This is a genomic window from Streptomyces sp. NPDC048506 (assembly GCF_040651315.1).
Classification (GTDB): Bacteria; Actinomycetota; Actinomycetes; order Streptomycetales; family Streptomycetaceae; genus Streptomyces.
The window spans coordinates 1-52,807 of record NZ_JBEZIX010000061.1; the positions used below are offsets into that span (position 1 = coordinate 1).

General features: G+C 71.5%; 46 protein-coding genes and 1 riboswitch. Of the genes, 19 read left to right on the forward strand and 27 right to left on the reverse strand.

Annotation, left to right across the window (positions count from 1 at the left end):
• Positions 1-131: 131 nt before the first annotated feature.
• The 4 genes from AB0C96_RS36080 to AB0C96_RS36095 all read right to left on the reverse strand — a co-directional run bounded on the left by AB0C96_RS36080 (position 132) and on the right by AB0C96_RS36095 (position 4,783).
• The gene (locus AB0C96_RS36080; protein WP_362923564.1) at positions 132-1,268 is read right to left on the reverse strand and encodes a DUF4185 domain-containing protein; all 1,137 of its coding nucleotides are present in this window, start codon (positions 1,266-1,268) and stop codon (positions 132-134) included.
• 232 nt (positions 1,269-1,500) lie between these two features.
• Positions 1,501-1,794, reverse strand: coding sequence for a M23 family metallopeptidase (locus AB0C96_RS36085; RefSeq protein WP_362923637.1), 294 nt, complete (start codon positions 1,792-1,794; stop codon positions 1,501-1,503).
• The gene (locus AB0C96_RS36090; protein ID WP_362923565.1) at positions 1,698-3,269 is read right to left on the reverse strand and encodes a DUF5722 domain-containing protein; all 1,572 of its coding nucleotides are present in this window, start codon (positions 3,267-3,269) and stop codon (positions 1,698-1,700) included. The genes AB0C96_RS36085 and AB0C96_RS36090 overlap by 97 nt, the downstream gene beginning before the upstream one ends.
• A gap of 242 nt (positions 3,270-3,511) precedes the next feature.
• Complete coding sequence (locus tag AB0C96_RS36095; RefSeq protein WP_362923567.1) at positions 3,512-4,783, reverse strand: hydrolase; 1,272 nt, start codon at positions 4,781-4,783, stop codon at positions 3,512-3,514.
• Between the two features lie 1,008 nt (positions 4,784-5,791).
• On the opposite strand from AB0C96_RS36095, the gene AB0C96_RS36100 reads away from it, so the two are divergent.
• The 5 genes from AB0C96_RS36100 to AB0C96_RS36120 are packed head-to-tail and all read left to right on the forward strand — an operon-like array spanning position 5,792 to position 13,064.
• Positions 5,792-8,143, forward strand: a complete 2,352-nt coding sequence (locus AB0C96_RS36100) for a HAMP domain-containing protein (RefSeq protein WP_362923569.1) — start codon at positions 5,792-5,794, stop codon at positions 8,141-8,143.
• A 19-nt stretch (positions 8,144-8,162) separates the two neighbouring features.
• The gene (gene pgsB, locus AB0C96_RS36105) at positions 8,163-9,521 is read left to right on the forward strand and encodes a poly-gamma-glutamate synthase PgsB (RefSeq protein ID WP_362923571.1); all 1,359 of its coding nucleotides are present in this window, start codon (positions 8,163-8,165) and stop codon (positions 9,519-9,521) included.
• Positions 9,518-10,000 carry a poly-gamma-glutamate biosynthesis protein PgsC/CapC gene (locus AB0C96_RS36110; RefSeq protein ID WP_362923573.1) on the forward strand — a complete coding sequence of 161 codons (483 nt, stop codon included), beginning with the start codon at positions 9,518-9,520 and terminating at the stop codon, positions 9,998-10,000. Before pgsB ends, AB0C96_RS36110 begins: the two co-directional genes overlap by 4 nt.
• Positions 10,001-10,047: 47 nt before the next feature.
• On the forward strand, positions 10,048-11,088 hold the full coding sequence (locus AB0C96_RS36115) for an NlpC/P60 family protein (protein WP_362923575.1): 1,041 nt from the start codon (positions 10,048-10,050) through the stop codon (positions 11,086-11,088).
• A gap of 53 nt (positions 11,089-11,141) precedes the next feature.
• Complete coding sequence (locus tag AB0C96_RS36120; protein WP_362923577.1) at positions 11,142-13,064, forward strand: glycosyltransferase family 39 protein; 1,923 nt, start codon at positions 11,142-11,144, stop codon at positions 13,062-13,064.
• A 145-nt stretch (positions 13,065-13,209) separates the two neighbouring features.
• Here the strand turns inward: AB0C96_RS36120 and AB0C96_RS36125 are convergent, their stop codons facing one another.
• Together AB0C96_RS36125 and AB0C96_RS36130 are read right to left on the reverse strand one after the other, a co-directional pair.
• Positions 13,210-14,418, reverse strand: coding sequence for a hypothetical protein (locus tag AB0C96_RS36125; RefSeq protein ID WP_362923579.1), 1,209 nt, complete (start codon positions 14,416-14,418; stop codon positions 13,210-13,212).
• Between the two features lie 157 nt (positions 14,419-14,575).
• Positions 14,576-15,454 (reverse strand): LysR family transcriptional regulator, encoded by an 879-nt coding sequence (locus AB0C96_RS36130; protein WP_362923581.1) that lies wholly within the window; start codon positions 15,452-15,454, stop codon positions 14,576-14,578.
• Between the two features lie 96 nt (positions 15,455-15,550).
• Here AB0C96_RS36130 and AB0C96_RS36135 point away from each other — a divergent pair, with 96 nt between their 5' ends.
• The 5 genes from AB0C96_RS36135 to AB0C96_RS36155 all read left to right on the forward strand — a co-directional run bounded on the left by AB0C96_RS36135 (position 15,551) and on the right by AB0C96_RS36155 (position 20,143).
• On the forward strand, positions 15,551-16,261 hold the full coding sequence (locus AB0C96_RS36135) for a hypothetical protein (RefSeq protein WP_362923582.1): 711 nt from the start codon (positions 15,551-15,553) through the stop codon (positions 16,259-16,261).
• The gene (locus AB0C96_RS36140; protein ID WP_362923584.1) at positions 16,258-16,515 is read left to right on the forward strand and encodes a hypothetical protein; all 258 of its coding nucleotides are present in this window, start codon (positions 16,258-16,260) and stop codon (positions 16,513-16,515) included. Before AB0C96_RS36135 ends, AB0C96_RS36140 begins: the two co-directional genes overlap by 4 nt.
• A 34-nt stretch (positions 16,516-16,549) precedes the next feature.
• Entirely contained in the window at positions 16,550-18,139 is a 1,590-nt protein-coding gene (locus AB0C96_RS36145; protein ID WP_362923586.1) for a TIGR03086 family metal-binding protein, read from the forward strand.
• Positions 18,140-18,359: 220 nt separating this feature from the next.
• Entirely contained in the window at positions 18,360-18,755 is a 396-nt protein-coding gene (locus AB0C96_RS36150; RefSeq protein ID WP_362923589.1) for a hypothetical protein, read from the forward strand.
• A gap of 260 nt (positions 18,756-19,015) precedes the next feature.
• Entirely contained in the window at positions 19,016-20,143 is a 1,128-nt protein-coding gene (locus AB0C96_RS36155) for an NADH:flavin oxidoreductase (protein ID WP_362923591.1), read from the forward strand.
• A 147-nt stretch (positions 20,144-20,290) separates the two neighbouring features.
• On the opposite strand, the gene AB0C96_RS36160 is transcribed toward AB0C96_RS36155, so the two are convergent.
• From AB0C96_RS36160 to AB0C96_RS36170, 3 genes are all read right to left on the reverse strand, one after another.
• Complete coding sequence (locus AB0C96_RS36160; protein WP_362923593.1) at positions 20,291-20,857, reverse strand: Type 1 glutamine amidotransferase-like domain-containing protein; 567 nt, start codon at positions 20,855-20,857, stop codon at positions 20,291-20,293.
• 94 nt (positions 20,858-20,951) lie between these two features.
• Positions 20,952-22,085: an Ig-like domain-containing protein gene (locus tag AB0C96_RS36165; protein WP_362923639.1), complete on the reverse strand. Its 1,134-nt coding sequence runs from the start codon at positions 22,083-22,085 to the stop codon at positions 20,952-20,954.
• Between the two features lie 362 nt (positions 22,086-22,447).
• The gene (locus tag AB0C96_RS36170; protein ID WP_362923595.1) at positions 22,448-22,621 is read right to left on the reverse strand and encodes a hypothetical protein; all 174 of its coding nucleotides are present in this window, start codon (positions 22,619-22,621) and stop codon (positions 22,448-22,450) included.
• Between the two features lie 311 nt (positions 22,622-22,932).
• Here AB0C96_RS36170 and AB0C96_RS36175 point away from each other — a divergent pair, with 311 nt between their 5' ends.
• Positions 22,933-24,600, forward strand: coding sequence for an FAD-dependent oxidoreductase (locus AB0C96_RS36175; RefSeq protein ID WP_362923596.1), 1,668 nt, complete (start codon positions 22,933-22,935; stop codon positions 24,598-24,600).
• 166 nt (positions 24,601-24,766) lie between these two features.
• A complete protein-coding gene (locus AB0C96_RS36180; RefSeq protein ID WP_362923598.1) occupies positions 24,767-24,931 on the forward strand; it encodes a hypothetical protein in 165 nt (54 codons plus the stop codon).
• A gap of 92 nt (positions 24,932-25,023) precedes the next feature.
• On the opposite strand, the gene AB0C96_RS36185 is transcribed toward AB0C96_RS36180, so the two are convergent.
• Positions 25,024-25,602 (reverse strand): TIGR03086 family metal-binding protein, encoded by a 579-nt coding sequence (locus AB0C96_RS36185; RefSeq protein WP_362923599.1) that lies wholly within the window; start codon positions 25,600-25,602, stop codon positions 25,024-25,026.
• A gap of 116 nt (positions 25,603-25,718) precedes the next feature.
• Here AB0C96_RS36185 and AB0C96_RS36190 point away from each other — a divergent pair, with 116 nt between their 5' ends.
• Positions 25,719-26,702: a WYL domain-containing protein gene (locus AB0C96_RS36190; RefSeq protein WP_362923601.1), complete on the forward strand. Its 984-nt coding sequence runs from the start codon at positions 25,719-25,721 to the stop codon at positions 26,700-26,702.
• Between the two features lie 31 nt (positions 26,703-26,733).
• On the opposite strand, the gene AB0C96_RS36195 is transcribed toward AB0C96_RS36190, so the two are convergent.
• From AB0C96_RS36195 to AB0C96_RS36215, 5 genes are all read right to left on the reverse strand, one after another.
• The gene (locus AB0C96_RS36195; protein ID WP_362923603.1) at positions 26,734-27,318 is read right to left on the reverse strand and encodes a helix-turn-helix domain-containing protein; all 585 of its coding nucleotides are present in this window, start codon (positions 27,316-27,318) and stop codon (positions 26,734-26,736) included.
• Positions 27,319-27,534: 216 nt separating this feature from the next.
• On the reverse strand, positions 27,535-29,337 hold the full coding sequence (locus AB0C96_RS36200) for a coagulation factor 5/8 type domain-containing protein (protein ID WP_362923604.1): 1,803 nt from the start codon (positions 29,335-29,337) through the stop codon (positions 27,535-27,537).
• Positions 29,338-29,754: 417 nt separating this feature from the next.
• Positions 29,755-29,926: riboswitch (TPP riboswitch) on the forward strand.
• Positions 29,927-29,964: 38 nt separating this feature from the next.
• A complete protein-coding gene (locus tag AB0C96_RS36205) occupies positions 29,965-31,527 on the reverse strand; it encodes a GMC family oxidoreductase N-terminal domain-containing protein (protein WP_362923606.1) in 1,563 nt (520 codons plus the stop codon).
• Between the two features lie 14 nt (positions 31,528-31,541).
• Positions 31,542-33,116: an amino acid permease gene (locus AB0C96_RS36210; RefSeq protein ID WP_362923608.1), complete on the reverse strand. Its 1,575-nt coding sequence runs from the start codon at positions 33,114-33,116 to the stop codon at positions 31,542-31,544.
• A complete protein-coding gene (locus tag AB0C96_RS36215; RefSeq protein WP_362923610.1) occupies positions 33,113-34,582 on the reverse strand; it encodes an aldehyde dehydrogenase family protein in 1,470 nt (489 codons plus the stop codon). The genes AB0C96_RS36210 and AB0C96_RS36215 overlap by 4 nt, the downstream gene beginning before the upstream one ends.
• A 213-nt stretch (positions 34,583-34,795) precedes the next feature.
• On the opposite strand from AB0C96_RS36215, the gene AB0C96_RS36220 reads away from it, so the two are divergent.
• A complete protein-coding gene (locus AB0C96_RS36220; protein WP_362923612.1) occupies positions 34,796-35,278 on the forward strand; it encodes a DUF6314 family protein in 483 nt (160 codons plus the stop codon).
• A gap of 24 nt (positions 35,279-35,302) precedes the next feature.
• Here the strand turns inward: AB0C96_RS36220 and AB0C96_RS36225 are convergent, their stop codons facing one another.
• Positions 35,303-36,121: a class I SAM-dependent methyltransferase gene (locus AB0C96_RS36225; RefSeq protein ID WP_362923641.1), complete on the reverse strand. Its 819-nt coding sequence runs from the start codon at positions 36,119-36,121 to the stop codon at positions 35,303-35,305.
• Positions 36,122-36,209: 88 nt separating this feature from the next.
• Positions 36,210-37,025, reverse strand: a complete 816-nt coding sequence (locus AB0C96_RS36230) for an ATP-binding cassette domain-containing protein (protein ID WP_362923613.1) — start codon at positions 37,023-37,025, stop codon at positions 36,210-36,212.
• Between the two features lie 403 nt (positions 37,026-37,428).
• Here AB0C96_RS36230 and AB0C96_RS36235 point away from each other — a divergent pair, with 403 nt between their 5' ends.
• Positions 37,429-38,244: an SAM-dependent methyltransferase gene (locus AB0C96_RS36235; protein WP_362923615.1), complete on the forward strand. Its 816-nt coding sequence runs from the start codon at positions 37,429-37,431 to the stop codon at positions 38,242-38,244.
• A 16-nt stretch (positions 38,245-38,260) separates the two neighbouring features.
• Here the strand turns inward: AB0C96_RS36235 and AB0C96_RS36240 are convergent, their stop codons facing one another.
• Both AB0C96_RS36240 and AB0C96_RS36245 read right to left on the reverse strand, forming a co-directional pair.
• Positions 38,261-39,169: a helix-turn-helix transcriptional regulator gene (locus tag AB0C96_RS36240; RefSeq protein ID WP_362923617.1), complete on the reverse strand. Its 909-nt coding sequence runs from the start codon at positions 39,167-39,169 to the stop codon at positions 38,261-38,263.
• A 189-nt stretch (positions 39,170-39,358) separates the two neighbouring features.
• Entirely contained in the window at positions 39,359-39,601 is a 243-nt protein-coding gene (locus AB0C96_RS36245; RefSeq protein ID WP_362923642.1) for a DUF397 domain-containing protein, read from the reverse strand.
• Between the two features lie 265 nt (positions 39,602-39,866).
• On the opposite strand from AB0C96_RS36245, the gene AB0C96_RS36250 reads away from it, so the two are divergent.
• Positions 39,867-40,313, forward strand: a complete 447-nt coding sequence (locus tag AB0C96_RS36250) for an ATP-binding protein (RefSeq protein WP_362923618.1) — start codon at positions 39,867-39,869, stop codon at positions 40,311-40,313.
• Between the two features lie 92 nt (positions 40,314-40,405).
• On the forward strand, positions 40,406-41,305 hold the full coding sequence (locus tag AB0C96_RS36255; RefSeq protein ID WP_362923620.1) for a LysR substrate-binding domain-containing protein: 900 nt from the start codon (positions 40,406-40,408) through the stop codon (positions 41,303-41,305).
• 10 nt (positions 41,306-41,315) lie between these two features.
• On the opposite strand, the gene AB0C96_RS36260 is transcribed toward AB0C96_RS36255, so the two are convergent.
• The 4 genes from AB0C96_RS36260 to AB0C96_RS36275 form a co-directional block, all read right to left on the reverse strand.
• Positions 41,316-41,654, reverse strand: a complete 339-nt coding sequence (locus AB0C96_RS36260) for a coenzyme f390 synthetase (protein WP_362923622.1) — start codon at positions 41,652-41,654, stop codon at positions 41,316-41,318.
• A gap of 243 nt (positions 41,655-41,897) precedes the next feature.
• On the reverse strand, positions 41,898-42,899 hold the full coding sequence (gene meaB / locus AB0C96_RS36265; RefSeq protein ID WP_362923623.1) for a methylmalonyl Co-A mutase-associated GTPase MeaB: 1,002 nt from the start codon (positions 42,897-42,899) through the stop codon (positions 41,898-41,900).
• Positions 42,900-42,909: 10 nt separating this feature from the next.
• Positions 42,910-45,120 (reverse strand): methylmalonyl-CoA mutase, encoded by a 2,211-nt coding sequence (gene scpA / locus AB0C96_RS36270; protein WP_362923644.1) that lies wholly within the window; start codon positions 45,118-45,120, stop codon positions 42,910-42,912.
• The gene (locus AB0C96_RS36275; RefSeq protein WP_362923625.1) at positions 45,120-46,997 is read right to left on the reverse strand and encodes a methylmalonyl-CoA mutase subunit beta; all 1,878 of its coding nucleotides are present in this window, start codon (positions 46,995-46,997) and stop codon (positions 45,120-45,122) included. The genes scpA and AB0C96_RS36275 overlap by 1 nt, the downstream gene beginning before the upstream one ends.
• 172 nt (positions 46,998-47,169) lie before the next feature.
• Between AB0C96_RS36275 and AB0C96_RS36280 the strand changes: the two genes are divergently transcribed.
• Positions 47,170-48,447 (forward strand): DUF4185 domain-containing protein, encoded by a 1,278-nt coding sequence (locus tag AB0C96_RS36280; RefSeq protein ID WP_362923627.1) that lies wholly within the window; start codon positions 47,170-47,172, stop codon positions 48,445-48,447.
• Between the two features lie 21 nt (positions 48,448-48,468).
• On the opposite strand, the gene AB0C96_RS36285 is transcribed toward AB0C96_RS36280, so the two are convergent.
• Genes AB0C96_RS36285 through AB0C96_RS36300 form a run of 4 tightly spaced genes read right to left on the reverse strand, consistent with a single transcriptional unit; the run spans position 48,469 to position 51,763 of the window.
• Entirely contained in the window at positions 48,469-48,870 is a 402-nt protein-coding gene (locus tag AB0C96_RS36285) for a DUF1992 domain-containing protein (protein ID WP_362923629.1), read from the reverse strand.
• 27 nt (positions 48,871-48,897) lie between these two features.
• Positions 48,898-49,533, reverse strand: coding sequence for a hypothetical protein (locus tag AB0C96_RS36290; protein WP_362923631.1), 636 nt, complete (start codon positions 49,531-49,533; stop codon positions 48,898-48,900).
• Positions 49,530-51,059 carry an ATP-binding protein gene (locus tag AB0C96_RS36295; RefSeq protein WP_362923633.1) on the reverse strand — a complete coding sequence of 510 codons (1,530 nt, stop codon included), beginning with the start codon at positions 51,057-51,059 and terminating at the stop codon, positions 49,530-49,532. Before AB0C96_RS36295 ends, AB0C96_RS36290 begins: the two co-directional genes overlap by 4 nt.
• Positions 51,056-51,763: a response regulator transcription factor gene (locus AB0C96_RS36300; RefSeq protein WP_362923634.1), complete on the reverse strand. Its 708-nt coding sequence runs from the start codon at positions 51,761-51,763 to the stop codon at positions 51,056-51,058. The genes AB0C96_RS36295 and AB0C96_RS36300 overlap by 4 nt, the downstream gene beginning before the upstream one ends.
• A gap of 153 nt (positions 51,764-51,916) precedes the next feature.
• On the opposite strand from AB0C96_RS36300, the gene AB0C96_RS36305 reads away from it, so the two are divergent.
• A complete protein-coding gene (locus AB0C96_RS36305) occupies positions 51,917-52,693 on the forward strand; it encodes a polysaccharide deacetylase family protein (RefSeq protein WP_362923636.1) in 777 nt (258 codons plus the stop codon).
• Positions 52,694-52,807: the final 114 nt, after the last annotated feature.

A 52,807-nucleotide genomic window follows, 5' to 3' on the forward strand; every position in this document is an offset into this window, starting at 1 on the left:
CCGGGGGGCACTCGTCCGGGCGCCCGGGGGGGGGGGGGGGGGGGGGGGGGGGGGGGGGGGGGGGGGGGGCGGGGCGGGGGGGGGGGGGGGGGGGCCCCCCCGGGGGGGCCCCCCCGACGGGATGCCCTCGCTCAGGACAGCATGTTCACCTTGTACTGCATGAACCGGTAGTTCCTCGGGTCGTACCACTGGCTGACGACGATGTGGAAGTTGCCGAACGTCGAGCCCGGGACGACGAACCCGCCGTACGGGCTGGCGACGAGGTTGGCCACCTCCTGCCCCGGGGCGCAGGGCAGGATCATCGTCTGCTCCAGCGTCCTGGTCAGGTCCGAGGTCGGCAGCGGGAAGACCATCGCCCGGATCGACAGCGGGTCCATGTTCAGCCAGGTGAGGACGTACTTGCCGTCCATGGCGCGGAAGCAGATCTCGCCCCACTTGCGGTTGCCGAAGACGGTCGTCGGAGCGGGCGCGTTCCACCGCCACTCGCCGTCGAAGCCCCACGGCTCGTAGGCGTCCGGGTTCCCGAGGCTGTCCTTCCGCACCCGGTGCAGCAGCATCCCCGATTCCACATCGCGGTTGAAGACCGTGGACAGGACGTAGCAGTAGTCGCCCTCGGCCACGGCATAGGTCTTCTGCTGGAACTGGCCGCCGTGCAGGTCGCCCGGCCACTGACACAGGTACTCCCAGGTCTCACCGTTGTCGGTGGAGCGCCAGAAGTCCGTGTGGTGGGTGTCGTAGATGACGCCGCGCATGAGGTGCATGTACATCACGCCGTCGACGACGAACACGTCCGAAGGGATCGCCGTCGTGGCCTTGTCGCCGACCGGGTTGTGCGGTTCGTCGACGAGGCTGTTGGCGTGGTCGCCGCCGACGCTGCCGTCGATGCGCAGGTTGTTCAGGTCCGCGCTGCTGGAGCGCAGACCGACCGGGGCGCGCCAGTCGTCGGCGGCCTCGCCCGGCTGCGGTACGTGGTCGCCGTTGAAGGTGTCGCCGCCGACGAAGAGCATGGTGCCGTTCGGGCACAGCACGGGGATGCCGAGGTCGGTCCACGGCGAGGCGAACGGGCCGGTCTCGATCGGACCGCTCAGGTTCTTCACCTTGGTCGCGAACGTCGGGCTGGTCGGGTCGCCCGGCCCGCCGGCCACCGCGGTCCCGGTCCCCGACCCGACGACTCCCGCACCCACGGCGACGCCGAAGCCGATCTTGAGGAGCTTACGGCGGGAGTACCCGCCGGTCGTCGAGTCCTTCTCGTCCGAGGGACGTGTCATGGTGTCGAGGCCTTTCAGAGTCGGTCATGTACGCGAGGAGACGCGCTCGGTGCCGCTGGCGTGTGCGAGGGACGGGGAACAGGAACCCGTCGTGTGCGCACGGGCGGGCAGCCGAGACGCTGCGTGCCCTGGCCCCGGCACGCGCCGACGCTAACCACGACCGATGAAATGGCGCTGAAATGGCGATGATCTCGCTTGCGGACGTGCGTGGGTCATCGAGCGGCGGCGTCCGTCAGCACTGCTTCCCTTCCGGGCACACCGGCGTGGTCAGCGCGGTGAAGACACTGGTGTCGGACGGGTTCGGCCAGGCGACGTCGGGGTGGTCCTCGAAGCGCAGGTGCGGGCCGGTGACGTTTCCGGTGGACCCGACCTTGCCGATCCGCTGACCGGCCTTGACCCGCTGGCCGGGGTGGACGTCACGTGGAATCCCTATGGGAAGGCGTAGCCGAGCACGGACTCCCTGGTGTGGCCCTCGCAGTCGGCGGCGCCGGACACGAAGTGGTCTCCGTCGGAGGGGATGTAGCAGCGGTAGAGGGGTACCGAGCCGCTCACCTGGCTGGTGTGGAGGTAGCCGACGGGTCCCATGGGGAACTGGCCTTCGCAGCCGGGGTCGCGGGTGAGCAGTGTGTGTCCGGCCACCTTGCACTCGTAGAGCATGGTGGTGCCCGGTGCCTGATGGCGCAGCAGCCTCCAGGTCTGCTCCTGGGTGAAACCGGGCGGCAGCAGCCGGGAGGAGGCGACGTGTCCCTGGTCGGGGCGATAGCCGCGGCGCAGCAGGGTGTAGGGCAGGTGCTCGAAGCCGCAGGAGAGTTGGGGCGAGGGCAGGTCGTTGCGGTTGGCCAGGGCCCAGGTGGACCATGCGGGCTTGACCGAGCCGTCCTGTCTCCGGAGGCCGAGCTTGAGGCCGCCCTCGGCGGGGTTGTCCTGCATCCGGTGGTAGATGTAGCTCTCGATGTCCGGTGTGCCGAGCACATTCCGGAAGGCGTCGCACACGGCCGCGGCCTGCTGTGATTCGCTCGACTGGTCCCCGGAGTTGATGCCGCTCTCGGTGAGCTGGATCGTCCAGGCGGAGGGGGTGTGCGGGAACTGCTGGCGCAGCCAGCCCACCACGACGCCGATGTTGCCGTAGGTGACCTTGGGGAAGTCGTCGGCGGAGAAGGCGGGCCGGAACAGGTCCGGGGCGTAGGGGTGGTAGGCGACCCGCCATTGGCGCGATCCCGCCCGGGCGGCCAGCCCCTTGAGCACGGTCATGCCGGACAGCATCGCGTTGTTGTCGGACGGCTGGTCGTAGGCCGTACCGAAGTGGTGGTCCAGTGAGGTCAGCACCTTGGCGGTGGGCTGCTGGGCGGTGATGCGGTCGTAGGCGGCGTTGTAGTCGGCCGCGATCTGGTCGAGCCATTGTCCGGTGTCGCAGGGCTTGCCCCGGCCGCAGCCGATGTTGAACCAGGTGTTGGTGTTGACCTCGTTGTCGACCACGAAGTCGGCGATCCGGCCGTGCCCGTGGAGCCCGTCGTAGCGCTGGGCCAGCATGCCGGCGAACCGCCCGAAGTCGGCGGGGTCGTTGGGTACGCAGAACAGCTCGTAGCCGGGCGCGGGATCGCAGGGTCGGCCCTGGCGGGCCCAGTCCGGAGTGCCGTAGACGATGGCGGTGACCACCAGGCCCCGGTCGGTCCACTCCTTGATGGCCGAGTCCACCTCGGGCCGGACGGTGAAGCAGCGGTGGTCGAACTCCTGCTCACCGGCTGCGCACGGGGCCGCCTTGACGCTCGGCTCCCAGTTCGCCCAGACGAGGTTCATGGACACGCCGCCGGCGTTGTTGCCGGCGATCTCGTCCTTGTCGGGCCAGAAGTCCGGCTGGATGCCCTTGATGCGGTAGTCGGAACGTGTCGGGTACGGCAGCGGAGCCGTCTCGGCGCCGGCAGTGGACTGGAGGGACTCGGGTAGGACGAGGGCGAGGATGAGCAGCACGAGGGCGACGAGATGCCGAGCTGGTCGGGCCATGACTCTCCTTATGCGCGTGGCGAAGCGGCGAACCGGACCCGTCCCCCGTCGGGGCTCACTGGCTCCCTCGCATGCTCATCGACCGGTGCTGCGCCCGCAGCGGCCGTCGGAACGGCCGTTGGGGCATTCGGGCTGCACGGAAGGGCGCCCCCGGCGGCAGGTACCCCGCGCGGTGCGGTCGGTCGGTACCACCGCGAGGTGGCGGTGCGCGGGGCTGTGGTCGCCGGTGCCCTCCGGGCGGTTCAGCGCACGAAGGAGATCTCGGGGTAGTGGCGCGAGGGGCCGTCGAGCAGGCGGCTGTGGCGGTGCCGCAGATGCTGGTCGAAGAAGGCCGCGAGATAGGTGCGTTGGACCTCGGTGGAGCGATTGGGGTCGATCGTGCCGAGGAGCTGCTGGAGTTGAGCAGGGCTCAGCCTGAACGGGCCCGCTGCCTGGGGGAGGAGGGCCTGGTTGTCGAGGAAGGAGTTGTGCCCGGAGCCGAGCAGCTTCAGGTCGAGCCGCTCTCCGTGCAGGTGGTCCCAGAACCGCGCCCAGCTCCGGTCGGTGTTCCGGTTGTGGTTCTGCGAACTGAACAGCAGGAAGGGGCGGTCGAGGGGCTGGGTGACCTCCGACCCGAAGAGTTGGCCGTCCAGGTTCGCACCGGCGTCGATCCTGGAGTCCGCGTGCATGGCCGCGGGCACCACCGCTCCGCCGAGGGAAGCGCCGAACATCCCGATGCGGTTCATGTTCACGGCCTTGGACAGCCCGTGGGGGAGCGGCTTGTGGTCCACGTCGGGGTTGTGACCGTGGGCTATCGCGGCCAACTGGTTGATGACGAAGTGGGTGTCCGCCGACCGGACGGCGATCGTGTGGGACGAGTGGGTGCCCGCCGGCATGGTGTTCACCTCGACCCGCCCGCCGGGGAACTCCACTTCGTTGGCGTCGTGGGTGTGGTCGATGGTGACGACCAAGTAGCCGCGGCTGGCCAGGTCCTGGGCGAGTGAGGTCCCCATCGCCCGGTCGGAGTGCAGCCCGGTCGAGTACAGCAGCACCGGCAGTTCGCCGGCCTGCCGGTCGACCGGGGCGCCGATGTGCCCGGCGGTGGTGGGCAGGGTCACCGAGCCCGGGGGCACCTGCCATTGGGCCAGGTAGTGCGCGGCGGCGGCGGGTTGCAGCCAGGGCGCGGCGGGATAGCGGTCGGTGTTCGTGGCCGGGTACCACAGCGTGACCATCAGCTCGCGTGGCTGGTTTCCGGGCACCCACGGGTCCGTGCGTTTCGAGTCGCGCAAGTGGAGGTCGACCGTTCCGACACGATGACGCCCGGTCGGAGCGGGGAGCGTCAACTGGCCCGGGGCCGGCGCCGTGTCCATGGCCGCTGCCATGTCCAAGGACGCCGCCGTGGTCTGGGGCGCGGCGGGAGCCTTCTCCGCGGCGGTGGCCGGCGCGACTCCGGCGCCCAGGGCGACGGCCAGTGCTCCTGTGGTGCTGGCGACCCTGGCGCGCAACCGGCTTTGGCGCCTTCGTGCGTGTTTCATGGGCAGCCCCCTCCATGATGGCGATCGCCATGTGACCGGCGATCATCGTATCGGCAGTTTGCCATGGTCGCGCCAACGCCCCGGAATGCGCGGGGAGTTCTCTCTCCGGGGGTCGGCGAGGTGAGCGCTGCTGGCACGTTCGGAAACGCACGGTGTCGGCTTCGTACCTCGTGGTATTGCCGGCCGTGCGGCCGATCCATTCCATGGACCCGGGTGAGTGGGAATCGGCCTGTAGGCGCTCGTGGAGTATGCCACCGAGCCGAGCGGTGTCGAGTACCAATACCGGAAAGGCGCGGGGGAAATGGCCTGGCGTGGCTGGTTGTAGTTGTCACCGCCGGACAACTCGGCATCCTCGTGGGGCCGGTGGCGGCGGCAAGGGTCAAGCCGGGAGAGGCAAGGGCCGAGCCGGGAGGGGCTCAATGTGAGCGGCTTTTCCGCAGCTCAGCGACGTGTGACGGTGGCTTCCGGGGTGTCGGCCCGGGTGGACGGCCGCTGCCGAGGGCCTGGCTCATTCATGCCGTCGACGGATGGTGGACATCACATCCGGAATTCCGCCGGCGGCGCTCACCGTTCTCACTCAGCGTCTTTGTTACGCGTCAGTTCGTGTACCTCTGATCCTCGCCGACCTTGGCACCTGCGGGATTGTGGATTCCTTGGGAAGGGGTGGTTTCGAGACCACCTTGAGCGCCTCCGCGACTGTGTGTGACGCGGTGAATGCAGACGGAAAGGTACGGTCAATCGCCGGTGTCGGCAGGGGTGTTGGGAATTCCCGGGGCCCGCTGGAAGAGGCCGTGGCACATAAGCGACCGTCGCGAAGGGCGAGTTGAGTGAACTTCCGTATGGCTCGTATGCGTGGGCGCGATGTGAACAGACTTGTGATTATCCTGTGATCCCAGTATTCCTACTGGTCGAGTTGCCGCACGGCAATCCCCCACATGCCGAGAGGACGCTGCCCTGCACGCCGTTGCCCGTGCGCCCCGTCCGCACCGCACCCGACGCCGCGCCGACATGCCTCTGCTCGGAGGCGTCCGCCCGCCGATCGCCGCACTGCTCTGCATGCTGCTGACAGTTGCCGCGTTCACCGCTCTCGGACTCGGCACCGTTCACGAACAGGACGTCCCCCAGGCCGTACGCGACGCGGAACGCCAGATCGCCGAGGACGCCGCCGACACGGTCGGGGCCTCCATCAACGCACGGGCCACGGCGGTGCGCCGCTCCGCGGCGTCGGTCACGCCCGCCGGCGGCAGCACTCCGGCGGCGATCCTGCGGTCCCTCGTCCCGACCGGGCACCCGGGGCAGGGCGGTGTGCTGCTCGACCCGCGGACCGGCAGGTCGGTGGCGGCCAGCGGGGAAACGGTGCCGCTGACCGGAGTGGACACGGCGACCCTGGCGCGGCCCGGTACCGCGAACATCCCGCCCCGGTTGGCTTCTTCGGGGAACGCCGAACCGCGGCTGTTGCTCTTCACCCGTGTGACCGTCCCCGCCTCGGGCGGCAAGAAGGACGAGAACCACGATCAGGCAGGGGATCTGGTAGGCGATCAGGACCCCGACGAACGCGAACTCCTGCTGGTCGTCTCGGAGAAGGTCGCCGCCCCGGCGGTGTACGGAGGCGGCCGCACCGGTCAACTGGTGGACCGTAACGGGAGGGTGATTGCCACCGCCACCGCCGCTGCCGCCGGTGCGGCCCCGGCGCCCGGGGCCGAGCACCGAACCCTGCCGGCCGCTGCGGTGAACGCTGTGAACGCCGCTGTGAATGCCGCAGTGAACACCGGCGACGCCTCGGGCAGTGTGCTCGGTGACGGTCACGACGGGCTGCGCAGGGTCACCGGGTGGGCCTCGGTCGCCGCGGTGGACGGCAAGGACGACACCTCCGGCCTGGGACTGGCGATCCTCACCGCCAGGGATGTGGCGCCGGCGAAGGAGGGAGCCGACCACACGTGGTTCGCCGTCATGGCCGCGGGCGCGCTGGTGGTGATCGCCGTGCTGGTCACCGCGGTGCTGTGGAGCACCATGCAGCGTCCGCTGCTGCGGCTGCATCTGTCCGCCGCTCGGCTGGCCAGGGGCCTCTCCGACAGGGCCGAGGCACGGCAGGAGTTGGCCCGGCCGGTGCCGGTGGTTGCCTTCGGCGAGCTCGGCAGGGTCGGCCGGGCGCTGGAGTCGATACGCCGCCAACTGATCGGTGAGACAGGGCCGGAGCCCGCGCAGCCGGTACGACGCCGGCCCGGCGTCCGGGCTCTGGTCCTCGTCTGCGCACTCGTGATTGCCGTGTGGGGGCTGCCCCTGCTGTTCCTCCTCAACCGCGCGCCCGCCGGCAAGGCCGTACCGGCCGTGGCCGTCGCCGACCAGCAGGCGCGCACCGAGGCCGCCGCCGACCGGGTGCGGCGGTCCCTCGACCGGGCCTCCACCGACCTCGCGGCGGTGGCGTCGGCACTCTCCGGTACGACACCGGAGCGGGCGACGGAGGTCCTGCGGCGTGAACGCGCCGACCATCCCATGTACCGGTCGCTGTACCTGCTGGACCGCAGCGGTGCCGTCGTGCTCCAGGTGGGCAAGGAGCCGCTGCGCACTCTCGACGATGTGCCGGCGGGCGGCGGAATCAGCCAGGTCAACACGTCGGGCAAGATTCCTGCGATCGCCGCCTATACGCAGGTCCCGACGGCCAAGAACGCCAAGAACGCGAAGGCCGCCAAGGAGGCCAAGGACGCCCCGGCCGTGGTCGTCGCCGAGATCGGTGTGGACGCGTTGAACGAGCTGGTTGCCCGGCCGGGGCTGGGCACCGTGTGGCTGACCGACGCGCACCAAAGGGTGCTCGCGGCGAGCGTCGGCTTCCAGGCCTTCCAGTCCCTTCCCAGCCGGAGCCTCACCCGGCTGGTGGCCAGGACCGATGCGGCACCCGGCAGCGCGGGCAGTCCGGCATCGGCCGTCCTCCACGCGGGGACCGCGCCGGGCGAGGGACAGTCGGTCGCGGCCGCCGCGCCACTGGCACAGACGGGGCCTGCCGCGGGACTCGGCTGGCGGGTGGTCTCCGCCGAGCCCGCCGCAGCGCTCAAACTGGCGGCATTCCAGGTCCAGGCGCGCACCATGCTGGCCGGGCTGCTCGCCCTCTCCGCGGGCGTCGCCTGCCTGGGCTGGCTGCACATCGTGGTCGTCAGGCCGCTGCGCACGCTCGCCGGCTGCGCGGAGCGGTTGGCCGACGGCGACCGCCGCACCGTGCTGTACCCGGTCCACCACGACGAGTGCGGCTCGGTCACGCGCAGCCTGGAGCTGCTCCGGCAGGCGCTGGCGGACCGGGACCGTGACGCGGGAGCCGCCGCGGCCGCCGTCCCTGCCCCATCGTCCCCGTGCGGCAGCGCGCCGTAGCAGCGAAGGAACAACTGACGTGCTTTTCCTCTATGTCGTGCTGCTGTTGAGCTGCGGCGCGCTGCTGGTCGCCGGAGTGCTGGAGCAGCGGCGCCACTACGCCGCGCTGGCGCAGATCCCCACTCGGGTGCTGGTCAACGGCATCCGCGGCAAGAGCTCGATCACCCGGCTGTGCGCGGGGGCGCTGCGCGGCGGCGGTCTGGTCACCGTGTCCAAGACCACCGGCACCGCTGCCCGGTTCATCCACCCGGACGCCACCGAGGAGCCGGTGTACCGGAAGTTGGGCATCGCCAACGTCGTCGAGCAGATCGGCATCGTCCGGCGTGCGGCGGCATACCGGCCGGACGCTCTGGTGATCGAGTGCATGGCGGTGATGCCCGCGCTCCAGGAGGTCAACCAGGAGAAGTTGATCCGCTCCACCATCGGTGTGCTGTGCAACGTCCGCGAGGACCACCTCGCCGAAATGGGCCCGACGCTGGACGACGTGGCGCGCTCGCTGTCCCGGTCGATGCCGGTCGGCGGGGTCTGTGTCACCGCCGAGCAGGAGCGGCTGCACATCCTCAAGGAGGAGGCGGACAAACGCAGGTGCCGCCTGATCGCGGTCGACCCGGAGTCGGTCACCGACGAGGAGCTGCGCGGGTTCAGTTGGTTCACCTTCAAGGAGAACGTCGCCATCGCGCTGACCGTGGCCGAACTGCTCGGTGTGGACCGGGCCACCGCGCTGCGCGGCATGTGGGACGCGCCGCCGGACCCCGGCGTGCTCTCCGTCGAGCGCTACCGCACACCGGACGGCAAGCGGCTGCGCTTCGCCAATGTCTTCGCCGCCAACGACCCCGAGTCGACGTTGATGAACGTCCGTCAGCTGGAGGAGCTCGGTGCCGTCCGCCGCCCGCTGAACGTGGTCATCAACTGCCGCCCGGACCGGGTCGAACGCAATGGGCAGATGGGAGCGATCGTCCCCGAACTGGCTCCGGACACGGTGTTCCTCATCGGGCACCCGACCAAGAGCGCCCGCGACGGCATCCCGTCGGAGTGGTCGTCGGGCCGGGTGGTGGACCTGGGCGGCGACCGGCGCGACGCGCAGGAGCTGACCCGTGCCATCCTCGCCGAACTGGCCCCGGATTCCTCGCTGGTGGCCGTCGGCAACATCCACGGCCAGGGCGAACTGTTCCTGGAGCACCTCGGCAGACTCCCCTCGGACAATGCCGACGAGCCGCTTCCGATCGCGCATCCGCCCGAGCCGGAGCCGTACAGCTGGGTGGCGCCGCTGAACGGCCCGAAGCCCGGCCCGCACGGCCCCAAGCCCGGCCCGCACACCCCGAGCCCCTCCTCCGTCCATGCCGACGCCAGGTACGAGACCACAAGGAAGCCGCTGTGATCCCCGTCATCGTCACTCCGCAGACCGCCGCGCTGGGGATCGCCCTGGGCCTGGTCTTCTCACTGGTCTGCTATCTGACCACCAACCTCTCACCCGGCGGCATGATCACCCCCGGCTGGCTGGCGCTGACACTCGTCACCGATGTGGTCCGGGCCGCGATGATGATCGGCGTCACGGCCCTCACCCTCGCCGCGACCAAGGTCCTCCAGCGCCATGTGATCCTCTACGGGAAACGGCTGTTCGCCGCCGTGGTGCTGTCCGCTGTGCTGCTCCAGACCACGGTGATGCTCGCGCTCCAGCACGAGTTCCCGCTCCTCTACACCGCCCAGACCCTGGGCTTCATCGTGCCCGGACTGATCGCCTATCAGCTGGTCCGCCAACCATTGGCGCCCACCGTGATCTCCACCACCGCGGTGACCCTCAGCACGTATGTGGTGCTGGTCGCCGGGTTGTTGCTGGGAGCACTGCCGGTCGGCTGAACGCCCCCCGGCGTCCGCCGCGCCCGTCCGCACCTAGAGGAGGCACCATGGGCACCACCCCCACCCCGTCCGGCCGGCCCAGTCGCCGTCAGATCCTGGGCGCCGCCGCCGGACTGGCCGCCGCGGGAGCGGTCGGCGGCTACGCATGGCACCGCTCCCGGAGCGGCGCACCGGACAGCGACTTCTCGGTGCCGACCGGCGGCTTCCGCTTCGAGCGCAGCACCGCGCCCGCCCGTACGGTGGTGCGCGCCGCCGACGGCCGGGCGCTGGCCACCTTCACCGACGGTGCGCGCACCGCGCTGCTGGCCGGCCCGACCCGTACCTGGAGCGAGCCGCGCACCACCGGCGCGGTGGTGCACAGCGACGCCTGGGTACGGCTGATGGGCGGCGCATGGACCCAGGGCAAGGAGCGGACCGCCTGGTTCCGGGAGTGGTTCCCCAAGGTCCTCGCCGACCGCAGCCCGGACGCCATCGCGGTGGCCTTCCAGTACGGTGACGGGGCGGACGACCGGCACACCGCAGCGGGCCTGCGCTACGCCGGCAAGGCCCACTTCGGGCCGCTGGTTCCCGGGCAGTCGCCGACGTCGTTCCACTACCGCGACGAGAAGTCCGACTTCTACGACTACCTCGGCACTCCCTGGACCTTCCCGGACGGCACCCGCAGACACCCGGAGAAGGAGCGCTACGGGGACGTGGACTGCTCCGGCTTCATGCGTCTGGTCTGGGGTTACCGCATGGGCTACCCGATGCACGCCACCAACAGCCCGGGGATCGGCCTGCCCCGTCGGGCCTACGCCATCGCCAGCCGGGCCCCGGGCGTGCTGCTGATCCCGAACACCGGCCAACGGCCCGCCGACATCGGCCTGCTGCTCCCCGGCGACCTCGTCTTCTTCGCCATCGACATCGGCAGACCGCACGGCATCGACCACTGCGGTATGTACCTGGGGCCGGACATCGACGGGCATCCGCGGTTCTACTCCAGCCGCTCGCGGGCCAACGGGCCCACCATGGGCGACCTGGCCGGCCGCGCGACGCTCGACGGCCATGGCTTCTACGCCCAAGGGTTGCGCATGGCCCGCCGTCTGTGAGGCCGCCGAACCCCCTCATCGCACCACCCAGCCCGCCGCAGGAGAGACCCCGTATGGCCACCACGCCCCTCACCGGGGACCCCACCGACCACCGCCCCCGTTTCCAGCGCCTCAGTCGTGCCGTCCCCGCGAGGTGCCGTCCGGGGACCACCCCCGGCCGGGAGTCGGCCGCCCTGCTGCTGATCCTGGTGGCCGCCGCGGTGCTCTACGCCTGGGGCATCGGCCGTGCCGGGGTGCACCCCTACTACAGCGCGGCCGTGCGGTCGATGGCGGCGAACTGGCACGCCTTCGTCTTCGGCGGGCTCGACCCGAGCGCCTCGATCACCGTGGACAAGATCCCCGGTGCGCTGTGGCCGCAGGCCCTGTCCGTCATGCTTTTCGGGCCGTCCAACTGGGCGGCGGTACTGCCGCAGGTGCTGGAGGGCGTACTGGCCGTCTGGGCGCTGCACCGGATCGTCCGTGCCTGGGCCGGGCCCTGGGCGGGACTGCTCGCCGCGCTGGTCCTCACCCTCACCCCGGTCACCGTCGCGCTCAACCGGCACACCGTCCCCGACACCCTGCTCGTCCTGCTGCTGGTCCTCGCGGCGGGGGCGTTGCAGAAGGCCGTCGGCACCGGGAGGCTGTGGCCGCTGCTCCTCTGCGGTACGTGGGTGGGGCTGGCCTTCCAGGCCAAGATGCTCCAGGCGTGGCTGGTCCTGCCGGTGTTCGCCGCGGTGTACCAGTCGGCGGCGCCCGGCTCCCGGTGGGACCGGGCCCGGCGGCTGCTGCTCGCCGGGGGCACCACACTCGCCGTCTCCTGCTCCTGGCTGCTGCTGGTGTGGGCGAGCCCCGCCGCGAACCGTCCGTACATCGACGGGACCACCAACAACAACCCCTTCACCCTGGTGTTCGGCTACAACGGGCTGAGCCGCTTCGGCCACGACCCGCATGCGCTGGGAGCCGTCGCCGGCACCGCCGCCAGCCGCACCTCCGGCAACACCGGTTGGACCATGCTGGTCAACCAGACCGTGGGCCCGCAGATCGCCTGGCTCCTGCCGCTGGCCGTACTGGCCCTGGTGCTGGGCGTGTTGTGGCGCGCCGGACAGCCGCGCACCGACGGGCCGCGGACGGGGTTCCTGCTCTGGGGCGGCTGGCTGCTGGTGCACGTCGTGGTCTTCAGCAACTCCAACGGCAACCACGGCTACTACACCGCCGTACTGGCACCGGCCCTCGCCGCGTTGACCGGTGGCGGGGTCACCGTCCTCTGGGCCGAGCACCGCGCCGGAGGTCGGCGTCGAGCGGCGCTGCCCGCCGCGATCGGACTCACGGCACTGTGGGCCGCGGCAATCGACGGCCCGCACGGCGACTTCGCGCCCTGGCTGCCGCCGGTGGTGCTGATGCTCGGCCTGTGCGGAACCATCGGCCTGTGGACCAGCCGGCCGGACACCGCGCGACGAGCGGTGCACAGTGCCCTGGCCGCGTCCCTGACGGCCGTACTGCTGGCGCCGGCCGTCTGGGCCGCCTCCTGCCTGGACCGGCGGTACCCCGGCTCACCGATCGATCCGCTGGCCGGACCGGTCGGAGCCGGCTACCACGGCACACACCACCACCGCGTCAAATTCCCGCGAAACCCCTTGAACAGACCGTCCGCGCGGGACACCGCGCTGCTCGGCTACCTCTCCGCGCACCGTTCCGGAGAGAAGTACCTGCTCGCCACCCAAGCCGCCTACGGCGCCGAGCCACTGCTGCGCGCCACCCCCCAACCCATGCTGATCATGGGCGGTTTCACCGGCCTGACCCCGTATCCGACCGCATCGCGGCTCGGCGACCTGGTCTCCACCCACCAACTGCGCTACGCCCTGCTGACCACACGCCGCCCGTCCACACCGGCAACGGTGTGGGTGAAGCAAAGCTGCACCCGCGTCCCCCCGAGCGCCTACGGTCGGACCTCGGACGGCAGCTTCACCCTCTACGACTGCGCCCGACCGGGCAACTGACCTGGGGACGCGGCGAGTTCGGTGGGCACGCACACCTCACCCGTACTGGCGGACACGCATACCCGACCCGTACTGAAGGGGGCTGCGTACCGTGCGGCGGACGCGGGCTCGCGAGGCGGGGCTCCTTGCGGGCAGCCCCGTAGCGCTAGGGCCGGTCGGTGTCCTGGGCGGAGGTCGCGGCGTCGGGGGGCACGGAGTCGGAGGTCGCGGCGTCGGAGGTCACCGCGTGGGCGGTCGCCGCGCGGCCCGCGGCCATCCGCAGTGTCACGGCAGCCGCGACTCCCGCCACCAGGCCGCAGGTCAGGGCGGCCGGGACGCCATCACCGATGACGGCGGACAGGTGCAGCAGCCCCCAGCGCATGCCCTCCCAGTCCGTCACCAACCGCAGCAGCTGGCTCGCCAGCAGCCCGAGGACGGTCGCGCACACTGCGCCGACCGCCATCGCCGGGACGGTGACCCGGGTGAGCAGTCCGGGCAGCCGCCGCAGGGCCCACCACACCACGGCGAGCAGCAGCACGTCGGCGGCGCGGTACAGCAGCCAGCCGCCGAGCGGCGAGCCCGCCGGCCCCGCCCAGCCGCCGAGCAGCAGCCACTGGCGCAGGAGGTCGCCCGGTTCGGCGAACAGCCCGATGTTCGGGGAGATCCTCTGGAGAGCGGCGGCGACCGCCTGGTACGAGAGGACCACCAGGGACAGCGCGATCACCGCGGTCCCGGCGGTGGCCGCCAGGCGGGCGGCGCGTGCCGGGACGACCTCCTGCGGCAGCGGATCGGTCCCCTTGGCAGTGGCCCGCGCCAGCAGAACCGTCACTGCCGCCGCGACCAACGCCGTGATCACCAGCACCTGCCGCCCGGAGGAGATCACGCTCGCCAGCTGGGGCAGGAGGCGGTAACTGCCGTGCCCTCCCGAGGCGATCAGCCACGGCGCGGAGACGGTCACGGCCAGGGTTCCGGCCACCAGGCCCCAGGTCCATACCGCCAGCAGCGTGGCCGTCATCCGGCCGCGCACCGGCGGCAGCCTGCGGACCAGGAGGAGCGCCCCGGGCACGAAGAAGGCGAAGACCGCGCCGAACCGGATCTGGAGCGCGGTGGTGTACAGCGCGAGGTAGCTGACGCGGTTGGTTCCGGCCGCGTCCCCGAGCCCGCCGGACACGTCGGTGCCGAGCTGAACCGGGGACGGAGGGTCGTACGACCAGGGGGCGAGCCAGTGAGCGAGCTCGGCGGCGGTCGGGCCGCCGATCACGCCGCTGGTGCCCGGCAGGTGCAGTGCGTGCGCGCTCATCCCCGCCCACCACAACAGCACCGTGAGCAACAGCCCTCCGGCCACTGCCGGTATCACCCCGCGCCGGTATGTCATGTCCGCCCCCCGTATTGGTCGCACATCTTGTGAGTCTCCTGATCAGGTGGAGATTACGGGGTGCCGATCACGTCCCGATCACGGGCGTCCGTTGCCTCGCCCGGACCCCGGTGCCGCGGACGGCCCGACGCCCCCCCGTGGCCGATGACGACGGCCGTCAACCGGTGATGAGGTCGACCAACTGGCGCACCGCCCCTGAGGGATTGGCGGGGTGGACGAGCTCGGTGCGGTGCACCAGAGAGGGCTCGTCCACCGGAACGGCTGCCCCGCCCAGCGTGGTGGCCAGCGGCAGGGGAAGGGCGGCCAGACCGTGCCCGGCGGTGGCGAGCGCGGCGAGGCCGTGCAGGTCGGTTCCGCGGTGGCGGATCCGGGGACGGAAACCGTCGGTGCGGCAGACGGCGCGCAGCCGGTCGAGGGGCACGGCGGTGTCCGGGGCGTCGATCCACTGGGCCTGTGTCAGGTCGGTCAAGCGCACCGAGCGGCGTCGGGCCAGGGGATGGTCACCGGGAAAGAGCACGGCCAGGGGCTCTTCGGCGGCGGCGAGGGTGGTGGTGGGCCCGAGGTCCGGCAGAGGGAGAGGGTCGCTGGGGGCCGCGGCGCCGTCGACGAGGCCGACGTCGGCGCGCCCGGTGAGGACGGCCTCGATCACCGCCTCCCGGCCCAGCACACGCACCTCCAGGTCCAACGGGTGGGCGGTTTCGTGCAGATGGGCCAGGGCCTGTGCGACGGAGGGACCGAGAGCGGCGGGCGAGCAGGCGAGCGTCAGCCGAGTGGGGTGGGCGTGGTGGAGGCGGGCGATGTCGGCGCGGGCCGCGTCCAGGCGCAACAGCAGGGCGGGAGCGTGCTCCATCAGTCGCGCTCCGGCCGGGGTGGGGGCCACGGGTCGGCGGTCGACCAGCCGGGTTCCCAAGTCGGCTTCGAGGGCGGCGATGTGCTGGGAGACGGCGGACTGGGTGTAGCCGAGGGACGAGGCAGCAACGGAGAACGAGCGGTGGTCGAGGACCGCGACGAAGGTGCGCAGCAGATGCGGATCCATGCGCATCAGTATCGCCTGTGCACATCAGCATCGCTTATGCAGAGTGCAGAAATCATCGTTGGACCTGATGCGGGGTGCGGCGGCAGGATCGTCGCCATGAAGCACTCCGCACGAATCGCCCTGGTCGGTGACCGCTCCGACGCCATCCGTTCTCACAGCCGCATCCCCGGCCTGCTGGAGGTACTGCGCCTCCGCGACGGTCTGGACCTGGACGCCTACTGGATCCCCACCCAGGACGCCGACCTGGGCATGGACGGCTTCGACGCGGTCTGGGTCCTGCCCGGCAGCCCCTACCGCAGCGCGACCGGCGTCCTGGCGGCGATCCGGGCGGCACGCGAAGGCGGCATTCCCTTCCTGGGCACCTGTGGCGGTTTCCAGCACGCACTGCTGGAATTCGCCCGCAACGTATGCGGTATGACCCGTGCCGGTCACGCCGAGAACGACCCGGAGACGGCCGACGAGGACGCCGTGGTCCTCCCGCTGGCCTGCTCCCTGGTCGGCCACGAGGGCACCGTGAGGATCACCCCCGGCTCCCGGGCCGCCCAACTGCTCGGTGCCGACCGCACACAGGCGCGCTACCACTGCAACTACGGCCCCAACCCCGACCACCTCGACGTCCTGCGCGAGCACGGCCTGACCTTCACCGGTACCGACGAATCCGGCGACGTCCGCATCGCCGAACTCCCCGGCCACCCCTTCTTCCTGGCCAGCCTCTTCCAACCCGAACTGGACGACGACGGGCCGGGGGCCCACCCGCTGATCACCGGGCTGGCCGAGGCCGCCGTCGAGCACGCCCGCACCCGATGAGCGCGCGCACCACCCGGGCCTGGGCGAGCGCCCTCTTCCGCGCCTGGCTGCGCGCGTGCACCGTGCCCGACGCCCACGCCTTCAGCCCGCTCGCCCCAGGCCCCGAAGCCGCGCTCAGCGCCGCACGCGTCGACGGACTCCCGGTACGGCGCGACGACACACCGGTCCGCCCCGCGATGGCCCGACCAGACCGTGCCGCAGCGGTTCCAGCGTTTGGTAGCGGGGCCGTCGACGTCATCGTCGAACCTGGTTGACTCTCCCACGGTGGGAGAGTCGAGGGTGGGGCGCATGCACGTCGGCGACGCGGTGTTGTGGAGCATCGGAGAGGTTGCGCGGAAGACCGGGCTGTCGGTGAAGCTCCTCCGGCACTGGTCCGACGTCGGGGTGGTGCCGCCGGCCGGCCGGACCGCCGCCGGGTACCGCGTCTACGACTCCGAGTCCTTGGCCCGTCTGGAACTGGCACGGACCCTGCGGGACCTCGGACTCGGATTGTCGGTGATCCGCGACGTCCTCGACCGTGAGCACACCCTGGCGGAGGTGGCCGCGGCCCATGTCGACGCGCTGGAGGTGCAGATCCGCGCGCTGCGCACACAGCAGGCGGTGCTGCGCTCCGTCACCCGCCGCACCACCACTGCCGAAGGGCTCGCCCGCATGACCCGAACCGCCCGCCTGTCCGCCGCCGAACGCCGCCTGCTCATCCATGAGTTCGTGATCGAGACGCTGGCAGACCTGGACGTCCCGGCCTACCGCCGCGGGCTGCTGGCCGCCGTCCCGGACCTTCCCGACGACCCCACCGACGAGCAGGTCGACGCCTGGATCGAACTCAGCGAACTGGTGACGGATCCAGCCCTGCGCGGCGGGATGCGGCGCATTGCGCAGTACGCCGCCGAACACGCCCCCGGCGACCACGACGAGAGCACACTGCGCCGCGCCCAGCAGCTCACCGACGACTGGACGCAGCGGGTGAACCTGGCGATGCGGGACGGAATCGCTCCCGACTCACCCGCCGCCGACCAGGTGGTCGCCGCCGTCGTCACCGCATGGATCCCCACACAGACGCACCTCCGCGACACCGACACCGACGCCGTGCACACCGACGGGCCGCCCGCCCGGCGCCTGCTGTTGGAGCAACTCGAAGCCGTCTCCGACGTCACCGTCGAGCGGTACTGGCAGTTGATGTGCACCCTCAACGGTCGGCCCGTACGGCCCGGTATGGCGGCGGCCGGGAACTGGCTGAAGACCGCACTGCGCACCAACCCCGCTCCCGGAGCCCGGGCCGAGGAGCTCGACTCCGTGTACGACACCGGGGCCGACGCATGGCAGCCCGGCGGAGTACTCGACGCCTGCGACAGGGTCCTGGCCGCCGTGGAAGGTCTCGTCCGCGCCGTGGAACCAGCCCAGTTCGGCCTGCCGACGCCCTGCGCGCAATGGGATGTGCGCTCCCTGCTCGACCACGTGGTCCGGGAGAACATGCTGTGGACCGACCTGGCCAACGGCACCCCTTGCTCCGACGCCACCGCCGACCACCTCGGCACGGACCACGTCGAGGCGTTCCGCGCCGCCGCGCAGGCTTCGCTGGCCGCCTTCCGCCGCCCCGGGATGCTCGATCAGCGCTACGGGCCCGCGCCGGGGCGACGGCTCGTCGAGCAGCTGCTCATCGAGATGCTGGTGCACGCCTGGGACCTGGCCACGGCGATCGGACAGCCGCGTGACCTTGTCACGGACCTCGCCGAGTCGGCCCTCCCGGTGGTACGGGAGGTCTACGCGAGCCTGCCGCGGACGCCGGGCGGTTCCTTCGCCCCGCCCCGGCCCGTACCCCACGACGCGCCCGCCCTCGACCGCCTCGCCGGCTACCTCGGCCGCACCGTCACCTCCTAGGCACCGTGCCGATCGGCCTGGGGCCGGTGGTCGCGCAGGGCCACCGGTCGCCCGGGGCAACCGGTGGGTGGGGGCGGGCGGGGGCGGCGTCAGTTCGTGGTGGTCGTCATGGGACTCGGCGCGTCACTAAGTGGGTGCGTGGCATTTCGCATTAACCTTTCATTAACTGTATGGAGTCGATCGATTACTGATCGAATCCGTTCGATCTATCGGAGATGACATGCTCAAGCTTCGTAAAGCTGCCGTCGCGGCAGCCGTCCTCGCCAGCGCCGGCCTCCTCGGCGCCGGCACTGCCTACGCCGGCGGGGTGGGCGGCGGCCACCACAACCACCCCCATCCGCACCGCATCGTTGCCGCTCAGCATCAGGTGATCCGCGTGGAGGCCCCGCTACAGCAGTGGGGTGGCGGCCACCACCGCCACAAGTCGCACGGCCACCGGATCGACATTCGCCAGCACACCTCATGCAGGTCGCACCAGGCGAATGTCGACGTACTCGGCAACGTCGGGATCCTCAACGGCCTGTTGGGCAACGCCGGCGGCGGCGTGGGCAACCCGGGTGTGCAGTCCACCAGGATCGGCTCGGTCGAGAGGTGCAGCAACATCATTCGCAAGTGACGGAGAGGGGCCCAGGGCAGCTGCGTCCCGCCGACCGGCGGGGCGCAGCTGCTCTGGGCCCCTTCCGTGGTCGGGGTGACCCTGGCGGCGCCGACACCGGCTGCGGGAGCGCCGTCGACCCCTCCCGGCTCCGGGTGCGTGTCCGGGATCACAGGGTGGCTTGCCGGACGGGAGGAATGCCGTGGTCGCCGGGGCGGTTGGCATCATCGCGCATTCAGTGCATGTACACATACCGTCTGGTACCTACGAGGAGCACCCCCGTGACCGTCACTGCGTCCTCCGCCTCCCGCGCGGCCGAGATCCTGTCCCGGCCCGTCGCGCTGAACGGCCTGACCGTCCCCAACCGCATCGTGATGGCGCCGATGACGCGCATGTTCTCCCCGGGCGGTGTCCCCGGTGAGGACGTGCGGTCGTACTACGCCCGTCGAGCCGCCGCAGGTGTCGGCCTGATAGTCACCGAGGGGACCTACGTCGGCCACGAGTCGGCCGGGCAGAGTGACCGGGTGCCGCGGTTCCACGGCGAGGAGCAGCTGGCGGGGTGGGCGACGGTCGCCGAGGCCGTTCACGAGGCGGGCGGCACGATCGTGCCGCAGCTGTGGCACATCGGCATGGTGCGCAAGCAGGGCGACCCGCCGCACGCCGACGCCCCCGCCGTCGGCCCCTCCGGCATCCGCGTCGACGGCACCGAGGGCACCGGCAAGGCGATGACCCGGCGCGACCTGGACGACGTCATCGGAGCCTTCGCCGCGGCCGCCGCGGACGCCGAGCGCATAGGCTTCGACGGCGTCGAACTGCACGGCGCCCACGGCTACCTCCTCGACCAGTTCCTGTGGGAGGGGACGAACCGCCGTACCGACGCCTACGGCGGCGACCCGGTCGCCCGTACGAAGTTCGCGGCCGAGATCGTGGCCGCCGTCCGCGAGACCGTCTCGCCCGACTTCCCGGTGATCTTCCGCTACTCGCAGTGGAAGCAGGAGGCCTACGACGCGAAGCTCGCCGAGACCCCGGAGGAGCTGGAGGCGATCCTGACCCCGCTCGCCGCTGCCGGCGTCGACGCCTTCCACGCCTCCACCCGCCGCTACTGGCTCCCGGAGTTCGAGGGCTCGGACCTGAACCTGGCGGGCTGGACCAAGAAGCTCACCGGCAGGCCCACCATCACCGTCGGCTCGGTCGGCCTCGACGGCGACTTCATCCGCGGCTTCATGGGCGAGGGTGCTCCGGTCCAGGGCATCGACAACCTCCTCGACCGCCTGGAGCGCGACGAGTTCGACATGGTCGCCGTCGGCCGCGCCCTGCTCCAGGACCCGGAGTGGGCGGCGAAGGTCCTGGGTGACCGCTTCGACGACCTGAAGCCGTACGACGCGCAGGCGCTGAAGACGCTGCACTAGGCGACTGCGCTACCGGGCGACTGCGTTTGGACCAACGGGCCGGCGCGGGGGACGCGTGCCGGTGGCGTAGGGTCCGGGGCCGTTTGGCCCCGGACCCTACGCCCAAGTCCCTTTAGCGCAAGTCCTGTTCGCCCAGGCCTCGTTCGCTCAACTACCGTTCGCCCAACTCCCGTTGCTTCGCTCTCTCGGCGCTCCAGTGAGCAAACGGCCCGACAGGGCCTGCTCGTTGACTCCGCCGTGCCCGTCCGGTGCCACCTGGTACAGGCGGGCCTCCGGCGTGCGGGCCACCGTCTCCGTCAGGACACCGTCCGTGAAGAGAGCGCCGACACCGTCCGCCAACGCCCATCCGGCGGGGAGCGCGCCGGTGGCCACGGCTGCCCGGTAGGAGGGGGAGCGGCCCGGTTCACTGTCGTAGTGCGGGCAGACCGAGCCGGACAGCAGGCCCAACCCGTCCGACAGAAACGTGCGCAGCGCGTCGTCATCGAGCTCCCTCCGGAACAGCGACAAGACACTGGGCTCACAGGTGCGTGACGGGAACGCGGTGAGGAACTCCTCGACATAGCCGGGGGCATCTCCGCTGGCCGTGGGGGCGAAGCACACCTTTGGCCGGGAACCGCGCGCGTGACCGAGCACCCAGTCGTCCAGCAGCCCGTCGTCGTCGGTGGAGAAGCCGCCGCCAAGGAGAGCCAGACGGCGCACGGGAACGACAGCCACGGGAATGCCTCCTCGGCAGACGGCACGCAGGCAGGAGCGGCAGTGGCCCGAACGATGCCGGATCGTCGGCCGGCTCCGCAATCGAATAGCCCCGTTACGTGCCCGACTGCCAGTCGGACCAGGACAGGTTCCAGCCGTTGAGGCCGTTGTCCGGCTTGACCGTCTGCTCGTGCGAGTTCTTGACCACCACGACGTCACCGATCAGCGACTGGTCGAAGAACCACTTGGCCGGGGTGTCGCCCCCGCCCCCCTTGTTGTCCCGCAGGCCGACGCAGCCGTGGCTGGTGCCGGTGCGGCCGAAGACCGAAGGGCTGCTCCAGTAGTTGCCATGGAGGAAGGTGCCGGACGCCGACAGTCGCATCGCGTGCGGCACGTCAGGAATGTCGTAGGAGTCCTTGGGATTGTCGAAGCCGACGGTCGATCCGTTCATCCGGGTCTGTACGAGCTTCTCCGAGATCACCATCTGGCCGTTGTAGGTCGGGTGGTCGGGGCTGCCGCCGGAGATCGGCAGGGACTTGATGGTCTTGCCGTCCCGCTTGACCGTCATGGTCTGGGTGTTCATGTCGACGGTGGAGACCTGGGACCGGCCGATGGTGAAGGTCACCGTCTTGGACTGCACGCCGGTGATGCCGTTGCCGCCCTTCACCCCGTCGAGGTTGATCTTCATGGTGACCTTGGAGCCGGCCTTCCAGTAGTCCTCCGGCCGGAAGTCCAGGCGCTGGGCGCCGAACCAGTGGCCGACGACCTTCTGGCCGCTGCTGGAGGTCACCGTGATGTGGGACTGGACGTCCTTCTTGTTGGTGATGACCTTGTCGAAGTTGAAGGACACCGGCATGCCGACGCCGACGGTCTTGCCGTTGTCGGGGGTGTAGGAGCCGGTGAAGCTGTTCTTCGCGGAGACCGTGGTGAACATGGCCTGCTCGGTGGCCGAACGACCCTTGTCGTCCTTGGCGTTGGCGACCAGCTTGTACTTGGTGCCGCGCGCCAACTGGTCCGAGGGCCTCCAGGAGGAGCCGTCGGCTGCTATCGCCCCCTTGACCGTGGCGCCGTCGTCCGCCTGGATCAGCCGCACATCGGTCAGCTTGCCGCCAGTGACCCTGACACCGGTGTTGAGACCGGCATCGGTGGCGCCGTCCCGCACCGAGACCTCGATCCTGATACCCGACGCGTCCTTGACCCTGTCCGCACCACTCGCCACGGCGCCCCCGCCACATGCGGACAGCGCCATCGCACCCGCTACGAACAGCGCCGAGGGGACGAGCACGCCGGACTTCCGCCGCGGGCGACGCGGCGCACCGGGCGTCGGCCGCTCCCCGGGCAGGAGCAGCCGAGGACGCAGAGTGCGCAACCGGGGAGGCACAGGGGTATCCGACGTCGTCACGAGCAGCTCCCTACGGGAAGGTCGGCCAGGGCCAAGGGACGTTGACGGCCGACCGTAGGGACGACTTCTAAATCCGTCTCTTAACGCTCCGCGTCCAGCCCCCGACCGACCTCGGGTCCGGCGAGTTCGGCGAGGTCCTCGAACATGCCCTGCGGGTAGCTCGGGCGCACGTGGCCGTACAGCTCCGCGACCTGGGTGACATACGAACGCTACGGGGTTCCGGACGCACGCAGCCAGGCGGTTTCGTTCGGGAAGCCCAGCCAGGGTTCCAGGCATGCCGGCATCGCCACCAGGGCGGCGATCCGCTTCTCGAAGGCCGCGGCCCGGGGAGTCAGGTCGCCCGCCATGTTCAGCCCGGTCAGCGCGATGCGGTCGGCGTCCACGTCGGAACGGGCGATCAGCCAGTCGACGAGCGGGTGTCGACGTTCTGTCCGTCGCTGCCGTTGGTGAGGATCACGGTGGGGCGCCGCTCACCGGAGTCGTCCGGACGGAAGGGCCGCACCGGCAGTGGGGTGCTGGTGGCGGGGTGACCGACCCGATGTCGAGGGTGCTGACGCCGCCTCGACGGGCCGTGGACCCCACGTTCGGCTCGCTGTGCATGCGCACCGTCCCGTTCGGTGGTGGGCTGGTGTCACTGCCGTACAGCAGCCGACGTCGGGACATGCCTGTGTCCAGCGCCGCGGGAGGAGACGGGATGAGCGCGCACATCCACCAGTCCGCCGACGCGCCCGCCGGCACGTCGGCGAAGGCCCTCCGGCACGCCATGAGCGGGCTGTCCGGCCCGGAAGCCACTGGATGGACCGGTACCGTGCGGTCGCCTGGTGCCGCCGGTTCGGACGCGGAGGTGCTGGTCCTGGGGGCCGGGGTGGCGGGCCTTGCCGCCGCCTACGAGTTGAGCCTGCTCGGCTACCGGGTCACCGTCCTGGAAGCCGAGCGCCGCGTCGGCGGCCGCAACCGCACCGTCCGCCGCGGCGACGAGCTCTACGAACTCGACGACAGCGGCGCCGCCACCCGCACCCACACCTGTGCCTTCGACGACGGCCTCTACCTCAACCTCGGCCCCGGACGCATCCCTTACCACCACCGCCGGGTGCTCACGTACTGCCGGGACCTCGGCGTCGAGCTGGAGCCGTACGTCATGGAGGCCACGCCGAACCGGGTCCGCGTGCCGGGTGCCAAGGCCGGCCGGCCCGATCGGCCCGACCGACGGATGGCGAACGAGGTACGCGGCCACTCCACTTCCCAACCGGCCCCGGCACAGCTCGCGCAGGACGCCTTCACCGGTGAGGTGCTCGATCTCCTGCGGGACGTCGGCGCGCTCGACAAGAACACCGGCGCGTACCGCGGTTCGACCCGCGCCGGCTACCTGGACGAGCCGTCGATCGAGGAGTGGCCGGTTCCGGTGCCGCCGCTGTCGTTCGAGGAACTGGTGAGCTCGGGCTTCTGGAAGGCCCGGCCCCACCAGCCCGTCGACTTCCTCTGGCAGGCCACGATGTTCCAACCGGTCGGCGGCATGGACCACATCGTCAGGGCGCTGGCCCGCGAGGCCAAGCGCGCCGGCGCCACCGTCCTGCTCGGCGCGGAGGTCCGCGACATCGCGATCGGCGACGCCGGCCGGGGCGTCACCGTCAGGTACACCAAGGGCGGGGAGACGTTCCGCGTCGGCGCACGCTACTGCGTCAGCAGCATCCCGATCCCCGTCCTGCGGCAGTTGACGCTCACCAACTTCTCGGACCCGTTCCGCGCGGCGCTGGACGCCGTCGACTTCGAGAAGACCTGCAAGGTCGGCTGGCAGGCCAACCGCCGCTTCTGGGACGGCGGCCGCGGCGGCCGCGACGACACCGAGGGCATCTACGGCGGCATCAGCTGGACCGGACACAACATCACCCAGTTCTGGTACCCCTCCAACGACCACTTCTCCGACAAGGGCACCCTCACCGGCGCCTACAACTTCGGTCCGAACGCCGACCTCCTCGGCGCCAGGTCACCGGCGGAACGCCTGGAGCTGGCACGCGAAGGCGCGACGGAGCTGCACCCCGAGTTCAAGGACCGCGACCTGGTACCGGACGAAACGGGCGTCACCATCGCCTGGCACAAGGTGCCCCACCAGCTCGGTGGCTGGGCGGCCTGGGACCCCGGGAACCAGCAGCACCGCACCGCCTACCGGCAACTCCTCACACCGGAGGGCGGGGACGCCTTCTACGTCGCCGGCGATCAGGCATCCCCCCTCCCCGGCTGGCAGGAGGGCGCCATGATGTCCGCCCAGTACGTCGTCCAGCAGATCCTCGGCGTCATGCCACTGACCGCACCCGAAGAGGTCGCCGTCCCCAACTCCATCGCGCTGACCCAGGGGCTGTTCTGAGGCTGTCCGGTGACCAGCCCGTGGGCTCTTGAACGCTGGGAGTCCGAGCGGGCAATCACAGAGTTTTTCGCAAAAGTACGCGAGAGTGACATCAAGGGCAGAGGTTGTCAGGGTCAGCCAAACGCGGTAATAGCCTCAGACGGTCCCACCGAATATCATCTACGGCATGGCGCCCACCTGCGTCCCTGACGCCATTGCCGAGGCCAATCGCGCGATACGCGAGTTCATGGCCGCCCGCATCGGTCGGCCACTGTGGCCCGAAGAGCAGGACGAGTACGAGCAACTGCTCACCGCATGGGCCGCGGCCGTCCACCGCAACGCGGGGGGCTGACCGCCGGCCCGCCGGGCCCGCCATGGCCGTGCGCCGGGGCGTTCGGTGTCCGGGAACGCCCAGCGGCTCCTTCTCCTGGCGGGCGGGGCGCGTCAGACGGTTCGACCGAGCCAGCCGGCCAGTTGGCGGTAGGCGTCGGCGTCGTCCGGCACCGCCTGGACCTCGCCGAAGGGGATCTCCCCGCCGCGCGGCGTCGGCGGCAGTACCTTCCGGGCGATGCCCAGTGCCGTGTGGGCCAGCGCCTCGTCCAGCTCCGCCTCCGGGGCGATCACCTGGGCGATGTCCCAGGTGTGCGTCACCGTCTCCATCACATAGCCGCCGAGCGCGATCCGGCCGACGGCCAGGCCCCAGGGCACCTCGACCTCCCGGTCCAGCTTCGCGTCGTCGGCCCAGGCGGTGGCCGCACGGGCCCGGGCGCGCCCGATCGCGCCCGCCCAGTCGGTGTCCGCGATCTCACCGGCCGCCGCCGGCAGGTCCATGCCCCGGCCGCCCTCGCCGATGTAGGCGATCCGGTGGATCGCGCCGAGGGTGTGGCCCAACAGCGCGCGCAGGTCGTACAGGTGACAGGGGGTCGGCCGGTCGAGCTGGGCGGGGTCGAGCCGGCCGACCAACTTCTCCAGCTGGTCCAGGGCGCTCAGGAACACGGGGCGGGGGTCGAAAGCGGCGTCCATCGGAACACACTCCTCGGCGGTGCGGTGGGAGCAGCCCGGGCGGGCTGCCCGGGTCGGTCACAGGACACTCTGCCGTCGATACCTGACATCCGCCGTCAGGTTTTAGACTCCCTCTTATGAAGGCCGATCGGCTGCTCTCGATCCTGTTGTTGTTGCAGACCCGGGGTGGGGTCACGGCGACCGAACTCGCCGCTCAGCTGGAGGTGTCGGTCCGGACGATCTACCGGGACGTGGAGGCGCTCTCGGCGGCCGGGGTCCCGGTCTGGGTGGAGCGCGGCCGCAACGGCGGCGTCCGGCTGTTGCCCGGGTACCGCACCGACGTCACGGGGCTGACCAGCGACGAGGCCCGTGCCCTGTTCGTGCTGGCGGCCGACGGGGCGTACGAGGCGCTGGGGCTCGGCGAGTCGATCGGCTCGGCGCTGCGCAAGGTGATGGCCGCACTCCCCGCCGGGCACCGTCCGGCGGCCGCGCGGACCAGCGAGCGGATCCTGGTCGATCCGGTGCGCTGGATGCAGGGCGGCAGCGTCGAAGTGGAGCTCGGCGAACTCCAGCGGGCCGTCTTCACCGACAAACGGTTGCGGCTGAGCTACCGGCGCGGCGGCGAGTCCGAGCCGAGCGAGTACACCGTCGACCCGTACGGCCTGGTCAGCAAGGCCGGCGTCTGGTATCTGGTGGCCGACCGCGAGGGCGAGCCACGGTTGTTCCGCGCGGACCGGGTGCAGTCGGCCTCGGTCGCCGAGGAGCCGGTGCGCCGCCGCGCGGGGCTGGGGCTCGTCGAGGTCTGGTCGGTGCTCCGGGAACAGATCGAGCGGGTGCCGGAGGAGGTGCGGGTGGTGTGCCGGGTGCGGCGCGAGCGTCTCGACATGTTCCTGCGGGTCCAGCCCGGCCACCTGGCTGCTCCACCGCTGCACGGGGACGACGGGTGGGCGGAGGTGCGGCTGGCCTTCCGGGCGCTTCGCGCGGTCCGCTCGCTGCTCGCCTTCGGAGCCGACGTCGAGGTACTGGCCCCGTCGGAGGCCCGGCGTGAACTGGCGGCCGCGGCGGTCGAAGTCGCCGACCTCTACGCAGCCGAGGCGTTCGGGGACGGTGCGATGCCGTAGGGCACGCGGCCGGACCCGCACGAACCGCTGCTCAGCCGAGGCGGGGGTGGGCCGCTGCCCAGCCGTGGTCCAGCAGGGCGAAGACCTCCTCGGCGGCGCGTCGCCGGTCGGGCTGGTGCTGGATGAGGCGGCGGGCCTCCATGGCGAAGCGGGCCAGGGCGGCGCAGGTGACGTCGCCCTCGGGGGCGCCGACCTCCTCGGCGATGGCCCGGGCCACCGCCGCTTCGTGGCGCATCCACATGCGGTGGGCGTAGTCGCGCAGCGCCGGATTGTCCTGCACCAAACGGTTGAACGCGGCGAACTGCGGGTCCGTGGCGCAGGCCCCCGCCAGCAGCACATGCTCGCGCAGGGCCTGCGGGATGGACCGGCCGGCAGCGCGGTTGCGGACCGCGTCGACGAGCGCCGACTCCTGGTCGTCGTCCTCGTCGAAGACCAGCGCCTCCTTGCACGGGAAGTGCTTGAACAGCGTGGTCACCGAGACGTCGGCGGCATCCGCGACGTCCTTGACGCCGACCTGGTCGTAGCCGCGGTCGAGGAAGAGCTGGAGCGCCGCGTCCGCCAAGGACTTGCGGGTCTGGGCCTTCTTGCGCTCACGGCGCCCTATCGGTTCGGTCACCGGCCCACCGTACCCCGAGGTGAACCACCTAATAAAGTTTAGTCGTTGCAGTTTCTTAGTGGGTCTGTTTTCTTGGTGGGGCGCCGGCCTCCGGCGACTCCTCCCTCCCCTCGGCCTGGGCGCCGAGCGCGCGCCCGGGGACCTCTGGCCAGGTCCCGGTGGTGCGGGCCGAGAACGACTGCCCGACCCGCACCGGTCGTTCCTCGCGGCCCGTACTCAGGGGTACGAGACCACCGTCGACGGCGTGGTCGAGGTGCCCGAGGTCGGCGAGCCGGTGTCGTTGATGACGCGCTCGTACTGGCCCTTGCCGCCGAGCGAGACGACGAGCAGGTCGTGGAACCTCACGCCCGGCGCGTCCGGGGCGGCGAAGCCGTGGTGCTGCACGATGGTCGGGTCGACGTCGTAGTAGCAGTAGCTGCCCAGGCCCCACCCTTCGTGCGCGGTCACGGAGTCGGCGACCTTGTACGCCGCGTAGCCCTTGACGGAGCCGTCCTGGACGGCCGCCTGGTCGGGGGCGTCGTAGGCCTTCTCGTTCTGGAAGAAGATCGTGCGGCCGCGTTGCCCGTGCCACTGCACGTCGTACTTGTTGAAGTGCTCGACGAACAGCCCGGTGGCGAGGACGTCGTCGCCGTTGACGCGGATGCCGTAGTCGGCCCGGTTGGTCTCCCAGCCGACGCCGTCACCGTGATCGGCGCGCCAGACCCAGGTGTGGTCGACGATGGTGTGGCGGCTGTTGATCACCATGCTGGTGGTGGCCTTGCCGGGGCCGGCCCCGCCGATGCGGACGAAGACGTCCTGGACCGTGGTCGGGTTGCCGGAGTGGTCCGCCGAGGCGCCGGCCGGGCCGACCTCGAGCAGGGTGGGGGAGTTGACCGGCCCGGCGTCGATGAGGAATCCGGCCAGGCGCACCCCGTCGACGTCGGCCACCTTCAGGGCGGTGACGCCGTGGTCGGGGACCAGCGTGGCGTAGCCGAGCCCCAGGACGACGGTGTCGGCCCGGTCGACCTGGACGGGCTGGTCCAGGTGGTAGATCCCCGGGGTGAGCAGGAGGTGGAGCCCCTGGTTGAGCGCCTGGTTGAGGGTGGCCGCGGAGTCGCCGGGCTTGGTGACGTAGAACTGCGACAGTGGCAGTGAGGTGCCGCGCGGTGTGCCGTTGCCCCAGGTCACGCCGCGGGCGTCGGTCCGCTTCTCCGGCAGGAAGACCCGGAACTCGTCGCCGTCGAGGTGGAGGAAGGGCTTCTCCCGCGAGACCGGGGTGGTCTCCAGCGTGGTGTAGGGCGGGTCGGGGAAGGTCTGCGCGGGCGCGCCCTCGACGCCGGAGAACACCATGTTCCACACGGCGTTTCCCCAGCTGCCGACCGAGCTGTCGCGGGTGTACCACTGCTGCTGGGAGTACGGCCCGACCTGACCGTCGATGCGGCTGTCCGCGAGGTAGCCGCCGCTCGCCCAGCCGTAGCCGGTGGGGGAGAGGTTGAGTCCGCCGCGGACGTGCATCCGGCGGAAGGGCGCGGCCTGGGCGACGGCCCAGCGGTTGGTGCCGTTGGCCGGTACGAGTGCGAGGTTCTCCGCCGACCGCCAGAAGTTCTGGGTGGCGTTGCCGTTGAACCAGCCGGCGTCGACCGTGACGTCGCCGTTGATGGTCGTGTCGTCGGGGGACAGGCCCAGGCCGGCTATGGAGGTGTAGAAGCCGAGCTGTGCGTTGAGCCCGTGGTACGTGCCCGGTTTGAAGAGCAGGGCATGGCGTCCGGTGCCGAACTGCGCCGTCTCCTGCTGCGCGAACACCTCGTCCAGCGTGGCCTGGATGCCGGGCGTGGACGGGTCGAAGACGAGGACGTTCGGGCCGAGGTCGCCGCCGCCCGGCAGGGCGCGCGGGCCCCTCCGCGACGGGGTGGCCGAGGCCGGAGCAGGCGGGCCGAACAGGGCGGGGGTCGCGGCGACCGCGGCCGCGGCGCCGAGGACGGCCCGGCGGCCGACGGCGGGGCGGCCGGTGGGGGAGGGGGGTGTGGGGGCAGGGGTCATGGGGGTGACTCTCCTGGTTCAGGAAGTGAACGATGAGGCGGGATGGGAGCGCTCTCTCGCCCGTTGCATGCTTCATCCGCGAGAATGACGCGTCAAGAGTTGCGACCGGAGTTCCCTGCCGAAGGCTGCGCGTTGCGGCTCATGTTGCCAGCAATAAGGGGTAGTTGGCGCGGGTATGGGGGAAGCGCGGGTCGGTGCGCCGAGGTGCGTGCACTTTCAAGTGTTCAAGAAGTGGCGTGTTTGGGAGAGTGCGCGCTTAAGGGGTCGACCGGGGAGTGCGGTCAGGGGGTTGGGTAGATGGGGCGCCGTTTCGCCGGCTTCGGCACATCTGAAGAGCCGGCTTCGGCACATCTGAAGAAAATGTCTGATCTGACTGTTCCATTCCCTATGTCCGGGGTTATCCTGAAGACCGGCCTACGGGGCGAGCGAGGGAGTTCGATCTGACTGGCCTCGGGGAAGAGAGTTCTGGCTCTCGCCGAGGACATGAAGGAAGGTCGGGCTGAGAGGCTGAAAGGTCGTGAGACCGGACGGCGACCCCCAAGCACCTGATCCGGACAATGCCGGCGAAGGGAGCCCACCTCGTAGGTCTTTGTCGTGCCCGCGGGCCTTCGACGCGCCCGTGCGCGGTCACCCCGACTTGATCATGTCGGCGCACTTCTCCCCGATCATCATCGTGGTGATGCACGGGTTCACCGCCGTCAGGAACGGCATCGCGGAGCCGTCGGCCACCCGCAGACCGGTCACGCCCTTGACGCGCAACTGGGGGTCGAGGGGGGCCGCCGGGTCGTCGGCAGCGCCCATGCGGACGGTGCAGGCGGGGTGGTAGACGGTGTTGTGGGTGTCGCGGATGTAGGCCAGCAGCTCGTCGTCGGAGCGGGCGTCGGCGCCCGGGGCGAGTTCGGTGCCGGCCCAATCGGCCATCGGCGGCCGGGAGATGATCTCGCGGGCGAGGCGGAGGCCGTGGGTCATCACCCGCACGTCGTGTTCATGGGTGAAGTAGCGCGGGTCGACCCTGGGCTTGTCGCGGAAGTCGCGGGTGCGCAGCCGGACCGTGCCCAGGGAGCGGGCCCGGGTGACGTTCGGGGTGAGGCAGAAGGCGTTCTCCGAGGTGGGGTAGCCGCGGCGGTAGGTGTTCATGTCGAACGGCACCGAGCCGTAGTGGAACATCAGGTCCGGGCGGTCCAGACCGGGCTCGGTGTCCGCGAAGATGCCGATCTCCCACCACTGCGTGGATGTGGACACCATCGGCTGCTTCGCCTCCCACATGATCACGCCCTCGGGGTGGTCCTGGAGGTTGGCGCCGACGCCGGGGGAGTCGACGAGCGGTTCGACGCCGGTGGCGCGGAGGTGGTCGGCCGGGCCGATGCCGGAGAGCATCAGCAGCTTGGGGGTGTCGATCGAGCCGCAGGAGACGATGACCTCGCGACGGGCGTTGACGGTGCGGGTGTGGATCAGGTCGGGGGCGAGGTGGTCCACGCCGGTGCAGCGCCGGGACACGTCGAAGTTGAGCCGCTTCGCCTGGAGGCCGGTGCGTACGTCGAGGTTGCGCCGGGTGCCCATGACGGGGTGGAGGTAGGACACCGAGGAGGAGGAACGGGTGCCGTCGGGGCGGCAGTTGATCTGGAACCAGTTGGCACCGCGGACGACGGTCTTGCCGGTGTTGAACGGGGTGACCGGGATATCGGCCGCCGCACAGGCTTCGAGCAGGGCCACCCCGCACGGGTCGTGGGGCGGGATGGTGCGCAGGGTGACCGGGCCGTTGCGGCCGTGGTGGTCACCGGGCGCGTCGTTGTTCTCCAGCCGTTGGAAGAGCGGGAAGCAGTCGGCCGCGCTCCAGCCCGCACACCCCAGCGCTGCCCACTCGTCGAGGTCCTCGGCCGGCGCCCAGAACGCGATACAGGAGTTGTGCGAGGAGCAGCCGCCGAGCACCCTGGCGCGGGCGTGCCGCATAAAGCTGTTGCCGTTCTCCTGCGGCTCGACCGGATAGTCCCAGTCGTAGCCGGACTCCAACAGCCCCATCCAACGGTCCAACCGCAGGACGTTGTCGTCGTCCACGTCCGAGGGGCCGGCCTCCAGCACGCACACGGTGACCTCGGGGTCCTCGCTGAGCCGGGCCGCCACGACGGCGCCGGCCGTGCCACCGCCGACCACGACGTAGTCGAACTCGTCCACGGGCGTTCGGTGGGACATCGCGGCGTCTCCCGTCAGGGGTTGGAGGTGGTGGCGGAGCCCGGGGCGTCGCTGTCGGGCAGCACGGCGGCGTGCATGGGCAGCACGCCGGTCTTCTTGCGCTGGACGAGCCAGTAGTAGGTGAAGCCGCCGATCGCCACGACACCGATGAACAGGAAGGCACCCCAGCGCAGGTACCAGTGCTGCGGCCCGGTCGCGTTGTAGACCGCGGCGCGCGGCCACGCGAGGTTGAGGGACATCCCCATGCCCCAGAGCACCGCGAGGACGTTCACCGGCAGGCCGAACCTGCCGAGGGAGAACCTGCCGGGCACCGGGGTCCACTTCCCGCGCAGCCGCTGCACCAGCATCGGCAGGGTGACCGACAGGTACGCCAGATAGATCATGATGATCGCGATGCTGGTGATCACCGAGAAGATCTGCGGCTGGTTGACGTTGAGGACGAGGATGCCGATCGCCACCAGACCGATGATCACGGCCGGCAGCACCGGCGTCTGGAAGCGCGGGCTGACCTTGGCGAGCAGCGCGGAGGCCGGCAGGTTGTTGTCCCGGGCCATCGCGAACGCCAGCCGGATGGCCGCGGTGTGCACCGCCAGCTCGCACACCGTGATCGCGATCACCACGCACCAGAGCACGATCTGCCCCACGGTCGAGCCGAGCGTGGTCAGCACGACGTACTGGAGACCGTCCACGGACAGCTCCTTGGCGTGCAGGTCGGGCACGGCGAGCAGCGCGAACAGCAGGATCAGCCCGCCGATGAGGAAGGACGCCACCAGCGCCCGCAGGATCGCCCGCGGCGCATTGCGCGCCGGGTCCTTGGACTCCTCGCCGAGCGACGACGCCGTGTCGAAGCCGTACATGACGTACGCGGAGGCCAGCGACGCGGTCAGGAACGCACCGAAGTAGCCGAGGGTCTCGCCCTCGCCCAGGCCGAAGGTGTCGGTGATGGCAGCGGGGCCCCGGGTGATGTGCGCGGCGAGCAGCACCACCAGTACGACGGCGGCGATCAGCTCGATCGCCACACCGGCCGAGTTGATCCGGGCCATCAGCTTCACCCCGAACGCGTTGACCAGGGTGGTGAAGGCGACGAGGACGATGCCGAGCAGCACGGCGTTGGCGGCGGCCGACTTCCCGGTGCCGTCGCCGATGAACTGGAACCACGACGAGATCTGCGGCAGCGTCACCTGGTACGCCAGCGCCACCGCGGACAGCGACACCATGGACGCGGTCAGCATCATCCAGCCGCCGAGCCAGCCGATGTGCGGCCCGCCGAGCTGCTTCGCCCAGTTGTAGATCGAGCCGGCCACCGGGTAGCGGGCGGCCAGCTCGCAGAAGCACAGCGCCACCATCAGCTGCCCGACGAAGACCATCGGCCAGGACCACCAGTAGGCGGGGCCGCCGTGGGCCACGCCGAAGTAGAACAGCTGGAAGGTACCGGTGAGGATGGAGATGTAGCTGATGCCGGCGGCGAAGGTGTGGAAGTTGCCCAGGGTGCGCTTGAGTTCCGGTTTGTAGCCGAGTTCGGCGAGCGACTCGTCGTCGTGCGGGGTGTCGGTCCCGCCGTCGGAGCGGGAGGTCTCCGGGCCGGTCACTCGAACCACCGCTGCGGCCGCGGCGCGGTGTTGCGCCAGACGTGCTTGGCCTCCTGGTACTCCGAGAGCCCCGCGGGCCCCAGCTCCCGCCCGATGCCCGACTGCTTCATCCCACCCCACTCCGCCTGCGGCACGTACGGGTGGAAGTCGTTGATCCACACCGTCCCGGCACGCAGCCGGGCGGCGACCCGGTGCGCCCGCTCGCTGTTCTGCGTCCACACCGCCCCGGCCAGCCCGTACACCGTGTCATTGGCGAGCGAGACCGCCTCGTCCTCGTCGCGGAAGCGCTCGACGGTCAGCACCGGGCCGAACGACTCGTCCCGCACCACGGACATGTCCGGGGTGCACTCGTCCAGCACGGTCGGCAGGTAGTAGAAGCCGTTCGACAGCGACGGGTCGTCGGGCGCCGAGCCGCCGCAGAGCAGGATGGCGCCCTCGTCGAGGCCGGCCGCCACATACGCCTCGACCTTGGCGCGGTGCTCGGCGGAGATCAGCGGGCCGGTACGGGTGTGTTCGTCGAACGGCCCGCCGAGCCGGATCCGCTGGGTGCGGGAGACCAGCTCGTCGACGAACGCGTCATGCAGTTCGTCCTGGACGAGCAGCCGCGCGCCGGCCGAACAGACCTGCCCGGAGTGCAGGAAGACCGCGGTGAGGGCGTAGTCGACCGCGGTGTCGAAGTCGGCGTCGGCGAAGACGATGTTCGGGTTCTTGCCGCCCAACTCCAGGGCGATCTTCTTCACCGTGGGCGCCGCGGCGGCCATGATCCGCCGGCCGGTGGCCAGACCGCCGGTGAACGACACCATGTCCACCCGCGGATCCTCGGTCAGTGGCGCGCCCACCAGCGGGCCGGTGCCCAGCACCAGGTTCGCGGTACCGGCCGGCAGCCCGGCCTCCTCCAGCAGCCGCATCAGGTGGATCGCGGTGTGCGGGGTCAGCTCGCTGGGCTTCAGGATGAACGTGTTGCCGGTGACCAGCGCGGGCGCGACCTTCCACGCGGTCTGCAACAGCGGATAGTTCCAGGGCGTGATCAGCGCACAGACACCGACCGGCTCGTGCCGCACCGTGCTGTCGGTCTCCGCGATACCGGTGTCCACCACCCGGTCGGAGCCGCCGGCCGCACCCAGGTTGCCGAAGTAGCGGAAGCAGTTGGCGATGTCGTCCATGTCGTACGCGCTCTCCACCAGCCGCTTGCCGGTGTCCAGCGACTCGGCCTTGGCCAGCGTGTCCTTGTCGCGCTCCAGCAGTTCGGCGACGCGCAGCACCAGCCGGCCGCGCTCGGCCGCGGGCGTGCGCGGCCAGGAGCCGTCGTCGAAGGCCGTACGGGCCGCGGTGATGGCCGCCGCGGCGTCCTTCGGCCCGCCCTCGTCCACGGTGGCGACCAGCGTGTTGTTCGCCGGACAGCGGATCTCGCGCACCTGCCCGTCGGCCGCTGCGGTCCACTGACCGCCGATGAACAGCTCCGGCATGGTGGTGCCTCCGGTTCCGGGCTCGTACGGGGCGGCAGTGGCGGGCGCGGTGCCTGGCCGGCGGCGCACCGCCGCCGGACCTCGGTGACGATCACTGCACCGAGCGTAAGGCGGCCGCTGCGGGTCCGCACGGTGCGAGGGCCCGGGGGAGAGGGAGGGCGCGTCGGGTGGGGCCGATGGGGTGACGGCGGGCGCCGGCGCGACAATGGGGGAATGTCGTCCACCCAACCGGAGCCGTACCCGGTCCCCGATGTCGCCGCGTACCTCCGTGGCTCCTGGCGCATCGAGCGGACGGTGCACGATCTGCGGGCCGGCGCGGAGGGCGGCTTCCGGGGGACCGCCGCGTTCCGCCCCGCCGCGGCCGGCGACGCCGGGGAGCGGACGGTGCCGGCGGGCGCGCTGCTGCACATCGAATCCGGGCGGCTGACCTGGAGCGGTACGGACTACCCCGCGCACCGCGTCCTGCACCTGTGCCCCCGCTCGGACGGCACCGCCGAGGTCCGCTTCGCCGACGGCCGCCCCTTCCACGACCTCGACCTCCGCACCGGCCGGTGGACCGCTGTCCACCCCTGCGCCGAGGACCGCTACGAAGGGACCTTCACCGCCGTCGCCGCCGGCGCCTGGCACCTGGAGTGGCGGGTCGCGGGCCCGGCCAAGGAGCAGCTGCTGCGGTCGGTGTACCGACGGGACGGGTGAGGCCCGGCCCGCCGGCCCGGGCGCTCAGCCCGCCGGCTTCTGCGCCCGCAGCGCGTACAGCAGCGGAATGATCGGCTCCGACGGGGGCAGCCGCCACCAGCCGTTGTCGGCCGGCACCATCGACGCGAACCGCTTCCAGGGCAGCAGCTCGGTCTCCCGCACCTGCTGGACGGTCAACCCCGCGCCGACCACGGCGGAGATCACCTCCCCGAGCCCGTGCCGCCACTCGTAACTGGTGGTGGCCCCGGCCACCGGCGGGCCGTCGGTGTACGTGTGCGGGGTGTCGCTCCTGAGGGGCCCGCGTCCCGCCAGGTAGTCGTGACGGAGCAGAAGGTCCTGCCGGTCGGGCTCCGGTGTGGGCCCCAGGGCGTCGAGCAGCGGATGGAACTCCACCAGGTACAGCGTCCCGCCGGGCCGCAGCAGCGCGCCGACGACGTCCGCCCAGGCGGCCAGGTCGGGGAGGTAGCACAGCGCGCCCTTGCCGGTGTAGACCACGTCGAACCGGCTGCCGCCCAGCGCCGACACGGCCTGGTGCACGTCAGACCGGACGAACTCCACCTCCCGTCCCGCCGCGGCGGCGAGCCGCCGGGCCTCGGCGACGGCGACGGCGGAGAAGTCGAGCCCCACGGTGCGTGCCGCGCCCCGATCGGCGAACGCGGCCGTCTCGGTACCCAGGTGGCACTGGAGGTGCAGCACCTCCCGCCCCGCCAGATCACCGAGATCCGCCCACTCGAACGGCGCGAACCAGTCCTCGGCGGTGCGCGAACCGTCCAGCCCGTAGAACGCGCTGGCCACATGGATCGGGGTACGGGCATCCCAGTTCGCCTGGTTGGCCCGGATCATCTCCTCGACGCCGGGCGCCGCCGGCGCCGCCCGCCCCTCGGCGCCCCCACCCCGCCCGGAGCCCGCCCCGCTCGTCCCGGCACTCGCCTCACTCATCTCCGCGGTCATCCACCCCTTCTACCGTCGGGACGCAGCCACCACCAGAACCGACGGCCGGTCTCGGCCCACCCTGCCGTACGACGGACGCGACCCTCCCCCGCGAGAACGTCGCCAGTCGGGGTGCCTGCCGCGCGAGGTCGTCGTCCTCGGTGGCCACGATGCAGTCGATCCGGCGCTCGCTCCACAGCCGCGCGAACAACTCGACGATCCCCGCGCGGGCCGCGCCGGACAGGCCCGCGGTCGGCCGGTCCGCCAACAGCACCGCCGGCCGCTTCACCAGCGCCCGCGCCAGCGCCACCCGCCTCCGCTCACCGAGGTCCAACTCCCCTGGTACGCAGTCGAGTTGGCTGCCCAGTCCGACCTCCTCCAGGGTCGTCGCGGCCAGCTCCCGGCAGTCGGCCGGACGCAGCCGCAGCGGCAGCAGCGCGCTCGCCACGTTCTGCCGCGCGGTGAGGCCGGGCCAGAGCTCCGAACGCCCCAAGAGGCCCGCGGACCCCGCCCCGCCGCCACCGCTGCCGCGCCCACTCCCGCCGAGGACCATGCCGATCGACTCCGCGCGGATCCGGGCCAGCCGGCACTCCGTCACCATGGCCAGATCCGTACCGTTGAGCACCACGCTGCCGCGGGTCGGCCGCTCCAGCCCGCCGAGCACGCGCAACAACGCGGACGTGCCCGACCCGGCCGGGCCCCGGACCACCAGACCGCCCCCGTCCTCGACGTAGAGCCCGACGCCGTCCAGCATCGGCACCGCGGCCCCGTCCCGGCCGCTCCGGTGGTACGTGGTCACGCCGGTCAGGTGGTACATGGTGCACGCTCCTCCTGGCCGCCGCACCGGGTGCGCGACGGGCCTTCGGTGACCGTAGGGGCACGGTGTGACCGGGCGCTGAGCGCCGGGTGAGAGGGCGATGAGAAGGGGGCTGACGCGGGGCGGGGGTCGGCGCGCGTCGGGTGCCGGGAGCCGCACGGTGCCGTGGCCCCGCCCGCGCCCCCGCCCGCGCCCCCGCCCGCACCCCCGCCCGCGCCTCCGCTCTCGCTCAACCCGCCGCAGCGGCCCGGCCGTTGACCGCAGCAACCCGGTCGCTCATCTGCAACATCCGTCACTCGGTGGGTATGTTGGACGCTGCGCCGCGTGGTCGTTCCGACACGGAACGGCGTCAGTGTGGTGCGCCATGGCTGAAGTGGCTGCCGATGCGACGGGAAAGTGTGGAATGAGCCAGGAGATCCAACCGCAGTCCAGCGCCGTCGATGTCACCGTCCCGAGCGTGGCGCGGATGTACGACCACTACCTGGGCGGCAAGGACAACTACGCCGTCGACCGCGAGGCCTGTGAAGAGCTGAGCAAGGTGGTGCCGAGCACCCAGGTGCTGGCGATCAACAACCGTCGCTTCCTCCAGCGGGTGGTCCGCTGGTTGGCCACCGAGCACGGGATCCGCCAGTTCGTCGACCACGGGTCAGGTCTGCCGACGCAGGACAACGTCCACCAGGTCGCTCAACGCGTGGACCCGGACGCGCGGGTCGTGTACGTCGACAACGACCCGATCGTGCTGGCGCACGGGCGGGCGCTGCTGGAGGAGAACGCCAACACGGTCGTGATCCAGGCGGACATGCGGGACACCGACGGGATATTCGACAGCCCCGAGGTGGAGCGGCTGATCGACTTCGACCAGCCGGTGGCCGCGCTCTTCGTGTCCGTACTGCACTGCATCCCGGACTCCAGTGACCCGGCCGGTCTGATCAAGCGGGTCGCCGACCGGCTGGCACCCGGCAGCTTCCTGGTGGTGTGCCAGTTGGTGAGCGAGGACAAGGCGACGCGCGACTTCGTCACCGAGTTCATGCGGGTGCAGACCCAGGGGCACTGGGGTCGGGTGCGGCAGCAGCACGAACTCGCCGGATTCCTGGACGGGTTGGAGGTCCTGGAGCCGGGTCTGGTGGAGGTCTCCACCTGGAAGCCGGATGCGGACATCGGCCCCAGGCAGCTCACTCAGGAGTGGATCGAGTACGGCGGGGTGGCGCGCACGTCGTAGTGCGGGACGTGCCGGGTCAGTTCTGCTCTGCGAGCAGCCGTTCCAGCATCGCCAGGGACTCGCGCGGCGATTCCGACTGGGCGCTGAGTCGGTCCATCACCGCGAGGTAGTGATCGACGTCATCGCGCTTGTCCAGGTAGAGCGCGCTGGTCAACTGCTCCAGATAGACGATGTCCGGCAGATCCGGCTCCAGGAACCGCAGGATGGTGATCGGGCCACCGGCCGCCGCCAGGCCGCCGAGGCTGAACGGTGCGACCTGAAGGGTGACGTTCGGCAGCTCGGCCATCTTCAGCAGATGTCTGAGCTGGTCCGCCATCACCGCCGCCCCACCGAGCGGCCGCCGCAGCGCGGCCTCGTCGATCACCGCCCACACCCGTGGCGCGTCCGCGAGCGTGAGCAACTCCTGCCGCTTCACGCGCAGTTGTACCCGCCGCTCGATCTCCTCGGGTGCCGAGCCCGGATGTCCGAGCTGTGCCACCGCCCGGGCGTACTCCGCCGTCTGTAGGAGGCCGGGCACGAACTGGACCTCGTAGGTGCGGATCACCGAGGCGGCCTCTTCGAGGCCGAGGTGTGTCTCGAACCAGCCGGGCAGCACGTCGCCGTACTGGTGCCACCAACCCGGACTGCTGGTCCGGCGGGCCAGCTTGAGGAAGTCGGAGCGGAGCGCGTCGTCCGTGACGTCGTAGAGCGTCAGCAGATCGGCGACGTCCCGCTCCTTGCAGCTGACCCGGCCGAGCTCCAGGCGGCTGATCTTCGCATGGGAACCGCGGATGGCGTCCCCGGCGGCCTCGCGGGTGATGCCCGCGGCCTCCCGCAGCCGTCGCAGTTGGGTGCCCAGCACGATCCGCAGGACGGTCGGGCCGCCCCGCGGATGGTCGAGGTAGCGGCGCAGGGAAGGACTGCTGCTCGACTGCGCGGCACTCATGCCGAAACCTCGCTTCGCTCGGCCCCGCATGCGCCTGGCGCGCACCTCGCAGTGGTTCGCTCGCGGCGCTCGCTCATCCTGACTCCCCTGAGTGGTCGGGCGAACGCCCAGTGTCCCATTGCCCCGATCGTACGTACAGCCGAGGTGACTACTCGATCGACATATGCGCCAATCGCGGTGGCATATGCGTCAGTCGCCTGCGACGAGGTCGTCGAAGTCGCCGTCCTTGGCGCCCTGGACGAAGGCCGCCATCTCGTCGCGGGTGTAGATCAGCGCCGGCCCCGCGGCGAACCGGGAGTTCCGGACCGCCACCGTGCCGTCCGAAAGAACGGCCAGCTCAACGCAGTTGCCGCTGGGGTTGCTGCGGCGACTCTTGCGCCAGACGGCGCCTTCGATACCGGTCGCCTGCATGCCGTTGGTCATCGACTCCATAACAGCTGCTCCCTTGCTGGAGGACACTCCTCAGACCGTTCCCGAGCCCGCGACCACGACGGCGTCAACGAGCCCCTGTGCCGCCGTCCTTACCGATGTACTTGCAGATGCACTTGCATCAACGGACGGTTGACGAGGATATTAGCTCTCCGAGGCACGTCGGCCCAGACCAGAAATCCTCTCCGCGGAGACGTTGATGACCGCACATCCGACAGAGACCGTGCACGATGCCCTTCGGGACGAACCGTGTGAGGAGACCTGGTGGATGCCCGGCCCCGACGGCTTCGCCGCCTGCGCGCTCAGCGCCTCGGCCCGTACGGTGACCGAGGCCCGCACGTTCACCCGGGCGACCCTCACGGGCTGGCGGCTCTGTCCCGGAGTCACCGAGGACACGGCCCTGGTCGTCTCGGAACTCGTCAGCAACGCGCTGCGGTACGGCACCGCGACGCGCGGGGGGAACGGGCCCGTCGGCTTTCCCGGCGCACCGGGCGGCTTCTGCCCGGCCTGGCTCGCCCTGACCCGGCAGGACGGCGCCGTGCTGTGCGCGGTCTCGGACGCCGGCACCGGCGTTCCGGTCGTCAAGCCGCACGACCCGCTGGCCGAATCCGGGCGCGGGCTGCACATCGTCGACCGGCTGAGCGAGGACTGGGGCTGGACGCCACCGGACGGCTCGGGGAAGACGGTGTGGGCGACGGTGTCGCTGCCCCGCTGAGGCCCGTCGGCGACACGGGGCCGGGTGCCGGGGGCGGGTGTGTGACCATTCCAGGGTCGCCGTCGTCATCCGACCAAGGGCCCGTAGAGCCGATGGATCTCCTGTCTTTGCGTTACTTCCGGGCGGTCGCGCGCCGGGAACACATCAGCCGGGCCGCCGAGGAGCTCCGGGTGGCCCAGCCTTCGGTGAGCCGTACGATCGCCCGGCTGGAGGCCGAGTTGGGGGTGCCGCTCTTCGACCGGCAGGGCCGCACCATCCGGCTCAACCGCTACGGCGCCGCGTTCCTCGCCCGGGTCGAGCGGGCGTTGGGTGAACTCGACGACGCCCGCAGGGAGCTCGCCGATGCCGCGGGGCTCGACGGTGGCACGGTCACCGTCGCCGCGGAGACCCTGCTTCCGTTCACCGAGCTGTTGGGCGGCTTCCGGGCGGCCCACCCCGGGGTGACCGTGCGCTGTTTCCAGTCCACGCCGGAGGTGATGCTCGAACAGCTGCGGTCGAGGGAAGTGGACCTCTGCATCGCCTCCCAGCCGCTGCCGGGACCCGGACTCGGCACGGTCCGGTTGCTGCGCGAAGAGGTGCTGCTCGTCGTGCCGGCCGGGCATCCGCTGGCCGACCGGGAGCGGGCGTCGGTGGCCGACATCGCCGACGAGCCGTTCATCTGCACCCGGCCCGGACACTGGCAACGCGCGCTGCTGGAGCAGCTGTTCGCGACCATCGGGCGGCGACCGGTGATCACCTGTGAGGGTGACGAGCCCGGTGCCACGCACTTCCTGGTCATGGCCGGCCTCGGCGTCGGCCTGATGCCCTCGATCGCCCGCACCGAGCTGGCCGGCGCGCCGTTGGCCTGGCTGCGCCTCGACACCCCGGACTGCGTACGGACCCTGAGCCTGGTCCGGCGTGAGGACGGCTACCTCTCCGCGGCCGCGCGGCGGTTCCGCGACCTGGCCGTCGCCCACTTCGCCGAGCGGGCACGACGGGCGCACACGGCGTAGGTGGACCGCGTCAGTCGTTCCCGCTCGGGCCGGCGAACGGGCCGGTCCCGTACGGGTGCAGCGCGATGGCGAGCTCCTGGACCGACGGGCAGTCCACCGACAGATGAGGGAAGTCCCTTGCGTTCGCGGCAAGTTGGCGGCGCACACCGTGCTGGCAGGCCTTGGCCAGCCGGTCGGCCTCGACGGCCGACAGCGCGACGCCGGGCCGCAGTTGGACGTGGATCACCGGGCGGGACTCCAGGTCGCCGCCCGAGGCCGGCGCCAGGCAGAAGTCCTCGATCAGCCCCGCCAGCGGATTGTCGTGGTACAGCCCCAGTGCGACGTCCTGCGTATCGATGACGGCCCCCATGGAAGATGCTGGAATCATCCCGCCCGTACGGTCATGCGACATACTCGGGGCCGGGCGCGGGGGCGTCATGAGCGCTGCTACTCAGGTGTGGAGATGAGTACCCCGGAGTGCCTCACCTCTGCGACGCGGCACCCAACTCCAGTACATACGCGTTGAGTTGGGTGCCGCGAGGCTGGCGGCCGGCGTTCCCGGAGTGGAACGGGGGTGCGGGGCGTACGCCGGATCGGCACCTGCCGCCGGGCGTCAGCCGTGGGCACCGTCCGCGAGCCCGAACGCCGCCAGCAGCCGCTCCGCCGCCAGCGTCGCGGTGAGCTCGCCGTCGCGCACCGCACGTTCGACCTCGGGGCCCAGCCGGCGGACCTCCGGATGCTCCTGGAGCCGGTCGATGAGCCGTTCACGGACCATCGACCAGGTCCAGTCGACCTGCTGGGTGCGGCGCCGCTCGGCCAGCGCCCCGGTGGATTCCAGCAGGGAGCGGTGCTGTTCGACCCGCTCCCAGAGCGCCTTCAGACCGGTGCCCTCGCGGGCGCTACAGGTCAGCACGGGGGGCGTCCAGACCGCGTCCGGCGGCTGCAACAGCCGCAGCGCGCCGGCCAGTTCGCGGGCCGCGGACCGGGCGTCCCGCTCGTGCGGGCCGTCGGCCTTGTTGACCGACACCAGGTCCGCCAGCTCCAGCACGCCCTTCTTGATGCCCTGCAACTGGTCGCCGGTCCGGGCCAGCGTCAGCAGCAGGAAGGTGTCGACCATGTTGGCGACGGTCGTCTCGGACTGGCCCACCCCGACCGTCTCCACCAGGACCACGTCATAGCCCGCGGCCTCCATCACCACGATGGACTCGCGGGTCGCGCGCGCCACACCGCCCAGCGTGCCGGAGGTGGGGGAGGGACGGACGAACGCCGCCGGGTCCGTCGCCAGCCGCTCCATCCTGGTCTTGTCGCCCAGGATGGAGCCGCCGGTACGGCTGGAGGACGGGTCGACGGCGAGCACCGCCACCCGGTGCCCCATCCCCGTCAGCAGGGTGCCGAGCGCGTCGATGAAGGTCGACTTGCCGACGCCCGGTACCCCGCTGATCCCCACCCTGCGGGCCGCACCGGAGTACGGCAGCAGCTCGATCAACAGCCGCTGGGCCGCCGCCCGGTGGTCGGGCCGGGTGGACTCGACCAGGGTGACGGCGCGGGCGATCCAGGCCCGGGAACCCGCGCGAACGCCCTCGGCGTACCGTTCGACATCGATCGTCGCAGGCATGACCCCCCGCTCAGAGCTCGTGGCCGAGTGCCGACGCCAGGTCCCGCACCAGATCGTGGGCGGCATCGGGGATCACCGTGCCGGGCAGGAAGACCGCGGCGGCGCCCATGTCGCGCAGCGGCTGGACGTCCTGCGGCGGGATCACCCCGCCCACCACGATCGTGATGTCGTCCCGCTCCTCGGCTGCCAGCGCCTCGCGCAGCGCCGGCACCAGCGTCAGGTGGCCCGCGGCCAGCGACGACACCCCGACGATGTGCACGTCCGCCTCGACCGCCTGGCGGGCGACCTCGGCCGGCGTCTGGAACAGCGGGCCGACGTCGACGTCGAAGCCCAGGTCGGCGAAGCCCGTGGCGATCACCTTCTGGCCGCGGTCATGGCCGTCCTGGCCCATCTTGGCCACCAGGATGCGCGGCCGGCGCCCCTCGGCGCGCTCGAACTCGGCCACCAGCGCCCGGGTGCGCTCGACACCGGAGGAGGGACCCGCTTCGTCTCGGTACACACCGGAGATCGTACGGATCTGGCCGGAGTGCCGCCCGTAGACCGTCTCCAGGGCGTCCGAGATCTCACCGACGGTCGCCATCGCCCGGGCCGCGTCCACGGCCAGCGCCAGGAGGTTGCCCTCAAGCCCCGTGCCCGGACCGGACTTCGCCGCCTCGGTCAGCGCCCGCAGCGCCTTCTGGCAGGCCTCCTCGTCGCGTTCGGCGCGCAGCCGCTTCAGCTTCTCGATCTGCTGGGCGCGCACCGCGGAGTTGTCGACCTTGAGGACCTCGATCTCCTCGTCGGTCTCCGCCCGGTACTTGTTGACGCCGATCAACGCCTGTCGCCCGGAGTCGATCCGTGCCTGGGTACGGGCCGCGGCCTCCTCCACCCGCAGCTTGGGGATGCCCGCGTCGATGGCCTTGGCCATCCCGCCGGCCGCCTCGACCTCCTCGATGTGCTGCCAGGCCCGCTTCGCCAGGTCGTGGGTGAGCCTCTCCACGTAGGCGCTGCCGCCCCACGGGTCGATGACCCGGCAGGTGCCCGACTCCTGCTGGAGGAACAGCTGGGTGTTGCGGGCGATGCGCGCGGAGAAGTCGGTGGGCAGGGCGAGCGCCTCGTCGAGCGCGTTGGTGTGCAGCGACTGGGTGTGGCCCTGCGTCGCCGCCATCGCCTCCACGCACGTCCGGGTGACGTTGTTGAACACGTCCTGCGCGGTCAGCGACCAGCCCGAGGTCTGCGAATGGGTGCGCAAGGACAGGGACTTGGCGTTCTTGGGGTCGAAACGCTGCACTAGCCGGGCCCACAGCAGCCGGGCCGCGCGCAGCTTGGCGATCTCCATGAAGTAGTTCATGCCGATCGCCCAGAAGAACGACAGGCGCGGGGCGAAGGAGTCCACGTCCATCCCGGCCGCCAGACCGGCACGCAGGTACTCCACCCCGTCGGCGAGGGTGTACGCCAGCTCCAGGTCGGCGGTCGCGCCCGCCTCCTGGATGTGGTAGCCGGAGATCGAGATGGAGTTGTAGCGCGGCATCTTCTGCGAGGTGTACGCGAAGATGTCGGAGATGATCCGCATCGACGGCTGCGGCGGATAGATGTAGGTGTTGCGGACCATGAACTCCTTGAGGATGTCGTTCTGGATGGTCCCGGCCAGCTTCTCCGGCGGTACGCCCTGCTCCTCCGCGGCCACGATGTAGAGCGCGAGAACGGGCAGCACGGCACCGTTCATCGTCATCGACACCGTCATCTTGTCCAGCGGGATGCCCGCGAAGAGCTGCCGCATGTCGTAGATCGAGTCGATCGCCACGCCCGCCATGCCGACGTCGCCGGTGACCCGCGGGTGGTCGCTGTCGTAACCGCGGTGCGTGGGCAGGTCGAAGGCGACCGACAGGCCCTTCTGCCCCGCCGCGAGGTTGCGGCGGTAGAAGGCGTTGGACTCCTCGGCCGTGGAGAAGCCGGCGTACTGCCGGATCGTCCAGGGCTGGTTGACGTACATCGTCGGGTAGGGACCGCGCAGGTACGGCGTGATCCCCGGGTAGGTGCCCAGGAAGTCCAGGCCGTCGAGGTCCGCCTCGGTGTAGAGCGGCTTGACGTCGATGCCCTCCGGCGTCTCCCAGGTCAGGTCCTCGACGCCCTTGCCGGTGGCCTCGGCGACGGCCGCGGCCCACTGCCCGGCGTCGGACGGGGTGCCGGCCGCGGTGGGGTCACCCAGCTCGATTCCGGTGAAGTCCGGGATGTGCACCATCACGCCACCTCCATGACGTCCAGGGCCGAGGACAGCACCTCGACCGCGTCGCAGCCCGCGAAGACGAAGGTGTCCACGCCGGCCGCTTCGAATTCCTCGCGGCGCCCGCCCGGTTTGCCGGCCAGCTGCACCCGCAGCGCGCCCGCGGACTTCAGCGCGGCCGCCACCGCCGTCGCCTGGTCGTCGTAGACCGCGTCGCTGGAACACAGACAGGCGATCCGCGCGCCGCTGCGGACGAAGGCCTCGGCCACCGACTCCGCGTCCACGGTCTCCTGGACGGTCTCGATGCCGCCCGCCTGGAAGAGGTTGGCCGCAAAGGTCACCCGGGCGGTGTGCGCCGCCACCGGGCCGAGGGCGGCCAGGAAGGCCTTCGGGCGGGCGTCGGTCGTCGCCAGATGCGCGTCGGAGCGCGACCGCAGCAGCTCGTAGGCGTCGTCGCGGCGCACCCGCGGCAGCCCTCCGCCGACCGGTGCCGGGGCCGGCTCGCGGTGCACGGGCTGCTCGGCGAGGTGCGGGAACTCGCTGACTCCGGTGATCGGTTCGCGGCGGTGCCGCAGGTCCTCGGTGCGGCGCTCCCAGGTGAGCGCCAGACGCTCGGCGATCGTTCCGGAGCGCAGCGCCGCGGCCTGACCGCCCGCGCCCTCGATCTCCTGGAAGTACGCCCAGGCCGCGCGGGCCAGCTCGTCGGTGAGGCTCTCCACGTACCAGGAGCCACCCGCCGGGTCGATCACCTTCGACAGGTGCGACTCCTCCAGCAGTACCGACTGGGTGTTGCGGGCGATCCGGCGGGCGAAGGCGTCGGACAGGCCCAGCGCCGCGTCGAACGGCAGCACCGTCACCGCGTCCGCACCGCCGACACCGGCCGACAGCCCGGCGACCGTGGTGCGCAGCATGTTCACCCACGGGTCCCGACGGGTCATCATCACCGAGGAGGTGACCGCGTGTTGGCGCTGTGCGGAGGCCTCCGGCGAGGCACCGCACACCTCGGCGACCCGCGCCCACAGCCGGCGGGCCGCGCGCAGCTTGGCGATGGTCAGGAACTGGTCGGCGGTGGCGGCGTAGCGGAACTCCAGCTGCCGGCACGCCTCGTCGATGCCGAGACCGGCGCCGGTCAGCTGCCGCAGATAGGCGACGCCGGTGGCCAGCGAGGCGCCCAGCTCCTCGGCGGCCGAGCCGCCCGCCTCGTGGTACGGCAGCGCGTCCACCGACAGCGCCCTCATCCCGGGTACGTCGGCGGCGCAGCGTCCGGCGAGCCGGGCGGCCGCCTCCAGCTGAACGCGCAGCTTGCTGTCGTCGCCGGTGCGGGCCAGCAGGCCGAGCGGGTCGGCGCCCAGACAGCCGACGGCCTCGCTCAACGGCGCGCCGGACGCCTCGTACAGCCGCAGCAACTCCTCGGCGGCCGGGGCGAAGTCGGCGCCCGCGTCCAGCACCACCGCGGCCAGGTCCAGGTAGACGCCCTTGAGGGTCTCCGCCAGGCCGGTCACCGGGACCCCGCCGTCCCCGACGGCCAGCCAGACCGAGGTGGAGCCGTTCTCCAGGTCGGCGAGGACCGCTTCGTTGGCGCGCCGGGGGTCGGTCTGCGCATGGCGCTGGCGTACGTCCCACCCGCCGACGGATGTGCCCTCGGGCCGGCCGGCCCGCACGAAGGGCGGGAAACCGGGGTGCCCCGGGGCGGCCGTGCCGTCCTCGGTGGTGTAGAGCGGGCGGACGCGGATTCCGTCCTGGAGATCCGTGGCGAGCACGTCCTCGGCGGCGGCACCCGTTGCGGCTGTGACGCCCGATTTGCGCAGCACGCCTTCGACGAGGCGCTGCCACTGCTCTCGGTCGGCTTCCGGGAAGGCGGCGGCCAGGGGGAGTTCGGGGGACTCGGCGGTCATGGCAGCAGGCTAAGCGAACGACCGTTAGCTGGAGCAGGGGCTCCAGCTGTGACGTTGCACTCGTTGGTCTCTCATCGATGTTCATATTTATGCGGTGGTGACCGGTTCGCTACGGTGGGCGCGGCACCCTCCCCAAGCTCTCAAGGAGCAGGGGGACCCCCAGAGGAGCGCGATGTCCAAGGCGCCGAGCCCCCGCACCACGACCGCCGCCGCGCTGCTCCTGGCCGCCGCCGTGCTCGTCGGGGCCCTACGGGGAGCCGACGCCCCGGACCCTGCCGGGCGCTGCACCGGGCGTCGGATCACCTCCTGGTCGGCCGATTCCCGGCAAACCGATGAATTCGCCCGGTACGGCAACGACAACGCCCGGGTGGACGACTGGACCGGTGGCGACGGCACCCACTCGGTGCGCCTCCCCGACGGCCGGACGCTCTGGCTCTTCTCCGACACCTTCCTCGACCGGATCCAGCCACCGCCCAACCCCCAAGGGGAGAACCGCCGTTGGCGCACCGCGGACAACGGGCGCCCCCCGTACCTCCGGCACAACTCCGCCGTGCTGATGTCCCGGACGGGCCGGCTGGAGCGCACCCTGACCGGCACCACCGCGACCGGCCCCGGCCCGTTCTTCCCCGACCCGGCGGACGGCGGCTGGCGCTGGCCGGTCCGCGCCCGCGTGGAGCCCCGTGCGCCCGGGGCCCGGGGGAAGGTGGTCCGGGTGCTGCTGTGGAACCGCGCCCCCGGAACCGGACCGTGGGTGTTCGGGGTCCCGCGCGGCACCGAGGTCGCCACCCTCTCGCTGCCCGACCTGCGCCTGGAGGGCATCCGGGACGTGGTCGGCCAGCGTGCCGTCACCGACCCGGGGCGGCGCGTCCTCTACGGTGCCGCCGCGGTCGACGACGACGGCTGGACCTATGTCTTCGGGGCCGACGACCCGCCGTCCGCACCGGGCTCCAGCGCCTATCTCGCCCGTGTCCCGGCCGGGCGGCTCGCGGACCGCGGTGGCTGGCGCTTCTGGGACGGTGCTCACTGGCAGCGACGTCCCGAGCGGGCGGTGCCGGTGCTGCGGGCCGGCGGCCGGCGCGCGGTCGGCAGCGCCTTCACCGTCGTCGCCGACGGCCCCTCGTGGGTGCTGTTCACCATGGACACCCAGGGCGGCGGCGCGGCCGGGATGCGGACCGTCACCAGCTACTGGTCCTGCGCGCCGCAGGGCCCCTGGCACGGCCCGAACGGCCACCTCACGCCGCCCCGCCCGCCCGCCGCCGACCCCGGGTACGTCGCCGTCTACAACCCCCAGGCCCACCCGGAGTTCACCACCGGCAAGGGCCTGCTGCTCAGCTACGACACCAACTGGCTCGGCCCGCCCGGCATCCCGCCCGACGCCCGGCTCAACGGCGACGTGGACCTCTATCGGCCCCGGTTCCTACGGGTACGGATGGCGCCGTCGGCGCGGTGAGGGGGATGCCGCCGGCTCCGCTCAACTCCCGTGCCGCTCCCGCCACTCACCGGCCAGCCGGTCGATGTCGAACGGGACGAGGTTCAGCGGCGGCCCGTCCAGCGGGGTGCGCAGCGCCGCCTCGATCCGCTCGTTGAGCGCGGTGAGGATGCGGCGCAGCGCGGCCTCGGTCGGGGCGTCGGCCGCCGCCTCCAGGGTGTCCTCGGCCTCCTTGCGCAGGGCGAGGCTCGGCGGCAGGCAGGAGAGGTGCTCCCGGCTCATCTTCTCCTTGATCCACCACATCGCGTCGTACGGCCGGTCGAGGTGGGGCAGGGGCTTGCCGGCCCCGGGCAGGTCGGCGAAGTCGCCGCGCTCCGTCGCCTCGCGGATCTGTTTGTCGACCCAGGTCTCGAAGGTGACGCCGGGTGGTTTGCGCTCGGTCATCGCGGTCTCCCAGGGTGCGCCTGTCTGTCAGCCTACGCCCGAGTCGCCCGAGAGGGTGCCGCCACCGGACGTGCCGGTCGGGCTCGGCTGGACCACCGGGAAGGCGTTGTTGCCGCCGCACACCATGGGGCCGACCCGGACCGTCTCGCCCACCAGCGTCACCGCGACCTTCTCCGGCGCCCGGTTGCCGGGCACCCGGGCGTTGGCCGCGGTGCACACCAGCTGGTTCATCGAGGCGGAGTCCAGCAGCTTGACGTTCATCGGCAGGGTGATCACGACCTTGCCCTCGCCGGTGGTGACCGTCAGCGGGCCGGGGAACTTCGGCAGCACGCTGGACAGGCCGCGCATCCGCTCGGCGTGGTTCGGGCCCTCCATCAGCAGTTGGAGGGCCTGCTCCGGGTCGACCGCGGTCTTCGCCGGGCGGGTCGCCGAGCGCAGCCCGGACGGCCCGTAGAAGAACAGCTGGATGTCGGCCGCCGGCTGGCCCGGCGACTTCACACCGGTCGCGGGTTCGCCGGCGTCGATCACATCGGTCGGCGCGATGCCGCAGCCGGCCAGTGCACCGGCCAGTGCACCGGCCAGTGCGCCGCTGGCCACGCCGCCGAGCAGCCGTCGCCGGACCCGCTCCGCACGCCGATCGTGCGGGGTGTCCATCGCGGTCATCCGTCGTTCTCCTTCCCGGCGTCGGCACCTGCCGTGCTGTCCGTCCCGTCCGTCTCCGTTCCGCCGCCCGGCTCGTCCGGCCGCAGCGGTAGGTCCACCGTGAAGACCGCGCCGCCCTCGGGGGCGTTGGCGGCCCGCATCGTCCCGCCGTGCAGCCTGACGTTCTCCATCGCGATGGCCAGGCCCAGACCGCTGCCCTCCGAGCGGGCCCGGGCGGAGTCCGCCTTGTAGAAGCGCTCGAAGACGTGCGGCAGGACCTCGGGGTCGATGCCGGGGCCGCTGTCGGAGATCTCGATCAGCAGCCGGTCCGCACCCGGCTCCGGTGCGTGCAGCAACACCCGGACCGGCTCACCGCCGTGGTGCAGCGCATTGCCGACCAGGTTGGCGACCACCACGTCCAGCCGCCGTGGATCGAGCCTGGCCCGTACGTCGTCCGGCAGCTCCGCCGTCACCCGCTTCTGCCAGGCGCGGGCCTGAAGCGTCTTGCGGATGGTCTCGGCGACGTCCACCTCGTCCAGATGGAGCGCCGCGGCTCCGGCGTCGAACCGCGAGACCTCCATCAGGTCCTCCACCATCCGCGCCAGCTTGCCGGTCTCCTGGCTGATCAGCCGTACCGCGGAGGCGGTGTCGGGGTCGAGGGAGTCGGCGTCCTCGTCGAGCACGTCGGTGACCGCGGTCATCGCGGCCAGCGGCGTGCGCAGCTCGTGCGAGACATCGGCCGCGAACCGCCGGGAGTTGGCCTCCAGGCGGCGCAGCTCGGCCATGCTCTCCTCCAGCCGGGCCGCCATGTCGTTGAACGTCCGCGACAGATCGGCGAGTTCGTCGCCGCCCTTGACCTCCAGCCGGGTGTCCAGCTTGCCCTCGGCGATCCGCCCGGCGGCCTGCCGCAGCCCCCGTACGGGCCGCAGCACCCCGCGCGCGGCGAGCAGCGCCGGGATCACCGCGAGCATGAGCACCGGCAGCGCGCCCCGCTGCGCGGCGCTCACCAGCGCCTCGACGTTGGCCTCCTCGGCGCTCAGCGGCAGCTGGGCATAGACCGACAGTGCCGAGGCCTCGCCGTCCGACTGCCGGACCGGCATCCCGATCAGCAACCAGGGGTCGCCGCCCCGGTCGATGCGTTGGAAGGCCGGCACATGGCGCTTCTCCACCGACGCCTTGAGCTCGGCGGGTATGGCGACGCTGCGCCGGAGCCCGCCCTCGTCGCTGTCCGGAACACCTCGATAATGCACCGAAATATCCCATTCGCGGGACTTTCCGGAGCGCTCCAACTGGACCCGGAAGTTGTCCAGGTCCGCCTGGGTCGGCGGCACCGTGAGCTCCGGCGCCAGCGAATTGACCTGGGCCCGCAGATCGTTGACGGCGATGTCCTGGGAGCGCTGGAGGATGGCGTTACGGGCCTCGCGGTAGGTCAGCAGCGCAGTGGTCAGCGCGCTGACCGCGGCCACCACCAGGAACCCCACCACGAGCCGGGCCCGCAGTCCGCGCAACAGCGTGCGGGACGGCACCCGGCGGCCGAGGCGGCTCACAGGGGTCCGAAGCGGTAGCCGAAGCCACGCACCGTCTGTACGTACCGGGGGCTGCGCGGGGTGTCCTCTATCTTCGTCCGCAGCCGCATGACGCAGGCGTCCACCAGCCGCGCATCGCCGTGGTAGCTGTGCTCCCAGACGTGCTCCAGCAGTTGCTGGCGGCTGAAGACCTGCCCCGGGGTCGCGGACAGGAACAGCAGCAGCTTCATCTCCGAGGGGGCCAGCGCCAGGTCCTGGCCGCCCTTGGCGACGACCAGACCGGCCCGGTCGATGGCCAGTTCGCCGTATGTCTCGACCGGCGCGGGCCCGGGCTCCGCGGCCGCCGGCGCGCCGTCGGCGGGCAGCGCGGTACGGCGCAGCACGGCACGGATGCGCGCTTCGAGGACCTCACCGCGGGCCGGCTTGACGATGTAGTCGTCCGCCCCGGCCTCCAGCCCGAGCACCACGTCCAGGTCGTCGCCGCGCGCGGTGAGCATGATGATCGGCAGCTGCCGCTCGGCCCGGATCAGCCGGCAGATCTGGAAGCCGTCCTTGCCGGGCAGCATCAGGTCCAGCAGCACGATGTCCGGGCGGAACACCGGAAGGGCCGTCAGCCCCTCCTCGCCGCTGGCCGCGGCCGCCACTTCGTGGCCGCGCCGCCGTAGCGCAAGGGTCACCCCGTCCCGTACGGCGGCGTCGTCCTCGATCAGAAGTACTCGTGGCATGGGTCCAGTATCAATAAGTTTCATGATGGATCGGTAACAGGAGCAGCCTGCCCGACCCGAGGTGCATCTGTCGTGGTGGAAGGCGGCGGGCGCACGCAACGCCCGTCTCCGTCCGGTACGGACAGCGGCGCGGAATGAGGGATGGGGATCGGGATGGCTCGGCGCTTCGGCATTGAGGGCGGCATCATCGGAGTGGTGGCGGCGGCGGTGGTGTCGCTGGGGATCGTGGGGGCGGTCGCCTCGGGCCAGCTCGGTGGCACCTCCTCGGCCGAGGCGGACACCATCCACGCCAACCAGCAGGTTCAGCGGGCGCCACGGGTCGCCCCGGTCGACCCGTCCATCGTGCACGCCTCGGACCGCCCCGGCCGCAGCCTCAACATCACCATCGACGACGGCCCGGACCCGGTGTGGACCCCCAAGGTCCTCGAGGTGCTCAAGAAGCACGACGTCAAGGCGGTCTTCTGCATGATCGGCCCGCAGGCCAAGGCCCACCCCGAGTTGGTCAAGCAGGTCGTGGCCGCCGGGCACAAGCTCTGCGACCACACCGTCAGCCACAACACCGGCATGGACCACCAGTCGGAGAGCTACCAGTCCCAGCAGATCCTCGACGCACAGAAGATGATCGAGGACGCGGCGGGCGGCGCCAAGGTCGAGTACTACCGCGCCCCCGGCGGCGCGTTCACGCCCTACAGCCGCAAGCTCGCCGCCGACCACGGCATGCGCCCGCTGGGCTGGAACGTCGACAGCAAGGACTTCGAGGGCTGCGGCGTCGAGACGATCGAGGCGACGGTGCGCGGCGAACTCCGCAACGGGCCGACGGTCCTCTTCCACGACGGCGGCGGCAACCGCGCCCGGACGGTCGAGTCGCTGGACCGGCTGCTGCCCTGGATGAAGCTCCAGGGGTACGGGTTCGGCTTCCCGAAGCGGTGACGGGCGCGTCGCCCTCGTACAGAAGGCCGTCGCCCCGGGGGTGCCCCCGGGGCGACGGCCTTCTGCGTACGGCTTCTGCGTACGGCTTCTGCGTACGGCTTCTGCGTACGGCTT

Coding starts and splice junctions, on each gene's coding strand:
- AB0C96_RS36095 (WP_362923567.1), bottom strand. CDS start 4,783: ATGAAACACGCACGAAGGCGCCAAAGCCGGTTGCGCGCCAGGGTCGCC.
- AB0C96_RS36230 (WP_362923613.1), bottom strand. CDS start 37,025: ATGTACCACCTGACCGGCGTGACCACGTACCACCGGAGCGGCCGGGAC.
- AB0C96_RS36235 (WP_362923615.1), top strand. CDS start 37,429: ATGAGCCAGGAGATCCAACCGCAGTCCAGCGCCGTCGATGTCACCGTC.
- AB0C96_RS36185 (WP_362923599.1), bottom strand. CDS start 25,602: ATGGACGCCGCTTTCGACCCCCGCCCCGTGTTCCTGAGCGCCCTGGAC.
- AB0C96_RS36285 (WP_362923629.1), bottom strand. CDS start 48,870: ATGACCGAGCGCAAACCACCCGGCGTCACCTTCGAGACCTGGGTCGAC.
- AB0C96_RS36280 (WP_362923627.1), top strand. CDS start 47,170: ATGTCCAAGGCGCCGAGCCCCCGCACCACGACCGCCGCCGCGCTGCTC.
- AB0C96_RS36120 (WP_362923577.1), top strand. CDS start 11,142: ATGGCCACCACGCCCCTCACCGGGGACCCCACCGACCACCGCCCCCGT.
- AB0C96_RS36130 (WP_362923581.1), bottom strand. CDS start 15,454: ATGGATCCGCATCTGCTGCGCACCTTCGTCGCGGTCCTCGACCACCGC.
- AB0C96_RS36100 (WP_362923569.1), top strand. CDS start 5,792: ATGCCTCTGCTCGGAGGCGTCCGCCCGCCGATCGCCGCACTGCTCTGC.
- AB0C96_RS36240 (WP_362923617.1), bottom strand. CDS start 39,169: ATGAGTGCCGCGCAGTCGAGCAGCAGTCCTTCCCTGCGCCGCTACCTC.
- AB0C96_RS36090 (WP_362923565.1), bottom strand. CDS start 3,269: ATGGCCCGACCAGCTCGGCATCTCGTCGCCCTCGTGCTGCTCATCCTC.
- AB0C96_RS36190 (WP_362923601.1), top strand. CDS start 25,719: ATGAAGGCCGATCGGCTGCTCTCGATCCTGTTGTTGTTGCAGACCCGG.
- AB0C96_RS36215 (WP_362923610.1), bottom strand. CDS start 34,582: ATGCCGGAGCTGTTCATCGGCGGTCAGTGGACCGCAGCGGCCGACGGG.
- AB0C96_RS36175 (WP_362923596.1), top strand. CDS start 22,933: ATGAGCGCGCACATCCACCAGTCCGCCGACGCGCCCGCCGGCACGTCG.
- AB0C96_RS36245 (WP_362923642.1), bottom strand. CDS start 39,601: ATGGAGTCGATGACCAACGGCATGCAGGCGACCGGTATCGAAGGCGCC.
- AB0C96_RS36300 (WP_362923634.1), bottom strand. CDS start 51,763: ATGCCACGAGTACTTCTGATCGAGGACGACGCCGCCGTACGGGACGGG.
- AB0C96_RS36150 (WP_362923589.1), top strand. CDS start 18,360: ATGCTCAAGCTTCGTAAAGCTGCCGTCGCGGCAGCCGTCCTCGCCAGC.
- AB0C96_RS36125 (WP_362923579.1), bottom strand. CDS start 14,418: ATGACATACCGGCGCGGGGTGATACCGGCAGTGGCCGGAGGGCTGTTG.
- AB0C96_RS36115 (WP_362923575.1), top strand. CDS start 10,048: ATGGGCACCACCCCCACCCCGTCCGGCCGGCCCAGTCGCCGTCAGATC.
- AB0C96_RS36200 (WP_362923604.1), bottom strand. CDS start 29,337: ATGACCCCTGCCCCCACACCCCCCTCCCCCACCGGCCGCCCCGCCGTC.
- AB0C96_RS36225 (WP_362923641.1), bottom strand. CDS start 36,121: ATGATCCGGGCCAACCAGGCGAACTGGGATGCCCGTACCCCGATCCAT.
- AB0C96_RS36145 (WP_362923586.1), top strand. CDS start 16,550: ATGCACGTCGGCGACGCGGTGTTGTGGAGCATCGGAGAGGTTGCGCGG.
- AB0C96_RS36135 (WP_362923582.1), top strand. CDS start 15,551: ATGAAGCACTCCGCACGAATCGCCCTGGTCGGTGACCGCTCCGACGCC.
- AB0C96_RS36255 (WP_362923620.1), top strand. CDS start 40,406: ATGGATCTCCTGTCTTTGCGTTACTTCCGGGCGGTCGCGCGCCGGGAA.
- AB0C96_RS36165 (WP_362923639.1), bottom strand. CDS start 22,085: ATGGCGCTGTCCGCATGTGGCGGGGGCGCCGTGGCGAGTGGTGCGGAC.
- AB0C96_RS36220 (WP_362923612.1), top strand. CDS start 34,796: ATGTCGTCCACCCAACCGGAGCCGTACCCGGTCCCCGATGTCGCCGCG.
- AB0C96_RS36080 (WP_362923564.1), bottom strand. CDS start 1,268: ATGACACGTCCCTCGGACGAGAAGGACTCGACGACCGGCGGGTACTCC.
- AB0C96_RS36205 (WP_362923606.1), bottom strand. CDS start 31,527: ATGTCCCACCGAACGCCCGTGGACGAGTTCGACTACGTCGTGGTCGGC.
- AB0C96_RS36140 (WP_362923584.1), top strand. CDS start 16,258: ATGAGCGCGCGCACCACCCGGGCCTGGGCGAGCGCCCTCTTCCGCGCC.
- AB0C96_RS36305 (WP_362923636.1), top strand. CDS start 51,917: ATGGCTCGGCGCTTCGGCATTGAGGGCGGCATCATCGGAGTGGTGGCG.
- AB0C96_RS36250 (WP_362923618.1), top strand. CDS start 39,867: ATGCCCGGCCCCGACGGCTTCGCCGCCTGCGCGCTCAGCGCCTCGGCC.
- AB0C96_RS36290 (WP_362923631.1), bottom strand. CDS start 49,533: ATGACCGCGATGGACACCCCGCACGATCGGCGTGCGGAGCGGGTCCGG.
- AB0C96_RS36180 (WP_362923598.1), top strand. CDS start 24,767: ATGGCGCCCACCTGCGTCCCTGACGCCATTGCCGAGGCCAATCGCGCG.
- scpA (WP_362923644.1), bottom strand. CDS start 45,120: ATGGTGCACATCCCGGACTTCACCGGAATCGAGCTGGGTGACCCCACC.
- AB0C96_RS36275 (WP_362923625.1), bottom strand. CDS start 46,997: ATGACCGCCGAGTCCCCCGAACTCCCCCTGGCCGCCGCCTTCCCGGAA.
- AB0C96_RS36260 (WP_362923622.1), bottom strand. CDS start 41,654: ATGGGGGCCGTCATCGATACGCAGGACGTCGCACTGGGGCTGTACCAC.
- meaB (WP_362923623.1), bottom strand. CDS start 42,899: ATGCCTGCGACGATCGATGTCGAACGGTACGCCGAGGGCGTTCGCGCG.